Annotated in this window: 47 protein-coding genes and 10 pseudogenes (2 of these 57 cut by a window edge); 43 read left to right on the top strand and 14 right to left on the bottom strand. The window is 57.6% G+C overall.

The window, feature by feature from the left end:
- From gstA to G6L01_RS23495, 10 genes and pseudogenes are all read left to right on the top strand, one after another.
- Positions 1–547: the 3' portion of a glutathione transferase GstA gene (gene gstA, locus G6L01_RS23450; RefSeq protein WP_060716691.1), read on the top strand. The gene continues 56 nt to the left of window position 1, outside the view; only the last 547 of its 603 coding nucleotides appear in the window; the start codon falls outside the window, past its left edge; it ends in the stop codon at positions 545–547.
- 192 nt (positions 548–739) lie between these two features.
- The gene (locus G6L01_RS23455) at positions 740–1,639 is read left to right on the top strand and encodes a VOC family protein (protein WP_060716690.1); all 900 of its coding nucleotides are present in this window, start codon (positions 740–742) and stop codon (positions 1,637–1,639) included.
- Between the two features lie 58 nt (positions 1,640–1,697).
- Entirely contained in the window at positions 1,698–3,254 is a 1,557-nt protein-coding gene (mhpA, locus tag G6L01_RS23460; RefSeq protein WP_071207463.1) for a bifunctional 3-(3-hydroxy-phenyl)propionate/3-hydroxycinnamic acid hydroxylase MhpA, read from the top strand.
- On the top strand, positions 3,232–4,386 hold the full coding sequence (locus G6L01_RS23465) for an MFS transporter (RefSeq protein ID WP_158544230.1): 1,155 nt from the start codon (positions 3,232–3,234) through the stop codon (positions 4,384–4,386). Before mhpA ends, G6L01_RS23465 begins: the two co-directional genes overlap by 23 nt.
- Positions 4,387–4,422: 36 nt before the next feature.
- On the top strand, positions 4,423–5,316 hold the full coding sequence (locus G6L01_RS23470) for an acetoacetate decarboxylase family protein (protein ID WP_060716687.1): 894 nt from the start codon (positions 4,423–4,425) through the stop codon (positions 5,314–5,316).
- Positions 5,317–5,329: 13 nt separating this feature from the next.
- Positions 5,330–6,178: a fumarylacetoacetate hydrolase family protein gene (locus G6L01_RS23475; RefSeq protein ID WP_060716686.1), complete on the top strand. Its 849-nt coding sequence runs from the start codon at positions 5,330–5,332 to the stop codon at positions 6,176–6,178.
- Positions 6,179–6,189: 11 nt separating this feature from the next.
- Positions 6,190–7,635, top strand: a complete 1,446-nt coding sequence (locus G6L01_RS23480) for an aldehyde dehydrogenase (protein ID WP_060716685.1) — start codon at positions 6,190–6,192, stop codon at positions 7,633–7,635.
- A gap of 185 nt (positions 7,636–7,820) precedes the next feature.
- Positions 7,821–8,539, top strand: a pseudogene (locus G6L01_RS23485) (CoA transferase subunit A).
- 1 nt (position 8,540) lies between these two features.
- A pseudogene (locus G6L01_RS23490) lies at positions 8,541–9,220 on the top strand (3-oxoacid CoA-transferase subunit B).
- A 354-nt stretch (positions 9,221–9,574) separates the two neighbouring features.
- Positions 9,575–11,800: a methyl-accepting chemotaxis protein gene (locus G6L01_RS23495; protein ID WP_060716684.1), complete on the top strand. Its 2,226-nt coding sequence runs from the start codon at positions 9,575–9,577 to the stop codon at positions 11,798–11,800.
- Between the two features lie 179 nt (positions 11,801–11,979).
- Here the strand turns inward: G6L01_RS23495 and G6L01_RS23500 are convergent, their stop codons facing one another.
- On the bottom strand, positions 11,980–12,984 hold the full coding sequence (locus tag G6L01_RS23500) for a Bug family tripartite tricarboxylate transporter substrate binding protein (RefSeq protein ID WP_060716683.1): 1,005 nt from the start codon (positions 12,982–12,984) through the stop codon (positions 11,980–11,982).
- A 21-nt stretch (positions 12,985–13,005) separates the two neighbouring features.
- Positions 13,006–13,674, bottom strand: coding sequence for an amidohydrolase family protein (locus tag G6L01_RS28155; RefSeq protein WP_114386924.1), 669 nt, complete (start codon positions 13,672–13,674; stop codon positions 13,006–13,008).
- On the opposite strand from G6L01_RS28155, the gene istA reads away from it, so the two are divergent.
- From istA to G6L01_RS23525, 6 genes and pseudogenes are all read left to right on the top strand, one after another.
- Complete coding sequence (istA, locus tag G6L01_RS23505; protein WP_081088932.1) at positions 13,621–15,150, top strand: IS21 family transposase; 1,530 nt, start codon at positions 13,621–13,623, stop codon at positions 15,148–15,150. The two genes, G6L01_RS28155 and istA, sit on opposite strands and share 54 nt — an antisense overlap.
- 12 nt (positions 15,151–15,162) lie before the next feature.
- A pseudogene (istB, locus tag G6L01_RS23510) lies at positions 15,163–15,813 on the top strand (IS21-like element helper ATPase IstB); the annotation flags it as partial.
- Between the two features lie 82 nt (positions 15,814–15,895).
- A complete protein-coding gene (locus tag G6L01_RS28160; RefSeq protein ID WP_422387230.1) occupies positions 15,896–16,315 on the top strand; it encodes a hypothetical protein in 420 nt (139 codons plus the stop codon).
- Complete coding sequence (locus G6L01_RS23515; protein ID WP_060716681.1) at positions 16,309–18,414, top strand: recombinase family protein; 2,106 nt, start codon at positions 16,309–16,311, stop codon at positions 18,412–18,414. Before G6L01_RS28160 ends, G6L01_RS23515 begins: the two co-directional genes overlap by 7 nt.
- A 1-nt stretch (position 18,415) precedes the next feature.
- A pseudogene (locus tag G6L01_RS23520) lies at positions 18,416–18,574 on the top strand (ATP-binding protein); the annotation flags it as partial.
- Positions 18,575–18,857: 283 nt separating this feature from the next.
- Entirely contained in the window at positions 18,858–19,472 is a 615-nt protein-coding gene (locus G6L01_RS23525; protein ID WP_060716680.1) for a LysE family translocator, read from the top strand.
- Between the two features lie 273 nt (positions 19,473–19,745).
- Here G6L01_RS23525 and G6L01_RS28165 read toward each other — a convergent pair.
- A pseudogene (locus tag G6L01_RS28165) lies at positions 19,746–21,138 on the bottom strand (IS1182 family transposase).
- A gap of 63 nt (positions 21,139–21,201) precedes the next feature.
- Between G6L01_RS28165 and G6L01_RS23540 the strand changes: the two are divergent.
- Positions 21,202–21,960 (top strand): hypothetical protein, encoded by a 759-nt coding sequence (locus G6L01_RS23540; RefSeq protein ID WP_071205905.1) that lies wholly within the window; start codon positions 21,202–21,204, stop codon positions 21,958–21,960.
- Positions 21,961–22,142: 182 nt separating this feature from the next.
- Positions 22,143–23,208: pseudogene (locus G6L01_RS23545) on the top strand (IS5 family transposase).
- Positions 23,209–23,348: 140 nt separating this feature from the next.
- On the opposite strand, the pseudogene G6L01_RS23550 reads toward G6L01_RS23545, so the two are convergent.
- Positions 23,349–23,483 (bottom strand): annotated as a pseudogene (locus tag G6L01_RS23550) (DUF2867 domain-containing protein); the annotation flags it as partial.
- A gap of 236 nt (positions 23,484–23,719) precedes the next feature.
- Between G6L01_RS23550 and G6L01_RS23555 the strand changes: the two are divergent.
- Positions 23,720–26,962 carry a response regulator gene (locus G6L01_RS23555; RefSeq protein WP_071207468.1) on the top strand — a complete coding sequence of 1,081 codons (3,243 nt, stop codon included), beginning with the start codon at positions 23,720–23,722 and terminating at the stop codon, positions 26,960–26,962.
- A 48-nt stretch (positions 26,963–27,010) separates the two neighbouring features.
- On the opposite strand, the pseudogene G6L01_RS23560 reads toward G6L01_RS23555, so the two are convergent.
- Positions 27,011–27,610: pseudogene (locus G6L01_RS23560) on the bottom strand (IS630 family transposase); the annotation flags it as partial.
- Between the two features lie 74 nt (positions 27,611–27,684).
- Between G6L01_RS23560 and G6L01_RS23565 the strand changes: the two are divergent.
- On the top strand, positions 27,685–28,716 hold the full coding sequence (locus G6L01_RS23565) for an IS110 family RNA-guided transposase (RefSeq protein ID WP_060716676.1): 1,032 nt from the start codon (positions 27,685–27,687) through the stop codon (positions 28,714–28,716).
- Between the two features lie 207 nt (positions 28,717–28,923).
- Here the strand turns inward: G6L01_RS23565 and G6L01_RS23570 are convergent, their stop codons facing one another.
- Positions 28,924–29,310: a helix-turn-helix domain-containing protein gene (locus G6L01_RS23570; protein ID WP_060716675.1), complete on the bottom strand. Its 387-nt coding sequence runs from the start codon at positions 29,308–29,310 to the stop codon at positions 28,924–28,926.
- A gap of 429 nt (positions 29,311–29,739) precedes the next feature.
- Positions 29,740–31,530, bottom strand: a complete 1,791-nt coding sequence (locus G6L01_RS23580; RefSeq protein ID WP_060716674.1) for a methyl-accepting chemotaxis protein — start codon at positions 31,528–31,530, stop codon at positions 29,740–29,742.
- Positions 31,531–31,706: 176 nt separating this feature from the next.
- On the opposite strand from G6L01_RS23580, the gene G6L01_RS23585 reads away from it, so the two are divergent.
- On the top strand, positions 31,707–31,910 hold the full coding sequence (locus tag G6L01_RS23585) for a COMM domain-containing protein (protein WP_060716673.1): 204 nt from the start codon (positions 31,707–31,709) through the stop codon (positions 31,908–31,910).
- Between the two features lie 6 nt (positions 31,911–31,916).
- Here G6L01_RS23585 and G6L01_RS23590 read toward each other — a convergent pair whose 3' ends face one another.
- The gene (locus G6L01_RS23590) at positions 31,917–32,879 is read right to left on the bottom strand and encodes an HD-GYP domain-containing protein (RefSeq protein WP_060716672.1); all 963 of its coding nucleotides are present in this window, start codon (positions 32,877–32,879) and stop codon (positions 31,917–31,919) included.
- Between the two features lie 386 nt (positions 32,880–33,265).
- Between G6L01_RS23590 and G6L01_RS28170 the strand changes: the two genes are divergently transcribed.
- A complete protein-coding gene (locus tag G6L01_RS28170; RefSeq protein WP_174089337.1) occupies positions 33,266–33,415 on the top strand; it encodes a hypothetical protein in 150 nt (49 codons plus the stop codon).
- Between the two features lie 28 nt (positions 33,416–33,443).
- Here G6L01_RS28170 and G6L01_RS23595 read toward each other — a convergent pair.
- The 4 genes and pseudogenes from G6L01_RS23595 to G6L01_RS28175 form a co-directional block, all read right to left on the bottom strand.
- A pseudogene (locus G6L01_RS23595) lies at positions 33,444–33,731 on the bottom strand (transposase); the annotation flags it as partial.
- A complete protein-coding gene (locus G6L01_RS23600) occupies positions 33,706–34,311 on the bottom strand; it encodes a LysE family translocator (RefSeq protein ID WP_060716671.1) in 606 nt (201 codons plus the stop codon). The gene G6L01_RS23600 and the pseudogene G6L01_RS23595, both read right to left, overlap by 26 nt.
- 104 nt (positions 34,312–34,415) lie before the next feature.
- The gene (locus tag G6L01_RS23605; RefSeq protein ID WP_060716670.1) at positions 34,416–34,901 is read right to left on the bottom strand and encodes an asparagine synthase C-terminal domain-containing protein; all 486 of its coding nucleotides are present in this window, start codon (positions 34,899–34,901) and stop codon (positions 34,416–34,418) included.
- Positions 34,861–35,121 carry a class I SAM-dependent methyltransferase gene (locus G6L01_RS28175; protein WP_060716669.1) on the bottom strand — a complete coding sequence of 87 codons (261 nt, stop codon included), beginning with the start codon at positions 35,119–35,121 and terminating at the stop codon, positions 34,861–34,863. The genes G6L01_RS23605 and G6L01_RS28175 overlap by 41 nt, the downstream gene beginning before the upstream one ends.
- 369 nt (positions 35,122–35,490) lie before the next feature.
- Between G6L01_RS28175 and G6L01_RS23610 the strand changes: the two genes are divergently transcribed.
- From G6L01_RS23610 to G6L01_RS23645, 8 genes are all read left to right on the top strand, one after another.
- Positions 35,491–37,626, top strand: coding sequence for a putative bifunctional diguanylate cyclase/phosphodiesterase (locus G6L01_RS23610; protein WP_337692721.1), 2,136 nt, complete (start codon positions 35,491–35,493; stop codon positions 37,624–37,626).
- 28 nt (positions 37,627–37,654) lie between these two features.
- Positions 37,655–38,539 (top strand): amino acid ABC transporter substrate-binding protein, encoded by an 885-nt coding sequence (locus G6L01_RS23615; RefSeq protein WP_234625150.1) that lies wholly within the window; start codon positions 37,655–37,657, stop codon positions 38,537–38,539.
- A gap of 31 nt (positions 38,540–38,570) precedes the next feature.
- The gene (locus G6L01_RS23620; RefSeq protein ID WP_071205909.1) at positions 38,571–39,470 is read left to right on the top strand and encodes an amino acid ABC transporter substrate-binding protein; all 900 of its coding nucleotides are present in this window, start codon (positions 38,571–38,573) and stop codon (positions 39,468–39,470) included.
- Between the two features lie 210 nt (positions 39,471–39,680).
- Entirely contained in the window at positions 39,681–39,800 is a 120-nt protein-coding gene (locus tag G6L01_RS28180; RefSeq protein WP_422387231.1) for a transposase, read from the top strand.
- Between the two features lie 484 nt (positions 39,801–40,284).
- Complete coding sequence (locus G6L01_RS23630; protein WP_060716665.1) at positions 40,285–43,719, top strand: response regulator; 3,435 nt, start codon at positions 40,285–40,287, stop codon at positions 43,717–43,719.
- Positions 43,716–44,555 (top strand): CheR family methyltransferase, encoded by an 840-nt coding sequence (locus G6L01_RS23635; protein ID WP_060716664.1) that lies wholly within the window; start codon positions 43,716–43,718, stop codon positions 44,553–44,555. Before G6L01_RS23630 ends, G6L01_RS23635 begins: the two co-directional genes overlap by 4 nt.
- Complete coding sequence (locus G6L01_RS23640; RefSeq protein WP_234625147.1) at positions 44,552–45,118, top strand: chemotaxis protein CheB; 567 nt, start codon at positions 44,552–44,554, stop codon at positions 45,116–45,118. Before G6L01_RS23635 ends, G6L01_RS23640 begins: the two co-directional genes overlap by 4 nt.
- A 7-nt stretch (positions 45,119–45,125) precedes the next feature.
- On the top strand, positions 45,126–46,187 hold the full coding sequence (locus G6L01_RS23645) for a response regulator (RefSeq protein ID WP_060716663.1): 1,062 nt from the start codon (positions 45,126–45,128) through the stop codon (positions 46,185–46,187).
- A 795-nt stretch (positions 46,188–46,982) separates the two neighbouring features.
- Here G6L01_RS23645 and G6L01_RS23650 read toward each other — a convergent pair.
- Positions 46,983–47,894 carry a ribokinase gene (locus G6L01_RS23650; RefSeq protein WP_060716662.1) on the bottom strand — a complete coding sequence of 304 codons (912 nt, stop codon included), beginning with the start codon at positions 47,892–47,894 and terminating at the stop codon, positions 46,983–46,985.
- 138 nt (positions 47,895–48,032) lie between these two features.
- Here G6L01_RS23650 and G6L01_RS23655 point away from each other — a divergent pair, with 138 nt between their 5' ends.
- The 9 genes and pseudogenes from G6L01_RS23655 (at position 48,033) to G6L01_RS23695 (ending at position 55,725) form a co-directional block, all read left to right on the top strand.
- Positions 48,033–48,788, top strand: a complete 756-nt coding sequence (locus G6L01_RS23655; protein WP_060716661.1) for a FadR/GntR family transcriptional regulator — start codon at positions 48,033–48,035, stop codon at positions 48,786–48,788.
- Positions 48,789–48,817: 29 nt separating this feature from the next.
- The gene (gene rpiB, locus G6L01_RS23660) at positions 48,818–49,264 is read left to right on the top strand and encodes a ribose 5-phosphate isomerase B (protein WP_060716660.1); all 447 of its coding nucleotides are present in this window, start codon (positions 48,818–48,820) and stop codon (positions 49,262–49,264) included.
- Between the two features lie 34 nt (positions 49,265–49,298).
- Positions 49,299–50,222 (top strand): NAD(P)-dependent oxidoreductase, encoded by a 924-nt coding sequence (locus G6L01_RS23665; protein WP_060716659.1) that lies wholly within the window; start codon positions 49,299–49,301, stop codon positions 50,220–50,222.
- Positions 50,219–50,896, top strand: a complete 678-nt coding sequence (locus tag G6L01_RS23670) for an amino acid ABC transporter permease (RefSeq protein WP_060716658.1) — start codon at positions 50,219–50,221, stop codon at positions 50,894–50,896. The genes G6L01_RS23665 and G6L01_RS23670 overlap by 4 nt, the downstream gene beginning before the upstream one ends.
- Positions 50,897–50,906: 10 nt before the next feature.
- Entirely contained in the window at positions 50,907–51,584 is a 678-nt protein-coding gene (locus tag G6L01_RS23675; protein WP_060716657.1) for an amino acid ABC transporter permease, read from the top strand.
- A 21-nt stretch (positions 51,585–51,605) separates the two neighbouring features.
- Positions 51,606–52,331, top strand: coding sequence for an amino acid ABC transporter ATP-binding protein (locus G6L01_RS23680; RefSeq protein ID WP_060716656.1), 726 nt, complete (start codon positions 51,606–51,608; stop codon positions 52,329–52,331).
- Between the two features lie 25 nt (positions 52,332–52,356).
- Positions 52,357–53,160 (top strand): transporter substrate-binding domain-containing protein, encoded by an 804-nt coding sequence (locus tag G6L01_RS23685; RefSeq protein WP_060716655.1) that lies wholly within the window; start codon positions 52,357–52,359, stop codon positions 53,158–53,160.
- 200 nt (positions 53,161–53,360) lie between these two features.
- Entirely contained in the window at positions 53,361–54,119 is a 759-nt protein-coding gene (locus G6L01_RS23690) for a transporter substrate-binding domain-containing protein (RefSeq protein WP_060716707.1), read from the top strand.
- Between the two features lie 729 nt (positions 54,120–54,848).
- Positions 54,849–55,725 (top strand): annotated as a pseudogene (locus G6L01_RS23695) (IS630 family transposase).
- A 175-nt stretch (positions 55,726–55,900) separates the two neighbouring features.
- Here the strand turns inward: G6L01_RS23695 and G6L01_RS23700 are convergent.
- Positions 55,901–56,137 carry a hypothetical protein gene (locus tag G6L01_RS23700; protein ID WP_060716654.1) on the bottom strand — a complete coding sequence of 79 codons (237 nt, stop codon included), beginning with the start codon at positions 56,135–56,137 and terminating at the stop codon, positions 55,901–55,903.
- Positions 56,138–56,428: 291 nt separating this feature from the next.
- On the opposite strand from G6L01_RS23700, the gene G6L01_RS23705 reads away from it, so the two are divergent.
- From G6L01_RS23705 to G6L01_RS23720, 4 genes are all read left to right on the top strand, one after another.
- Positions 56,429–56,650: a hypothetical protein gene (locus G6L01_RS23705; RefSeq protein WP_060716653.1), complete on the top strand. Its 222-nt coding sequence runs from the start codon at positions 56,429–56,431 to the stop codon at positions 56,648–56,650.
- 10 nt (positions 56,651–56,660) lie between these two features.
- Positions 56,661–56,861, top strand: coding sequence for a methyl-accepting chemotaxis protein (locus G6L01_RS23710; protein WP_060716652.1), 201 nt, complete (start codon positions 56,661–56,663; stop codon positions 56,859–56,861).
- A gap of 88 nt (positions 56,862–56,949) precedes the next feature.
- On the top strand, positions 56,950–57,372 hold the full coding sequence (locus G6L01_RS23715) for a helix-turn-helix domain-containing protein (protein ID WP_234823942.1): 423 nt from the start codon (positions 56,950–56,952) through the stop codon (positions 57,370–57,372).
- Between the two features lie 248 nt (positions 57,373–57,620).
- Positions 57,621–57,671, top strand: partial view of a putative bifunctional diguanylate cyclase/phosphodiesterase gene (locus G6L01_RS23720; protein ID WP_071205523.1) — the 5' portion only. 2,121 nt of this gene lie beyond the right edge of the window; only the first 51 of its 2,172 coding nucleotides appear in the window; its start codon is at positions 57,621–57,623; its stop codon lies beyond the right edge, outside the window.

Genomic DNA, 57,671 nt, shown 5'->3' on the forward strand with positions numbered 1-57,671 from the left:
GGAGGTAGCCATTCCGGTCGATCTCGTGGACGTCGATCTGCAGACCAAGAACCTGCGGGACGGAACGAGCTATCTCGACGTCAATCCCATAGGACAGGTTCCGGCGCTCCTTCTCGACAGCGGCGAGGTCCTTACCGAAGGCGCGGTGATCATGCAGTATGTCGCCGACCAGGCACCGGCTTCCGGGCTTTTGCCGCCACCGGGCGATTTCAACCGCTATCGTGTGCTCGAATGGACGAACTACATCGCAACCGAGTTGCACAAGACCTTCTCGCCGCTCAATCGGCCCAACACGCCGGTGGAATATCGCGACTTGACCAAAACGACCTTCCTGCCCCGGGTTTTCGGTGTCATCGACACTCGTCTCGCCAGTAGCCCTTATCTGGCCGGGGAAGCGTTCACGATCGCCGACGCCTACGCGTTTGTGGTGCTGGGCTGGGCGAAGAGAGCCGAACTCGATCTCTCGGCCTGGCCGGCAATCGTCGCTTATTTGAAGCGCATCGGCGAGCGTCCCTCCGTCAGAAAGGTACTGAACGCGGCGACCTGAGGCCCGACAAAATTCCGGGCGGCGAGCCGCGTGGCTCGCGACCCGCCTACATGCAGACCGAACCTGCGTGTCCGAACATCTCCGGCAAGGTTGTGGTCTCCGCATAGCAGGGTGGGGGAGGGGTGTCTTGCGGACTCGAACGCGAAGAAGCACCACGGGAAAAAATTCATTCATTCAAGAGAAGGAACCGGAATGACATACCTAATTCGACAGATGGGACATGTGGTCATCTCTTCGCCCGATCCGGTCGGCGCTGCCAAGGACCTTTGTGACGTCGTCGGTCTTCGCATCACCGAGCAGGAAGATGACACGGTTTATCTCTCAAGCAACGACCGCCACCACGAAGTGACCTACGTCAAGGGGGACGGCAAGGCGGTGGCCTGCGGGCTGGAGGCCGCCAGCGCCGACGCGGTCGACGAAGTCAAGCGGAGAGCCCTGTCCGATGGCCTCACCGTGCTCGACGACACACCGCTCGGCAAGCACTACGATAAGGCCGTTCGCCTGATCGCGCCGGGAGGCAGTATCTTCGAGGTGCATACGCCGATCACTCGCAATCAGCCACGTCGTTATAACTATTCGACGCCCGGTGCACGGCCCCGCCGCATCGAACATATCAACTCATTTGCGCCGGATACCCAGGCCTTCGGCGAGTTTTGCGAGAAGGTGCTTGGCATGAAGCTGTCGGACCAGACCGGAGAAGATGGCCTGCGTTGGTACCGAGCCGAGGACGGATTTCACCACACCATCGCCATGGGGCCGGGGGAGAGCGGCCTTCACCATTACGCCTTCGATCTCCACTCGCTCGAGGATCTGGCGGCAATCGCCGACAATCTCACCCTTAAGGACAGGGCGCTGGTCTGGGGCCCGGGGCGGCACGGCGCCGGCGGCAACATCTTCACCTACTACGCCGACCCGCATGGCTGCCTGGTCGAAAATTCGATTGAGCTGGACCGTATCGATAATGACGCAACCTACGAGCCACGCACCTGGGACATTTCCGAAGGTCTGGCCGGTCGCTGGCTCAATCTGTGGGGCACACCTCCCACACCGGAGTTCCTACGTCCGGGCATCGCCTTCGACCCGGATTTCTGAGCGTCCGGCTTTCAGAAGCGGTCGCCGGTTGTTCATGCGCGGTTGAGGGAGGAAAGTCATGACAGAATACGATGTCATCATTATCGGCTATGGACCGACAGGCAAGGTACTTGCCCGGCAGCTTGTCGACGTCGGGCACACTGTGGCGGTCGTGGAGCGCTGGCCGCAGACCTATCCGTTGCCGCGTGCGATCGGCTACGACCACGAGATAAAGCGCATTTTCCACGCTCTTGGCATAGCCAGCGAAGTCGCCGCCATCTCCCGGGAGATGGGTCATTACGTCTGGTACAATGAAGACTGGAAAGCGCTGATCGATATCGACGAGACCCGGGAATCGATCTCCGGCGGCCCGACCGGATATACGTTCAACCAGCCCGACCTTGAACAGATCCTTCATGAGGATCTTCTGCACCGCGACGGGATCTCCTATCACCTCGGCATGGAGGCCGTCGCAGCACACGACGCAGAAGATCATATTGTGGTCGAGCTGGCCCGCTTCGACGCGCAGACCCTGACCATCGATCATTCAGAAACACTAACGCTGACCGGCAGCTATCTGGTTGGCTGCGACGGAGCCAACAGCTTCGTACGCAAGATGATGGATGTATCCGTCATCGACCATGGGTTCGACGAATCCTGGCTCGTCGTCGACGTTAGGCCACACGATCTGGATAAGCTTTCGATTCCCAATGCGGCCCAGTGGTGCAACCCGGCACGCCCCACCACGATCGTGCCAAGCGGGGTGCGCAACAGACGCTGGGAATTCATGCTTCGCTCCGACGAATCGCCCACGCAGATGTGCGAAGCCGACAAGGTTTGGGAACTTTTATCCCCGTGGCTTTCACAAGAAGACGGCGAGCTCATCCGCAGCGCGAGCTATCGATTCCGCTCGCTGGTTGCGGGTGGCTGGCGGAAGGGCCGGATGCTGATTGCCGGTGATGCCGCCCATCTCATGCCACCCTTCATGGGCCAAGGCATGTGCGCCGGGCTGCGCGACGTCTGGAATCTCGGTTGGAAGCTCAATCGGGTCCTCGACGGTTCCGCGCCAGAAAACCTGCTCGACACCTACGAAGCCGAGCGTTCTCCCCACGTGGACGCCGTCATCAGAATCTCGATGGCGATGGGACAGGTGATTTGCGTCCCCAATCCCGAAGCAGCTCGCCGCAGGGATGAGGCCTTTTTTGCCGGAAACCTGCCGCCACCGCCGGCTTTCCCGCCGTTGTCCGGTGGCATCATAGCGCGAGACGGTGATGGTAAGCCCATCGGCGGTGCCGGTGAACTTCTCCCGCATGATGATCTGGCGCGCGGCGGGATTCGGGTTCGTCTCGATGATCTGGTCGGCCGGGATTTGGTACTGGTCACACGCATTGCGGTCGATGACGGGCGACTGGAAAGACTTGGCATCCGCCAAGTCTTTCTCGGCGAAGCCGGCTGGCGGGATGTCAACGGGCGCCTCGCACGTTGGCTCGACAGCCGTGGTGCTGTCGCCTACCTCGCGCGACCTGATTTTTACGCTTTCGGCACTGCTGCCAATACCGATGAGGTCGACACCTTGCTTGAGACCTTTGAATGCATGGTGGGGGGAAGAGAGCATGTTCTCAATGAAATCGCATAGCGCCACCATCGCGCTGATATTTGGTCATATCGCCGGGATGATCGATCTTGCGGGCTTGCCGGTCTGGGTCGGGACGCTCTCGGCCGGCTTCGGGTTCGGGAACACGCATGCCGGCGGACTGGTTACCGCATTCCTGCTCGGCGTCGTGCTGGCAAGCCTCTGGGTAGCGCGCATGTTCCACAAACTCCCCGGCCATTTGCTGGCGCCGGGTGGCTACGGCGCAAGTGCAGTCTGCTTCGTTTTGATGTCGCAGCTTCCGCCGGAGTTTGGAACCTTCCTCGCCCTGCATACACTCGCCGGTATGGCCACGGGAGCGGCGCTTTCGTCAACGCATGGAACAATGGGACGGACGGCAAATCCTTTGCGGATCTTTGCGCTCTGCTCGGCCGGATTCGGCGTCTTCGCGCTCGTATTCCTCGGGACCGCGCCAGCGGTGATCGCCCAAAGCGGGCCTCCAACCTTTTTTATGATCCTTGCCGCGATCATGGGAACGGCGGCGCTTGTGACGTCGATGTTCTTCCCCAAGCAGCAGGCGGGGACGGACGTCCAGCACTATACGGCCGCTCGCATCCCTGCCACCGCTTGGCTTGTAACCATTGGAGTGATGCTGATGAACTTCGTCCAGGCCCTGACCTTTTCCTATGTGGAAAGGATCGGCATGGCGAGGGGCTACGGCGAGGGAGAGGTTCAGACAGTCCTCCTGTCGATCGGGATCGTCAATATGTTCCCGGGATTGATCGCCGCTGCTCTCCAGAAGCGGTTACCGCCGCTTGTAGTTGGCATTGCCGGCGCCGCCGTTCAGGCTCTTCTTTCCGTTCTCATCACCGGGTCGAACGATTTCCTGCTGTATGCGGTGCCATCGCTCTTCTTCGCTGCGGTTATGATCTTCACCCACACCTTTCTGTTTGGCTTCCTCGCCAAGGTCGATCCCTCCGCTCGGGCTGCGGCCGCGACGCCTGCGATGACGATGGCGGGCTCTGCGATCGCGCCTCTCCTCGGTGGCGTCCTGTCGGATGTGATCGGCTACCATGCCATTGGCCTAACGGCCGCCGTGGTCGCCTGCGTGACCGTGGCGCTGTTCGCCCGGGCCCATCTGTCCACGCGCGTGATCCAGCAGGCCGGGACAACGTGACATTTACTGACTAGACGCTTTCAAGGAGATCAAAACATGGGCTTCACACCAAACCCCGATCATCGCTACCGAATGCCTGCGGTTTTCGGGCCGGCGGTAGGTCCCCGCCAAAGGCCAGGCGGCGGCATGTGGTCACCGGAAGAAACCGGCACGATGAATGCGGAGTGGATGGCGATCACATATCGCACCGACCCCGAGAAGCTGGCGGCTCTTCTTCCACCCGGCATGAGCTTGCGGGGCGAACCACTGCTCAGCGTTTCCTGCGCCTGGTTCAAAAACCTCTACTGGCTCGCCGGCCGAGGTTACGGCATTCTGTCGCTTGATTTTCCGGTTGCTTATCAGGGCAAAACCGAGACCCTTGATGGCTCTTTCTGCCCGGTGATCTGGGAGGGCCAACCTGAGGCGATCCTGACCGGCCGCGACGAGATGGGCTTCCCGAAACTCTTTTGCGACATGCCCGAAATTGCCTGGGATCGCAAAAAGGGTACGGCTTCTTGCGAGACGTCCTGGTTCGGCTTCAAGTTCTTCGATATCGCGCTCACGGATATGGTCGAAGATGATGCACCACCGAGCCTGCCCGGTTCGGGCGGTGGCGCGGCCATGTACTATAAATATGTGCCCCGCACGAACCCGCGGAAGGGGGGTGGCGCCGACGTCGCCTATGTCACCACACCGGCGCCGCGGCCAGGCGAAGGCCGTCCCGACGCCATCAGTTTCGAGGGCTACGACTTCAAGCGGTGGAGGGCCAACGGCAGCTTCAATTGGCACCGCGCCACGTTCGAGCAGCTCCCGACGACCTTTCACATCGTCAACACCATTGCAGACCTCCCATGTCTCGAAATCGTCAGAACCGAGATGGTCGCCTTTTCGGGCCCTGGCATCGGTGTATCCGTAAACAGCATCCGGCCGGTCGAACCGGCGACTGAGTAAACAGGAAAAAGATATGAAACTTGCCAGATTTGCGGTCGAAGGAAAAATCAGGCTCGGGAGGGTCGAAGGCGACTATGTCTTCGATCTCACGAATGTCGCGCCAGACCTGAATGGCTCCATGAAGCTCTTGATCGAAAGGTTGCACGAACTGCGATCTGCCATTCAGTCCGTGAATGCGCCCTGTTTCCAGCTATCCGAAGTACGTTTGCTTGCGCCGATCGATGATCCCCGCAAGTTTCTGGCCATCGGGATGAACTACAAGGCTCATGCGGAGGAGGCTGCCGCCGCGGGGATTCCGACACCGAAGTCGCAACTCTGGTTCAACAAGCAGGTCACCTGCATCAATGGACCCTTCGACGACGTCGTGATCCCGAACGTCTCCGGAAAAGTCGACTACGAGGCAGAACTGGGTTTCGTCATCGGAAGACGGTGCCGGCATGTCAGCCGCGAGGACGCCCGATCCGTTATTGCTGGCTATTTCGTCGCAAACGACGTCACGGCACGTGACTGGCAGTTCCGCTCGCCCACCTATACACTCGGCAAGAGCTTTGACACGCATGGTCCGATCGGTCCATGGATCACCACCGACGATGAGATCGCTGATCCTCACGGTTTGACCCTTACCCTCTCCCTCAATGGTGAAGAGCGCCAGCGGACGTCGACCGGCGACATGATCTACAACATCTGGGATCAAATCGCCTACCTCTCAACCGTTATGACCCTCGAACCGGGCGATATCATCGCAACCGGAACGCCGTCGAACGTAGGAATTGCGACAGAAACGTTCATGAAGCCGGGGGACGTCGTGCGGGTGGAGGTCAGCGGCCTCGGTGCAATCGAAAACCACTTTGTCGCCGAATGAGGAGAAACGACATGAACGTAGATCTTTTGATTTCCGGAAGCAGCGTGCTCGCGTCACAAAACAAGACGTTCCAGCGGTTTAACCCCTATAATAACGAGGTCGCTTCAGTTGTAGCCGCCGGCTCACCGGAAGACGCGATCGCCGCGGTGCGCGCTGCACACCGGGCCTTTCCCGCTTGGTCTGCAAAAGGTCCGCATGAGCGACGAAAGCTCCTTCTCAAGGCGGCGGACCTTATGGAGCAGCGCTCCGGTGATTTCATCGCGGCTACGACTGAGGAAACAGGTGCGACTGGACCTTGGGGCTCCTTCAACGTTGGAGTTGCTGCGAAGATGCTGCGAGAGGCGGCATCAATGACGACCCAGGTTACCGGGGAAATCATCCCCAGCGAGAAGCCCGGCAGCATGGCAATGGCTGTCCGCCAGGCCGTTGGTGTGTGTGTTGGCATCGCTCCCTGGAATGCCCCGGTCATTCTCGGTACGCGCGCAATCGCCACGCCTTTGGCCTGCGGCAATACGGTGGTGCTCAAGGCATCCGAGATGTGCCCCCGAACCCATCGGATGATTGGCGAGGTGCTGAATGACGCAGGAATTCCTGCAGGTGTTGTGAATGTCATAACGAATGCTCCCGAGGATGCCGCCCGCGTCGTCGAAGCGCTTGTTCGGGCGCCGGAGGTGAAGAGGGTGAATTTCACCGGTTCGACGCGCGTCGGCCGGATCATCGCAAAGCTGTGCGCGGAGGAGCTCAAGCCTTGCTTGCTGGAACTTGGTGGCAAAGCACCATTCATTGTCCTCGACGATGCTGATGTCGAGAGCGCGGTCAACGGTGCGGCATTCGGGGCTTTCATGAACATGGGCCAGATATGCATGTCGACGGAGCGCATCATCGTCGTCGAAAGCATAGCTGACCAGTTTACGAAGGCGCTTGCTGAGAAGGCCGGTAAACTGCCTGCGGGTGACCCCAGCGGCCCGAATGTTCTCGGGGCATTGGTGAGTCTCGAGGCTGCGTTGAAGATGGACGCAATCATTGCGGACGCCTTGGACAAGGGCGCTCAGATCGTTGCCGGCGGCAGACGGAATGGCGCCGTGGTCGAAGCAACAGTCCTCGATCATGTCACCCCGGCGATGCGGATATATAGCGAGGAGTCCTTTGGACCCGTCAAACCGATCATCCGTGTGAAGGATGCGGAGGAAGCTGTCGCAATCGCAAACGACACTGAATATGGTCTTGCCGCTTCGCTTTATACGAACGATGTCACGGCCGGCTTGAGACTCGCGGCGCGGATAAAATCCGGCATTTGCCATATCAACGGACCGACAGTTGCCGATGAGCCGCAGATGCCTTTCGGGGGCGTCAAGGAATCAGGCTGGGGACGGTTCGGTGGCAAAGCCGCGATCTCGGAGTTCACCGACCTTCGGTGGATCACCATCGAAGATCCGAAGCAAGGCTATCCATTCTGATTGAACCAGACTGCATTCCACCTGTTTGCTCGGGCCGGCGCCTGGCCCGCATCGCGCAGGCTGTCGGACTATTTGCCGGCCGACCGGGACGGCTTGGCGGCCGAGACCTCGCTGAGCCGGACCCAAGCCACCCGCTATTGACGTTGTTTCGGTCGCAAAGGTGCCGCCGAGAACCGGAGAGGGAGATGAAAAAAGTCGTTGCAAATCCACAGGAAGCTCTGACCGAGATATTGTTCGATGGAATGACAATTATGGCCTGCGGCTTCGGTGTCTGCGGTATTCCCACCGTCCTTATCGAGGCAATCCGTCAATCGGGCGTGAAGGACCTCACAGTTATCTCGAACAATGCCGGCATCGACAATTTCGGACTGGGCATCCTGCTGGAAAGCCGTCAAATCCGAAAGATGATCTCCTCCTATGTCGGGGAGAACAAGCTGTTTGCCGCACAGTTCCTGTCTGGCGCACTCGAACTGGAATTTAACCCGCACGGAACATTAGCCGAACGGATTCGAGCAGGCGGTGCCGGAATTCCTGGGTTCTACACGAAGACAGGCGTTCGGACGGTCGTTGCTGAGGGCAAGGAAACGCGAATGTTCGGCGACGGCGAGTATATTTTTTGGGGACCAGCCTGACCGCGGACCTCGCTATCTTCCATGCGTTTAAAGGGGACACTGAGGGTAACCTCGTCTATCGAAAAACCGTGAGAAATTTCAATCCGGTGATGGCGATCGCGGCTAAAATGACCATTGCCCAGGTTGAGCACCTTGTGCCCGCGGGGATCATTGATCCTGACGGCGTCCATACATCCGGCATCTACGTACGGAGGATACTGCAGGTGCCGAATCCTGAAAAGCGGATCGAGCAACGGACGGTTCGGCCCAAACCACACCAGGCGCTTGCCTGAGATAGCGTGGTCCAGCGAACAGATGGCTGCGCGAGCCGCGCGTGAGCTAAAAAGGCGGCTTCTACGTGAATTTGATAATCTGTATACCCACTCGTGGCAAACTTCATACCCCAAGGCATGCAGGTGACGCTCCAGAGCGAGAACCGAATGCTTGGGATGGGGCCATTTCCCATCGACGGAGAAGAAGATGCCGATTTGATCAATGCCGGCAAGCAAACCATCACAGAGGCGCCGAACACCAGTTACTTTTCGTCAGCGGAGAGCTTTGCAATGATCCGGGGCGGTTATATCGACCCGTCCATTCTTGGCGCGATGCAAGTTTCCGAACAGGGCGATCTGGCCGATTGGATGATTCCGGGAAAGATGGTGAAAGGCATGGGTGGCGCCATGGATCTCGTTGCCGGCGTTGAGCGCGTGATCGTATCAATGGAACACCAGGCTGGTGGCGAGCCCAAGCTACTCGGTGAGTGCACGCTACCACTCACAGGGCGTCGGGTTGCCGATCTGGTTATCACTGATCTCGGCGTGTTCGAAATCGATCGAAAGGGTAAAACGGGGATGTGCCTGATCGAATTGGCACAAGATGTGTCCTTGGCCGAAATCCGATCGAAGACGCCCGCGTCGTTCGGCGTCCGCCTTACTCCAGAAAGTCCGTTTAGTCTGTTCGGTCGGAACTCGTGAAAAGCTCTACTCGGCACTACCGCAACACGCACCCAGGTCATGTTTTGGCCAAAGAGTTGAACGGTGCCGACTGTGAACGAGCCGACCGGCACGGAGATCCTTCGCTGCCTCGTCCGCGACAAATACAGGTCGCAAGTCGGAGGAGCGATCACGACAACTCACTTAAGCGCGACACGAGCCTCGTCACCGGCCTCAGACTTGGCTAGGGCCGATTGACGTTCATGACCGAGCGCTCCGCGTCTTGAGGTAGAGCCATGCGGACATTCGTCGCTGTGCGCATGGCTTCGGCCGGCTGTGTTAGCACAGTTTTATCTTTTCGATGCGAAGCTGTACCACGGACGAATGGGGGTATTCATGCTGTCGATCAGGAACGTTCTCACAACGGTGTTTTTGCTGTTCAGCCTGGCGCTGTGTATTCTTTGCGGCGGCGCGCTGAACGCTTCCTATTCCAGTTTCCGCACCTACAGCACCGTATCTGCCTACACGGCCGTCAACCGCGCCGTTTTCGATGTCCTTCTTGGTTACCGGCTGGAGCGTGGCCACAGCGTGACGGTTCTCGAAGCGACAATCGAGCAGGGACGCGCTCGGCTTCAGGATGTCCCTGTCGACCGGGCGATGGTCGATCAAGGCATGGCGGATCTTAGAAAGGTCGAAGCGGGCATACAATCCGCCGAACTGGCCGGTTCCTTGAAGAGGATCAATGATTTCTATAAGGAGAACGAGACGCTCCGCAAACGGGCCGACGCACAGTTTTCCACCGAACTCGCCCTGCGGGATCAGGCTGTAGGCAAGGCCTATACGAGCTTCGGCCAAGAATTCCTGAAGGAACTTGAAGCTGCCTCTGCCATCACGGAGAGTAATATCCGCTCGCTCGACAACATGCTTGTCGATCTGTTGCAGATCCGCGCCGGCGCATGGGCCACCCGCGCAGCCGTCGGTGCGGCTTCCATCGTTCTGAACAAGGCGGCTACCACTCAACAGCCTCTCGCTTCAGACGATCTTGTAACGTTGATGACGCAGAATGGCCGGTCCTTCGCGAATTGGGATCAAGTTCGCAATCTTGTCGATCATCCCACAACCGACCGATCGCTGAAGGACAGCTTCAACACGGCGGACAACACCTACTTCAAGGGCCCTCTATGGGACCTTCGCAACTCGATGCATGCGGATCTCTTCAACGGCCGCGGTGCAAAAGTCGCCCTGAAGGACTGGCTGCCTGCGAGCAGCAAGGGTCAGGCCAGCGTGGCGGACGTCGCCCTGGTTGCGATGAAACTCCTCGATGAGAAGGCCCAGGGTCTGGCTCAATCCGCTCTCATGGGTGTCGCACTATACTTGGCCATCCTTCTGGGCGCGATCGGCATGACGATCGTGGGAATGTTCATCGTCATCCGGCGCGTGGCCATCCCTATCACGCGCCTGACCGAATGCATGAATAGCCTTGCGCAGGGAAATCGCGACGTGATCGTTCCCGGCGGAAAAAGGACCGACGAGATCGGCGGCATGGCGCGATCGGTCGAGGTGTTCCGGCGAGCCGCCATCAGAAACTCGGAACTGGAAGCGGAAGCCATCGAGAACAACCGCAAAGCGGAGGCCGAACGTCTGGCAATCGAGGAACGCGCCGCGGCCGAAGCGGAAATCCGCCTCAACAAGGCCACCGGTGCGCTGGCCGCGGGGCTCAGAAAATTAGCCTCGGGCGATATGCTGTGCGAAATCAACGAGGAATTTGCGCCCCAGTTCGAAGCGCTGAGACAGGATTTCAACTCGTCCGTTGCTCAACTGAGGGAGGTGTTGCTGGCTGTTGCCGATTCGTCCGGCAACGTCCATGGAGGTTCCGGCGAAATCTCTAACGCATCAAGCGATCTTGCGAAGCGAACGGAAAGCCAGGCGGCTTCGCTGGAGGAAACGGCGGCCGCGCTGGAAGAGATTACAGTGAACGTCCAGACGACGTCCGTTCGCACTGCCGAGGCTCGCGATCTTGTCCAGGGCGCGCGGAAAAAGGCCGATCATTCGGGCGAAGTGGTTGGAAACGCCGTCGATGCCATGGGGCGGATCGAGCAGTCTTCGAGGCAGATCATCCAAATCATCAGCGTCATCGACGAGATCGCCTTTCAGACCAATCTCCTTGCCTTGAATGCCGGGGTAGAAGCTGCCCGGGCCGGGGAGGCGGGAAAGGGCTTCGCCGTCGTTGCGCAGGAGGTTCGTGAACTCGCTCAGCGTTCGGCGCGTGCAGCCAAGGAAATTAAGACGCTCATCACGAATTCCGAAATAGCCGTTTCGGAAGGCGTGAAACTTGTCGGCGACACGGGCAGAGGGCTTGCCGATATCGTTGATCTCATCCAAGCGATAAACCAGCATATGGACGCCATAAGCACTGCCGCGAGGGAACAGGCCTCAGGATTGAAGGAGGTCAACTCCGCCGTGAATCACATGGATCAGGCAACGCAGCAGAACGCAGCCATGGTCGAAGAGATGAACGCCGCAAGCCTCGGCCTTGCGCAAGAATCAGAGAAACTCACGCAGTTGCTTTCAACATTCCGCACCTCCGGGGGCTCTGCCGAAAGAACACGTCGGGCGGCGTAAGTTCTCGGCTACGATTGCGGGACCCCATACCGAGAACGCGAGCGTGATTTTGGTTCCGAAGCGCCGGGCCTTGTGGTTCCCGCTCCAAACCTATTGGACCGGTAGGAGTTCTGTGGGCCCTTAAATCGGGTAATCTCTTTTGATGGCCGAGCTCGCAAATCTAACACATTGCAGCTGAGCTAGTTTTGTTGTTCAGGTTTCAGGAATTTCGACCAGGCAGCGATCTCTCTATTTACCAGGTCCTGCATGTAATCGCCAGACCGGTGATCGTCGGGCGGCAGGCTTGCTCCGATCGTACCCAGCTTTTCACGGACATTGTTTTGCGCCAGAGAATTCTGCAGAGCCGCGTTTAAGGTTTTCACGACTGCCTCTGGGGTGCCGACTGGAACAAAAAGGCCCGTCCAAGTTTCCGTCAGAAACTCGGGCAGTCCTGCTTCGGCACTGGTGGGAGCATCCGGAAGGACGGGGGAACGCTTTTGTGCGGCAATCGCCAATATGCGAATGCTTCCTGCCTTTGCTATAGGTGCCGCCGAGGCCAACAGGTCGCATCCTCCGGCTATTCTTCCTCCAAGCACATCGGTGATCGTCTGCCCGAACCCCTTATACGCGATGAGGTTGGGCTCTACGCCAATGAGCTTGAACAACATCACACACGCGACGTGGGAAGCAGCTCCGATACCGCCATGTCCCATGGCCGGCGCGCCTTTCGCGCTTTTCGCGTGATCGATGAATTCCTCCAGGTTCTTTGCCGGGAAATCCTTGCCGACGTAGATGACGTTCGGGCTGGTAGAGACCAGCCCAAGATATTTGAGATCCTTGCGTGGATCGTACTGCAGCGATCGATTGATCGTCACCGCCGCCGCCAGCGTCCCCATGTGCCCGAGCCCAATCGTGTAGCCGTCCGGTTCGGCCTTTGCAACCCGCGCCGTCCCGATCGCTCCGCCCGCACCGCCAACGTTCTCGACGAGAACATTCTGGCCGAGATGCCTTGACATTGCTTCTGCGATCACGCGTCCCGTCGCGTCTGCCGCGCCCCCGGCATTGAAGGGTACCACCATAGTGATCGGCTTCTCCGGGAAGTTTTGAGCACTGACGGCGGTGCTGTTCGCAATGCAGCCCAGCATCGAGAACGCGGTAAAACACAACATCTTGGGCAATATTTTGCTATTCAGCGTGTTGAGCATAGTTTTCTCCTCTCCAAAACGTCACTTTCGCGTGCTCGGGTCATCAACGAATACGTGTGGGAAACCCGTAGAGATTGGCGGGATTTCTCCACATGATATCTTCGATCGTATGCGGCGAGCCGACGGCTTCAACAAATCGCTCCACAAGACCCGAACAAGATAACGGGCGCCACGGGAGGGGACATCCGGCCCGAAGTGGCTTTCATGCGGAGGGGGGTGTGGCCAGTCACTACCCCATACGCATCGGCTGGGACAGCGATCAATCAAGGCTGAAAGCCAGTCCGGATCTGGTTCGATATTCAACGGCCGATCCGGCCTTCTATAAGGCGACGACAGTTTCACCCAGATGTGTTCTGCTTCAAGAAGGCGCAGCAATGCCCTTCCCTTTTCATCTGATGGACGGGCCTGCCCGTAAAGACCATAATGATCGATGACTGTCGGAATGCAAATTCCGAGACAATCCGCCCCCTGATTCCGAAATGATCTCGCCCCTCCATTCCGAGAAATAGTCGCCCCCTTGTTCCGAGATGATGCCGCCCCCTTTGGCAGGGATGTGGTGTGGGAGTTCTGCCGGTGTGAAGTTCCTTCCGTCGATGTTGACGAGGAAGGAACGGGATGCCTGCGGAGAGACTGGAGATGCGGCGTGTCCGCGAGATACTGAGATATCGTTTCGAACAAGGACTGGGCCACAAATCGATTGCGGTTCGGGTCGGGGCAGCACCGTCGACGGTGCGCGAGACGCTGCGGCGGGCAACGGTTGCGGGTCTTTCGTGGCCGTTGGATGATGACGTGAGCGATGCCGTCCTGGAGGCGGCGCTTTACAAGGCGGCCGGGACGAAGACGGGTCATCGTCGCGCGCCGGAGCCGGACTGGGCGCAGGTCCATCGCGAGCTGAAGCGCAAGCACGTGACGCTGCAAATTCTCTGGGACGAATACATGAGCCGTTATCCCGACGGCTACCGCTACAGCCGGTATTGTGACCTCTATCGCGGCTGGGCGCTGAAGCTGCCGGTGACGATGCGGCAAGATCATGCTGCCGGCGACAAGCTGTTCGTCGATTATGCCGGCGACACGGTCACGGTCGTCGTTGATCGACTGTCGGGCAAGACGCGGCAGGCGCATTTGTTCGTGGCGGTCCTGGGAGCGTCCAGCCTTTCGTTTGCGCAGGCGCGCTGGACAGAGACACTACCCGATTGGATTGAATGCCATGTCCAGGCGCTGGAGTTTTTTGGTGGTGCGCCAGCCTTACTGGTTCCCGACAATGCCAAAGTGGCGATCATCAAGGCATGCCACTTTGATCCCCAGGTCAACAGGACCTATAGCGCAATGGCGGCGCACTATGGGAGCGCCGTCCTTCCGACGCGGCCGAGACGCCCTCGCGACAAGGCGAAAGTGGAGGCTGCGGTTCGTATTGTCGAGCGGTGGCTGCTGGGTCGCCTGCGCCATCGGACCTTCTACAGTCTGGCCGAGGTCAATGCGGCGATCGCCGACTTGCTTTGCGACCTCAACGATAAACGTGTCCTGCGCCGGGTTGGCGTTACCCGTCGTCAACTGTTCGAAGAGCTTGATCGTCCGGCTTTGCGGCCCTTGCCTGTCGAGCGCTATGTCTTTGCCGAATGGCGCGTCCGGCGTGCCGGGCTGGATTATCACGTCGAGATCGAACGGCATTATTATTCGGTTCCCTATCGCTTTGCCCGCGAGCAAGTAGAGGCGCGCATCACCGCCAATACGATCGAGATATTCCACAAGGGCGCGCGGATTGCCGCTCACCGCCGCTCGAGCGGTAACGGCAAGCACACGACCATCCCCGATCATATGCCCTCGGCGCATCGTCGGTTCGCCGACTGGACGATCGAACGCATTCGACGCGAAGCCTCAGCCATGGGGCCGGATGTCGACCTGTTGTGCGAGCGCATCCTTGCCGACCGGCCGCATCCCGAGCAGGGCTTTCGCGCCTGCCTTGGGATTATCCGCCTTAACAAGAGCTTCGGCCGCGACAGGGTCAATGCCGCTTGCGCCCGAGCGCTGGAGATCGGGGCCCGGACCTATGGTTCGGTGCGCTCCATCCTCGACAACGACCTCGACCGGACGGCGAGCTCGAATAGATCCGCCTCGCACGAACCGATCCACCACGAGAACATCCGCGGACCTCGCTATTACCACTAAGGAGAACGAAGAATGCTTGCTCATCCAACACTTGATCGACTGAACGCCATGGGCTTGGCCGGCATGGCCAAAGCCTTCGGCGAACTCGTCGCCAACGGCGAGGCCGAACATCTCTCGCATGCCGAATGGCTCGGATTGCTGCTCGAGCGGGAATGGAGTTCCCGTTACGACCGCAAACTTGCGGCGCGTCTCAGGTTCGCCAAGCTTCGTCATCAGGCGACCCCGGAAGATGTCGATTATCGCGCCGACCGCGGCCTCGACCGTGCGCTCTTCATGAAGCTGCTCGGGGGCGACTGGATCGGTGCTCACGACAATCTGGCCATATGCGGACCCTCGGGCGTCGGAAAGAGCTGGCTGGCTTGCGCTCTCGGTCACAAGGCTTGCCGTGACGATCGTTCCGTTCTCTATCAGCGGGTCCCACGACTCTTTGCCCAGCTCGCGCTCGCCCGCGGCGACGGCCGATACGCTCGTCTGCAACGCACCCTGGGTCATGTCCAGCTCCTGATATTGGACGACTGGGGCCTCGAGCCGCTCAACGAGCAAGCCCGTCACGATCTGCTGGAAATCCTCGAGGACCGCTACGGCCGTCGTTCGACGATCATCACCAGCCAACTCCCCATATCCGCCTGGCACGGTGTCATCGGTGAGCCAAGCATCGCAGACTGCCGCTATTATCGACGGGGTGGTGCATTATGTAACCATCATTGACCCGCGCCACGGCCTTGCGGGTCAGCGTCTTGAGCTGGTGTCAGTCCAATCCGGACGCGGGCTGGCATTTGTTGTTGTGCGATTACCTGACGGACGCCGCCGTTCCATTCGCCGGTCGGTCACCGACCTTGTAACCGCTTCGCCTGACGCGCGGAGCGAGTTGGAGTCGGCGCCTCGCATCAGCGTTCGAACCCTGCTCACATTGATGCGCCATTTAGACAGCATGGTAACCTCCCGTTCCAAGGAGGTGATTCGCGATGACCGTGCAATCGAATCCGTACCGGTATCGTGTAGCGTCTCAGTCCCTCGTAAAGCTTCTGACCCCCAATACGACACTCCCGCATCCGTGGCCCGATCTGCCGCCAGAAACGCAGAAACAAATCGCTCAAAAGTTTGCACCCCTGTTGATGCGGATGCGGTCGATCCGCTCGTCGGCAAAGGTGGATCGACATGCTGAGAGCGACGAATAGCCCGGACGAGCGTATCACTGCCGAGCATCGCGGCAAGCTCGCCTACATTTATGTCCGCCAGTCTTCTGTAAATCAGGTGCGGCATCATCAGGAAAGCACGCAGCTTCAGTATCGTCTCGTCGAGCGTGCCGTCGGCCTTGGCTGGCCACATGAACGCGTGCACGTCATAGATGACGATCTGGGCAAATCCGGTTCGGGCAGCGTTGAGCGAGAGGGCTTCAAGAAGTTGATCGCGGAGATCGGGCTGGGCAATGCTGGGCTTGTCATCAGCCTCGACGCCTCCCGGCTCGCCCGCAACAATCGTGATTGGCATCAACTCCTTGATCTGTGCGCATTGTTCGGCGTTATTATCGCCGACGGAGAACGGCTCTACGACCCTTGCGCTTACCACGACCGCCTGTTGCTCGGCCTATCTGGCATCATGAGCGAAGCGGAGCTGCACCAGATCAGGCAGCGCCTTCATCAGGGTGAGCGCCAGAAAGCGGCACGCGGCGAATTGCGGCTTTGCCTTCCTGCTGGATTGGCTCATGACCGCTCGGGCCAGATCACTCTCAATCCCGACGAGGAAGTGCAGGCAAGGCTCGACCTCGTCTTCGGCAAGTTCCGCGAATTAGGAAGCGCGCGGGCTGTGATGCGCTATCTGCGAAAGGAGAATTTGCCGCTACCAATACGCCCGCTGCGTGGTCCGGCGCCGCACGAAGTCGTGTGGCAAGAGGCCACCAACCCACGCGTGCTCAGCATTCTCCATAATCCCGGCTATGCTGGAGCCTATGTCTATGGTCGGCGGCGGCAAACTGGCGGGCGCATTCGTCAGGACGTGTATCGGCCGCGGACGGCCAAGGTGCCCATCGAAGACTGGGAGGTCTGTTTGCAAGCTGCCCATCCTGGTTACATCGGCTGGGAGGAGTTCATGGACAACCAACGACGACTGGAGAACAACATCAACCACTACGAAGCCGGCCATACGGGAGCGCCACGCAAGGGCGCCGCACTGCTGCAGGGCATCGCTGTTTGCGGGCGGTGCGGTCGGCGGATGAGTTTGCGCTATAGCGGCCCTGCAGGGAACTATCCCGTTTACACATGCCGTGCCGATCGCGGTCACGACGGAGGGCCGTTATGTCAGGAGGTACGCGCTCTGCCCGTCGACGCACGCATCGAAGGCATTCTACTCGAGGCTCTGGCCCCGGACAGGATCGCTATTGCCATCGCCGCACTGGGTCAGATCGAAGAGGAAGCACACCAGCTTGAGCGTCAATGGGCATTGCGGCGTGAACGGGCGCGCTACGAGGCGGAAAGAGCCCGACGCCAATACGACGCAGTCGAACCCGAGAACCGCCTGGTGGCCCGGTCGCTGGAGCGAGCATGGGAAGAGAAGCTACGTGCAGCCGAGGCCATCGAGCAGGACTATGAACGGTGGCGCTCCGACGAGCCCCTCGTCCTGAGCGAGGCAGATCGCGACGGGTTACTGGCGCTCGGGGAGAACCTGCCTGGCATTTGGCGTGCCCCATCGACCACGGCGGCCGAGCGAAAGAGCATCCTGCGCCTCATCATCTGCGAGGTCGTTCTCGACCAGAAACGGCTGCAAGGACAGGTCTGGATCAAGATCCTGTGGCAAACGGGAGCGACAAGCGAGCACTCTGTCCAAAGGCACGTTCATACCTATGGCGACTATATCGATGTCGATAAATTACGAGCGCGCGTGGCGGAGCTGAACGCTGCTGGCAAAATGGATAAGGAAATCGCCTCATCGCTAAACTCGGAAGGCTTTCTTGCGGCACGGAATTGCGCCTTCAAGGGTGAGAATGTCTGGCTCTTGCGCAGGCGTTGGGGCATTCCAACCGTCAAAATCAACGGCACGAGCTCCAATCCCGTCAGGTGGCCGGACGGAACCTACTCCGTTCAAGGGGCAGCCGCGGCCTTGGGCATCACACCACAGGTCATCTTCGATTATCTCGCCCGCGGATGGCTCAAGGGACACCAACACGCCAAGGGCCAGCCATGGCAGATCGAATTGACGCAGGACCAGATCGACATCCTGCGCGCTCGCGCTCAACGCAATAGACGATCGAGGAAACAGGCATCATGAAATCATTGGTGACGCCAAGATGACGACCGCTCTACTCGATCGTTTGACCCATCGTTGCCATATCCTGGAAACCGGGAACGACAGCTTCCGCTTCAAAGCCAGCTCGGCCGCAGCAGCACACAAGAGAGGAGAAAAAGCCAATCCCTTGACCAAAGCCTGATCAGAAAACCATATTCAGAGGTGGCTCACTTCTCGGTGGAAAAACCGGCTCAGTTCCGCGTGGAAACCAACAATAGGCGGTTTCAACGATATGACGGCGTTTTTCGGCAGCGTCGGCGCGCAGTGGCATGGCAAAACCTAAGTGATACAGATCAGTATCACTTGCGCAGAACCTGAGCATTGGTCAATGTGCGATCGCGAGGATTTCGCTCCTACCCACTTCCGCATGGGGAAAAACCGCGTATTCTGAAAGCCCGTAAGCAATCAAGACTTTCGGGGGTTCCATGGATATTTCGACCTTATTCGCGTTCGCAGCGGCCTTCTTCGTGTTTGCCGCCAGTCCCGGCCCGGACAATATGACGATCGTCGCTCGTACGATTTCACAAGGCGCGGCCTCTGGCATTGCCTACGGGGCAGGAACTGTCGTCGGCATCCTGCTTTTCCTGGCGCTGGCCGCGTTCGGCCTCTCGATCATTGCCGCCGAAATGGGGATCGTCATGGCAATCCTGCGCTATGTCGGCGCGGCCTGTCTGATCTGGATGGGCATCAAGCTTTGGACGGTCGAACCTACCGTGCCAGAGCTGCAACCTGTTTCCGAGCGGCGTGGACTACTGGCGGTCTTCGCGACCGGTATTGCCCTCAACCTCGGCAATCCGAAAATGCCGCTGTTCTACGTGGCGCTGCTACCGAACGTGGTCGGCTCGTCCCTGGCCCCCGGCGACATCGGGGCTCTGGCGGCTGTCATCCTCGCTGTCGAGATAGTTGTAATCGGAGGGCATGTTACCCTCGCCGGCAGAGCTCGCAAGCTTCTCCGGACGCCAACCGTAGTCCGCCGCGTGAACCGGACAGCCGGGGGAGTCATGGTAGGTGTTGGCGTTGCGGTTGTAGCGTCGAGGTAGACCGACAAATTGTCGCAAAAGTTGGTCGCAAAACTCAGACTTCTACGTCTGAGTTTTGCGACAGAAATTTCCCTTAAAATTCAGGGGCCGTCGATCTGTCGCAAATGTTCGGCAGACCGTCCCAAAACTCTGCGGATAGCTAATTATCTGTACCTGTTGGCGCGGGGCGCTATGGAACGCAAAATCTCATAATCTCGATCCCGAGAGAGGAATGCGAAGCGTTTCCCCGGTATGTCGGACTTTCTGAGTTCAAAATTGACGAATATCGGCCCCTCACGCCGGAACAGCGGCGATGAGGCCGGGAACGCCGACGAGAGTGATGGCTCTTCTAATATTATAGGCATCATAAAAGCACCGTGGCACATCCATTGCTTTATCGTTGGGAATGGATGCTCGACGCTTTCACGTCGCCGGTCGAGAACGTTAGGTCTCGCCGTCAAGCGTGCCGCCATGCGATCAAGGACGGCCTCGTTCTCAAGTCGGGAGACGCGGCGATAGGGGTTGTTCGTGCAGCGTGGCTTTAGGGCGCAGCCCTTGCAAGCGTCCCTGTTGCAATAGTCGAACTTCACGTTCTCGCGTGACTTGCTCTCGTAGCGTGGGTAGAGAACCTGCTCGGCCGGGCAGATATAGACATCCTTGTGCGGGTCGTAGCGGAACGCCTCCTTGGTGAAGAAGCCCTCGCGTGCGGCCGGTCCGCGGATCGGCTTGGGAATATAGGCACTGATGCCGGCCTTCTCACAAGCCTCGATGTCCTCGATCTTGAAGTAGCCGCGATCGGCCACCGCCTCTATTTTGTCAACGCCGAGCGTTTCCATGGCAGCTTCGACCGTCGTCGCCAACAAACCTATGTCGAGGACCTGGTTGCACACTTCCTGTTCGACGATCAGCTTGTGCTTCACATCCACGGCAAGCTGGATATTGTAGCCGACGCCGACCTTCGTCATGCGGGCCATGGCGCGAGCTTCCGGATCTGTCACCGAGATCTGGTCCTCGCCGGTTTTGTCTAGTTCATCCAGTAGCGCCTTATGGCGATCGCGCTTGCCTTTGATGGCCGCGATCTTCTCCGCAAGTTTGCCATCGCCGCGACCAGATCCATTGCCCAGCTTCTTTTCGTCGATGTCACTTTCATCGAGCCACTTCATGTAATCGAAAAGCTTCTCGTCGGCCTCGGTGATGAACTTGGTCACTGCGCCACGGGTGAAGTTGCGATCCTTGTTGTTGACCGCTTTGATCCTCGTGCCATCGACCGCCAGAAGTTCTTTTCCGAACAAGTCGAGCTGCGGCATAGGATGACGAATTCCCGGAAGACCTGCCGGAATGCGGACCAGTTGATCCTGCGGAAGGCGGCGATGCTGCGAAAATCCGGCTTCAGGTGGCGCAGAAGCCAAATCACCTCGATGTTGCGATGAGCCTCGGCCTCCAGCCTCCGGCTCGACCGCACCCTATTGAGATAGCCGTAGATGTATATTTTAAGCAAATCCGACGGATCGTATCCAGGACGGCCGGTGTCTTTCGCCGCCACCCGCACAAACCCGGCGGCAACAAGATCCAGCCCTTCAACGAACGCCTCGATGAAGCGAACCGGGTTATCGGGACCAATATAATCCTCAACTGCTTCCGGTAGAAGCAGCATCTGCGAGCGATCAACTCCTGATAAATGTGCCATGGCAAATTCTATCATGGCCCGCTACTCTGAGGAATCCCCGATGGCGGCCTTGGAGACAATTGCGTGTTTGAAGACCAGTCATTTAGCATCAAGGTTGATCAGATCGAATGCCACGTATTCGGTATCTTTCAGCTTTCCGAGACTGTCGAGGAAACAAGGAAGGCAAGTTGGGAAGCTCTTCTCATAAAGAACCCCGCCGCCTTCGACGGAGCTTTGCTACGTATGGCGGATCATCGAATTGATGACGGCAGGTTAATTGTCGCTGCAAATAGCACGTCGTTTTCTGCCTATGTGGCAACACGTCATCCCGGATTTGGTGACAAGTATCCGCACGCGGCCCGAGCTGATCCGCTCGGAATGACTGCTGTTGTCTTGACAGCAGACGATTGTATCATCGTCACCAAGAGAAGCCTCATGGCGGATCAAAATCCTGGGGGGCTCTATTTTATCGGAGGATATGCCGAACCCTGTAAAGGCTCCGACACGGTCGATCTTTTCGAGGAAGCTGCTCGCGAGATCGCAGAGGAAATTGCTGTACTTGATCTTACCCGATCTGCATCGTTCGCAATTGGCCTCGCTTATGATCCCGTATTCTGCCACCCAGAACTATTCCTGTTGATGGTGAGCAAATCGACAGCCGCTGATGTTTTAGAAGGCGCTCAAAGTGCGCCAGATCGAAATGAGGCCGCTCAACTCCTTGCGTATCCAATGATCGACGTTCTTGATGAGGACGGGCCATTGGCAATGGCGCCTAAAACATGGAGCTTCATCAAAGCCAGAAATTTTCTTGCACAGCATTTACTGGCAAGTGATGCTATTTAGAGTTTTCGGACAGTCTGTAGGAGTTGTGTAAAACCATTCTTGCTGAAGCCGACACCTTCGCATCCAGCATTTTTTCAGGCGCTTGAGATCACGACCGACAATTAGCTGGACACCTCTAAAAACCTCCCCTTTTTTCGGGATTCGTGATTCACTTCGGCTGTGTGATTTGCAGGGAGCGGATGATGCGGGGACAGCCAGGGTTCTGGGATTTGGACGAACGTTACGAGCGGCTGAGTGCCGTTGGTGATCCTCTGGAAAAGCTCAACGCGATCATTCCCTGGCCTGTGTTCGAGAAGCCGCTCGCCAAGTCGCTGAAGCGATCTGATGGGTCGAAGGGCGGTCGCCCTGCTTTCCCGTCAGTGCTGATGTTCAAGATCCTGGTGTTGCAGGCGCTTTACAATCTCTCCGATGATCAGGCCGAGTTCGTTATCCAGGACCGATTGTCTGTCGGAGAAGGTGCCGGACGCCAAGACGATCTGGCTGTTCCGCGAAAGCCTGGTGCGCGCCGGTGCCATCGATAACCTGTTCGCACGCTTCGACAAGCACCTTTCACGTTCGGGCTATCTGGCCAAGGGCGGGCAGATCGTTGACGCGACGATCATCCAGGCTCCCAAGCAGCACAATAGCCAGGATGAGAAGGCCGCGATCAAGGCTGGTGAGGTCCCGGACGAGTGGAAGGACAAACCCGCCAAGCTCGCGCAGAAGGACCGCGACGCGCGCTGGACGGTGAAGTATTCCAAGGCCAAGCAACCGACGGAAACACCGACAACGGCCGCGACCAAGCAGCATGACATTGCCATCCCGATGTTCGGCTACAAAAATCATGCGGGGATTGATCGGGTGCACGGCTTCATCCGGGGGTGGACGGTAACGAGTGCGAGCGCCCATGACGGGGCCCAACTCCGCTATGTCGTGACAAAGGACAACACAGCCTCGACCGTCTGGGCCGATAGCGCCTATCGGTCGAAGACCAACGAGGAGTGGCTGGAAAAGAACGGACTGAAGTCGGACATTCACCAGAGGAAACCGAAGGGCCGCCCCATGCCCGAGGCTATGTCGCGGGCCAATGGCCACCGCTCGAAAGTTCGCTCCGCCGTCGAGCATGTCTTTGCCAGGCAGAAGGACAAGATGAAGCTCTTCATCCGCACCATTGGTATCAGCACGGCAAAGGTGAAGATCGGCGTGGCCAATATCGCCTACAACATGCTCCGCTATGTCTGCCTGACCGGAAAACCGCAGATGGCGTGATGCTCGTTGGCCGAAAGGCCGGAATGCAAGCCGCCAAGGCGGCAATTATCACCCAAAACTAACAGGTCGCTTGCCGAATTCACCGCCGAAATGGCTTTGTCAGCTCTTGCAACCGTCCCATGCCGGTAAATAGAGGTGTCCAGCTTATGAACAGGTCCGACCGGCAACATGTAAATGCGGCCAAAGGTATTATGCGTGACGACAGACGATGTGATTGTAAGCACCCAATCTACGATCGAAAGGCAGAGCGTCACGTCCAAGTGCCGATTGACCTCTGCACGCGTCGGAATGTCAGCGATACCAGCTTGACAGAGCGTTCTCCGACAAGCAGCCGAGGCCATTGGGAAGACTCCCGTCCACTGTCAGTCCTGTAAACTATCCAAGTCTCATAAGCCCATGCAATCCTAACCTAAAACCCTAATTGCGGGATCCTTCCGGTACTGATAGATCAGTACCTGTTGCTCAATAATCAGAGGAACTGTTTCCACTCAAATTCTTGGCTCAGATGACGATGTCGCCCAAAGCCTCAAACAACTTTCTGCCGCTCGGCAATCCGTGCGCGGACGCGATTGCTCGCTTCGAGTGGAGCGACACGCCCTTGGGCGACCTTGGCCAGTGGTCAAGCCTGCTTCGGAACATGACGTCCTACGTCCTTGGATCCGGTGTTCCCATGGTTTTGCTGTGGGGTGCCCAGGGCACAGTCATCTATAACGATGCCTATGCGAGTTTTGCGGGCTCCCGCCACCCGGGATCGCTCGGACAGACCTTAAGGAGGGCCTGGCCTGAACTGTTGGAGCTTGATCAGAACTTTCTGACAACCGTCCTCTCCGGCAAAACCCTTTCCTATCGCGATCAGCATCTCGTGGTCGAACGCAACAGCGCTCCTCACGATGTCTGGCTGAACATCGATGCCAGCTGCGTCCGGAATGACGACGGCGTACCCTGTGGTGCTGTGATCATCCTCAAGGACACGACTGCCCGGGTTCGTGTCGAGCAGAGACTTCAGATGGCCCAGAAAGCCGGGGGCATCGGCACATTCGAATGGTATCCCGATACGGGCCTGCTCGAGGTTTCCGACGAGTATCGGCGCATCTGGGGACTGTCACCCGACATCGAAGTGACCGATACGCTTTTGGTGAGCCTGCTTCATCCCGACGATCGTTCGAACACAGGACCGGCAAAGCTCGGCAGCGACAATCCGCTCGACTATGTCGAATACCGCAGGCTTTTCGAGACGTCCGGCGAGGTGAGATGGATCGCCCGCCAGGGGGAGGTGGTTTCAGGCTCCGGTGGGGCCAAGCGGTTTGTCGGCGCTGCGATGGACATTACGCCCCGAAAGGCGATCGAAGCATCTGTTCGCGACAGCGAGGCGAAGTGGCGAGAGCTGTTCGAGCAGATGCAGGAAGGGTTCTTCGTCGGTCGCGCTGTGCGTGATGCCGCCGGCCACATGCATGATTTCATATTTGAAGAGCTGAATCCAGCCTTTACCAAGCAGACGGGGATCCCCGCAGAGGACGCCATCGGTCATCAACTGGGCCACATCGTTCCGGACGTTCCCCGCGATCTGATCGATGGCTATGCCAGGGTGGTGGATACAGGTGTCGCGGAGATGCTGGAGGCCCACGTGCCATCGCTCGACCGGTGGTTCGAGGCGCGGGCGCGCGCGCTCGGCGGCGACCGATTTGCGGTGTTGTTCCTCGAAGTGTCCGAGCGCAAGCGCGCCGAACGTCTGGTGGCGGAAAGCGAAGCGCGGTTTCGGTCCCTGGCGCAATCGATGCCCAACCACGTCTGGACGTCGCCACCGGATGGGGCGCTCGATTGGTTCAACGATCGGGTCTATGCCTATAGTGGATCCGCTCAGGGTAGCCTTAACGGTGATGGCTGGGCAGCTATGGTTCATCCGAACGATATCCCTGCGGCCGCCGAAGCTTGGTCCAATGCCCGTGCGATGGAACAGCCTTACGAGGTCGAGTTCAGGCTGCGGCGCCATGACGGGGTCTATCGCTGGCATATCGCCCGCGCGGTTCCCATCAAAGCGAGCGATGGAAAGATCGATCGATGGATCGGCACCAATACCGACATCGACGATCAGAAGGCGGCGGAAACCGCCCTTGCTGAATTCGCGCTGACCCTGGAGCACCGTGTCGAAGCTGGAACTGCGGAGTTGGTGAAGGCGCAGGACGCTTTGCGCCAGGCCCAGAAGATGGAGACAATCGGCAATCTGACAGGTGGCGTCGCCCACGATTTCAACAACCTCCTACAAGTCATTGGCGGGAACTTGCAATTGCTGGCGAAGGATATCGCGGGAAATCACCGTGCTGAAACGCGCGTCGAGAACGCAATGGAGGGTGTGTCTCGCGGCTCGAAGCTTGCGTCGCAACTCCTGGCATTCGGCCGCCGGCAGCCATTGGCACCGAAGGTCGTAAGCCCCGCGCGTCTGATCCGAAACATGGACGAGATGCTGCGCCGCGCGCTTGGCGAATCCATCGAGATCGAGACTGTTATCGCCGGTGGTTTGTGGAACACGCTTATCGACAGCGCCAATCTCGAGAACGCCCTGCTGAACCTGGCGATCAACGCGCGCGATGCCATGGATGGGCAAGGCAAGCTGACGATCGAGGCGGGCAACGCCTTCCTTGACGATGGATATACGCGTTCTCATGTTGATGTGTCCGCCGGTCAATACGTGATGCTGGCCGTGACGGATACCGGCTCCGGCATGTCGGCGGAAGTCTTGGAAAAAGCGTTCGATCCGTTCTTCAGCACCAAGCCCGAAGGCAAGGGGACAGGTCTCGGCCTCTCGATGGTCTACGGATTTGTCAAACAATCCGGGGGACATATCAAGATTTATAGCGAGCTCGGCCAGGGTACCACCATCAAGCTCTATCTGCCCCGCTCTAGCCAGTCCGAGGACGTTCTTGTCAACATCGATATGGGTCCCATCGTAGGTGGGACGGAAACGATCCTGGTGGCGGAAGACGATAATGCCGTGCGCGAGACTGTCATGGCGACGCTGAGCGATCTCGGTTACCGCGTCCTTCAGGCGCCTGACGCGCAAAGTGCTCTTGCGATTATCGAAAGCGGTATGGCGATCGACCTCCTATTCACCGATGTGGTGATGCCAGGAAATCTCAAAAGCACGGAACTGGCGCGCAAAGCTGTCGAGAGGCTGCCGCAGCTCGGCGTTCTCTTTACGTCGGGCTATACCGAGAATTCTATCGTTCATGCCGGACGGCTGGATCCGGGCGTCGAACTGTTGAGCAAACCCTACACACGTGAGGCTTTGGCGCGAAAGTTGCGTGCCGTATTTGCGAACACGAAGCAACGTATGCTTACCGCCACGACGACACAACAATCCATTCCATCTGTCCCCGGTGATCCGCCGGTGCGATCCCTTGTGGTGCTGATTTGCGAGGATGATGCCCTGATCCGAATGAGCACGCGGGATATGCTGGAAGAGCTGGGTCATTCGGTTCTCGAAGCCGGCGACGCGAGAGAGGCTCTCGGCATTATCAATTCAAATCAGATTGATCTTTTGATGACCGATGTCGGCTTGCCAGATATGTCAGGGGTTGCACTGGTCGAGCGCGTGAGAACAATCGCACCCGATCTGCCTGTACTTTTTGCGACGGGACACGATCGGGTGGAAGGCACGGCGATGGGACCCATGACCAGGCTCGTTCGCAAGCCATTTGGATCAGACGATCTGTCCAAGGCTATCTTGGCGGTAGTCGGGGGAGTGAGCGAAGGATAGTCCAGGAAGCCGTATTTGTGCGACAATAATCCCTAGAGTCTGTCAGGTTTAATATGAACCATATCCTGCATGTCTGAGATAATTTGAGCATTCCTGTGGTGTGAAGAGCTTGAGCAGTTCGCCAATGCGCCTCCACGTTGTTTCGACGGTTCGCTCTTCGGCCTTTCTGACGAGCGTCTTGAGCTTTGCAAACATCATTTCGATGGGGTTGAGATCGGGGCTGTAGGGCGGCAGGAAAAAGAGATGGGCACCGACATCCCGGATCGCGTCACGGGCAGGCTTGCCTTTGTGGCTGCCCAGATTGTCCAGAATGATGACGTCGCCTGCCTTCAATGTGGGAACCAGGCATTGACGGATCCATGCGGTGAAGGCAAGGCCATTGATGGGGCCGTCGAGCACGAAGGGGGCAACGATGCCGTCGCGGCGCAGGCCAGCCAGAAAGGTCAGCGTCTTCCAATGACCATGAGGGACTTTTGCGATGAGAGGCTCTCCGCGCTGACACCAGCCGCAAGTGCGCGTCATGTTGGTCTTGACCCAGGTTTCGTCAATGAAGACAAGCCTGTCCGGGTCAAGCCGATGCTGATGGGTCTTCCACCGCGCTCGGAACCGGGCCACCTTCGGCCTGTCCTGCTCGCTTGCCACCAGTGTTTATGGAATGGCCCGCCCCTTTCCCCAGCGTCTGTTATGATGCTGGCGTGTGAAAGGAAGAAAGGAACGGACCAATGAACATAATGATTCTCGGAATTGATCTGGGCAAGAACTCCTGCAGCGCAGTTGGTGTCGACGCAACTGGTGCGGTGGTTACTCGCCGGACGATGCGTCGCGAGACGCTGATTGATTACGTAGCGAAGCTCCCGATTTGCGTGGTCGCAATGGAAGCATGCTGCGGTGCCCATCATCTGGGTCGCCTGTTTGCTAGACAAGGCCACGAGGTCCGGTTGATGTCGCCGGAGTACGTTCGCCCGTATATCAAAGCCCAGAAGAACGACGACCGGGATGCTGAGGGTATTGCCGAAGCTGCATCTCGACCAACCATGCGTTTTGTCGACCTTAAGAGCGAGGAGCAACTGGACATCCAGACGCTTCATCGGGCGCGTTCTCGCCTTGTGACTGAACGAACGAACCTCATCAATCAGCTTCGCGCGATCCTGTTGGAGCGTGGGGTAATCTTTCCGGTTGGGAGGCGAAAACTCGAGCTTGGCGTGGACAGCATGCTTGCAGGGAGCAATGAGGTCTTGTCGTCGCGACTGTGCCAGCTGGTTGGCGAGTTGCGTGCAGAATGGAAGGAACTCGACACAAAAATCGCAGCTCTGAATACCGAATTTATCCAGTTGGCTCGCGGTGATGCCGCTATGTGCAGGCTGACATCTATCCCTGGAATCGGTGTACTCAATGCGACGGCCCTGGTCGCTGCGGTGGGTGATGCGAGCAGCTTCGCCAAGGCTCGCGATCTGGGCGCTTGGCTCGGATTGGTCCCCAGACAGTACAGTACTGGCGGTAAACCCCGACTGCTTGGGATATCAAAACTAGGCAACACCTATCTGCGCACTCTACTTATTCATGGTGCTCGCGCGGCGTTACCGTCGCTTTCAACGAGTAACACGCCTCTCGGGCGATGGCTGAAGGCCATGATAGAGCGACGCGTACACCGTAACGCTGTGGTTGTAGCGCTGGCGAACAAGCTGGCACGAATGGCGTGGGCCGCCTTGCGCAAGGAAACAGCTTTTGACCGCAGTTACCCGGTAGCTGCGTAATCGGATTGGCTACGCACTATGAAACGCGCAGCCCAACGAAGTTTGCAGGAAGGATCGTGAAGATGGCCTGACAGTCGAACGGCGTTTGGAAAGCCCGGTTAAAAAAATGGCACTGGGTGCCGAAGTGTTTATTGGGGCTCTGAACGTGCGGATGTCCATCTTGGCCATGAGCTTACTCATGAGACCGTATACGTTGACGCAGACTGATCAGCAAATCGTAGAATGCTCTTGCAAGCGGGGCGGGCCATACGTTTTGAAGGTCTTGCCTTCTGCGCGCAGGAACCGCCAGACCGTGTCGTGGGACACGTTGATCCCTGAAGCCTTCAGGTCCGCCGACAGGGCACGCACCGTCCAGTCTGACTTGACCTGCAGCCGCTGACGCACTGCATCGGCCGCAGCCCCCCTCAGGGTTGGCTTGACATAGCCGCCGATCTTCGCTTGCAGCAAGCCTTTGCCCGAACGATTCAACTGTCCGATCCGCACAGCAGATGCCGCCGATATGCCAAACCGCTCCGCTGCGCGGACCGTCATGCCACCGTTCAACGCCCCCGCAATACGCGTTCGTAAATCCAAAGAAAGAGGTCTTGCCATCATCACCGGCCTCCACACCAGCAATGATCTTGAATCACAAAATCAACCACAGGGAATCTGGAGGGTTATTTGAGGTCGCATCGGACGGCGCGGCGAATTCGGGCGGCCTCATGTAAGCCGCATTGAACGAAGGCGCGGGTTGTTTGGCGCTATGGGGATTTAGCCGCGGCGGTGGATGGTGGTTGGCAGGATCGAGCCTTGCCGGAACGCGTCGACAGGTCTGGAAGGAGAGTCGTGCCGGTATTTGCGGTGTCTTTGATGCCCCTATCGGTTGGCTTGCATCGACCGAACTCTTGGTGCTGTTGCGTTTTACCTCGCGCAGGCACGATTGGCCAAAGCACTCGCCTCGCGGCCTGCGTGCCGTACGGTGATGTTCCCAGGCTTCAGAAACGGGCTCCAATGACGCGCCCAGCATAGATCGGCAGTCAGCGGTTAAAATTCCTCCCAGTTTGATTCTTTCGTGGCCAATGCCGCGTTACCGCGTGCGGCCGAGGACGAAACAGGTCTGCGGCTGGCTGGGGGTGAAGACCGGGGCAGAGGTCGCAGCGGACCACCGGTCGATGATGGCATCGATCTCGGTACATCATCGAACCTGAATTGCTCCAGCAGTTCGAACAGCGCGGCTGCCTCACGGGCCAGACTGTGGCTTGCGGCAGTTTGCTCTTCGACCATGGCCGCATTCTGCTGGGTCCCCTGATCGACGGTATTGACCGCCTGATTGATCTCTCCAAGGGCGGTAGATTGCTCGCGAGAGGCTTCGACGATCGCAACGACATTCGTGTTGATGTCGTGCACCTGAGTGGCTATCTCCTGCAAGGCGGAGCCCGCCTTCGTCACGAGAGAAACACCGTTTTGAACCTGCCCGCCCGAAGCAGTGATCAGCATCTTGATTTCCTTTGCCGCCGTCGCAGATCGCTGTGCTAATTCACGAACTTCCTGGGCGACGACTGCGAAACCCTTGCCGGCTTCACCGGCGCGGGCGGCCTCGACGCCGGCATTCAATGCCAGAAGATTGGTCTGGAAAGCGATCTCATCGATGACGCCGATGATGTTGGAGATTTCCCGCGACGAGTTTTCGATCTGATCCATGGCACCGATTGCGTCTCGAACGACCTGACCAGAGTGCTCCGCATGTTCGCGGGCGCGACTGACGAGCTGTCCGGCCTCTTCGGCGCGGCGGCTGGAGTCCTTCACAGTCGTCGTAATCTCTTCAAGTGCCGCAGCTGTTTCCTCGACAGAGGCTGCCTGCTGTTCCGTCCGTTTCGCCAGTTCATCGGCTGCGGTGCGAATCTCGCTCGAACCGGCCGCGATCGCACGTGCATTGTCAGCGACCGTCGCCATCGCTCGCTTCAGCTTTTCGGAGGCGGCATTGAAATCGGTTCGCAGGCGTTCCAGGGACGGGATGAATGGCTTTTCGATATTCTGTGACAAGTCGCCGTTGGCAAGATTGTCCAGGCAACCTGCAAGCTGGTCAACATTTTCGACGCGCCCGGTCACATCGGTCGCAAACTTCACCACCTTGAAGACATTGCCATTCATGTCGAAGATCGGATTATAGGAGGCCTGGATATAGACCTTGCGCCCGCCCTTGCCGATCCGCATGAACTCGTCCGCCACCAGTTCGCCTCCGGCAACCTTCATCCAGAAGTCCCGGTAGGCGGCCGAATTGACGTAGGAACTTTCGCAGAACATCGAATGGCGCTTGCCCTGGATCTCGGACAGGGCATAACCGAGGGTCGACAGGAAGTTTTCATTGGCTGTCAGCACGTCGCCGGCCGGAGTGAATTCGATGATCGCCTGTGCCCGGGACAGAGCCTCTAGCTTGCCGGCATCTTCGGCAGTCTTGAGCTTCTGAGCAGTGATGTCGGTGGCGATCTTGATCACCTTCACTGGCCTGCCACGGCGAATGACCGGATTATAGGAGGCCTCGATCCAGACTTCCTTGCCGCCTTTGCCGATGCGCTTATATTGCTGCTGATCATATTGACCGGCTGAGAGTTTGGCCCAGAATGCCTTGTAATCCGATGACCGCGCATAGCCCTGTTCAACAAACATGCTATGCTGCTTGCCGACGATTTCCGATAGCTCATAGCCGAGCGCGCGGCAGAAATTTTCATTGGCTGTCAATATCTTGCCTGAAAGATCGAACTCGATCATGGCTTGAGATTTTGATAGCGCAGAAAGAATTGCGACAGCATTGGCACCACGATTGAGAATATTCACGGGCGATCCTCCATGGAGACGTTCGTGGCTATACGTCGAGCCACAGTACGAATACTCGCACACTGATATTAATTCGGAATTAATTATAATCGTAACGGTTGCAGTCCAAATACGCGTAGAGATTCGCGAGTGACGGAGAGAAAATACCACAACCAGACCTTGATGAACGAGGGCGCATGGTCGCGCCCCCGCTTCGGGAATTCAATCGCTACATCAAACAGGGAATGTCCTGCATCGTAAACCTCAAGATCGACAAACCGGGCGGAGATACGCAATCGGTGCAATTTTCGATGACACCGGAACAGTGCAGAGAAATCGCCAACAATCTGATGATCTGCGCGCAGGTCATCGAGTTGGAAAGGCCGACTGCCCCGCAATGACGCCTCTCAGTGGATCGTGCCGCTGATAACCATTCTGGAAACGAAGGCCTTCAGCAGATCCGGGTCGAAATGCCCGGTTGAATGTATCATCGTGTCAATTGCCTCCGCCTGCGTCCAGGCCCGCTTGTATGGCCGCACAGTCGTCAATGCCTCATAGACATCGCAGATAGCGGCGATCCGGGCGACAAGCGGAATATCGTTTCCCGCCAATCCATGTGGATAGCCAGAACCGTCGAATTTCTCGTGGTGGGAAAGACATATCTCAAGGACGGCGTTTGAAACGTAGGGCTCTTTCTTCAACATTTCGTAGCCGCGTTGCGGATGAGTGCGGACTAGCGCCAGTTCATCGGCCGTGAGTTTGCCGGGCTTGCGCAACAGTTCCACCGGTAACACCATCTTTCCGAGATCGTGAACAAGCCCTCCAAGGCCGAGTAGGCGGATCTTCTCCTCGTTCAGTCCAAGGTTTCGGCCGAATGTGATCATCAACGCGCTGACGGCCAGCGAATGAAGAAAAGTCCCTTCATCCTTGTCCTTCAGCTTGGCAACGCCGATCAATGCACTTGTCGTCGACATGGCGTCGGACATGACCTTTTCGACGGCTAGACAGGCGGAATCGAATTGAAAGGCGTGATGAAGCTGCGCCTGGACGAGGACGTTTCGAACATAGGGTCGCGTCTCCTCAATAGCCCTTTGCGCCAAGGCAATTTGCTCGCCTGAGAAAAAGCTATGCAGATGGGCTTGAAAGGCGGCGGGGTTCAGCCCCTCGGGAGGGAACGCGGTATCGGTGTCGATGCCCTTCTGTGTGTCAATGACGACGCTGATAGCATGGCTTGCCATCATGCGATCGAGATCCAGCGAGGATTTAATCAGAAACCGCCCATGCGGTTTCGCAGGGTCGAGAGCTGTCCCTTCCAGCTCCTCGACAAACATTCCCACGCGGACCTGATGCAGCCTGATCCTCTTTCGCAACTAGCTCTCCCCAGAAGTCTCCCTTTACTGCCACGCGATAATGAGCATTCTTCCTACGATATGACTAATAGTCCATGGTGTGGAGTGGGGCAATCACCTGAGGCACCAACCCGGGCAGCGCTCGCAATCTACATGTGCGCCGAACCGGAACGCGGATTTCGATAGCCTGTGCAGGAGGCTGTTCAATCTGAATGAGCCACCGGAGCGCCCTGCCGGACCTGGAATTCCGATCGACGGTTCTGGATAGAGAGGCCTGACATAACTCGAACAGGAGGTGGCAATGCCCGAAATCCCTGCAAAGGGCTCTGCCGTGGCCAGAACGATGTCCATGCCATTGGTTTGGAGTGGGCAACTGAGACCCGAACCTCCTCCAGATACTCTTCCTATTGTCGGAGGAAGAGCTGGATGTCGGCGAACTGGCTATGCGGGTGGGCCTTGAGCGATCGGAGGTGTCGCGTAAAGCTCGCGCCATCGGCTGCGTTCGAGCGTGCCGATGTTTCCACGGTGTTCTCTATGTCTGTCATACGAGAAGGTGAAGTCCTGGGCATCTGCGCCCTTTTCGCCGGTGCTGTCGATCATCAGCCATTCCAGGTCAGCTTCGCGCGCCAGAACCCGAAAGCATCTGGTCAAGTACGCCCATCTCGATCCAGCGGTAATAGCGCCGTTTCACCGAGCGATAGTCCCCCAGCCGCGCCGGCAGGTCGCGCCAGCGTCCGCCCGAACGGCCATCCATAATAACGCATCAAGGAAATCCCGGTCGTCGGTGCGCGGACCACGACGACCTTTGGTCCCACTAGGCACAAAAGCCTTGATGCTCCTGATGTTATTAGCGACTTGCAACCAGCACGCCAGCGCCAATCATGAGCGCCCCAGCGCCACGGTTCAACACGCCGAGCTTCTTCGGATCGGTAAGAGCGGATTTTGCCCTCTGTCCCAGATACACGTGCCCACCTACGACCACGACCTCGATGAGCGCGATGATCGCCAGCAATTCCAGTGTGTCAGACACTGTTAGTGGCCGAATGCCGAGAACTCCCGGTAGGAGCGCGAGGTAGAAGATTGGCATCTTGGGGTTGGATATGTTCAAAAGAAACCCGGTTAAGAAGAGCCATACCAAGCCGCCGCGCATCACCCGGGGCTTAATGTCCGGTTTCGATCTCCACATCATAACGCCTGTGTAGATCAGATACATGGCACCCACATACTGAATGAATCGCAGCTTCTCGTTCATGTATTGGGCAATTGCATTGAAGCCAATTGCCGCGAAGATGACGAACAGAAAGATGCTGCAAACGACCCCAACACCATACGCAATTCCGTGCGCCGGGCCGTTGGAGACAGTTTTGGAAAAAATCGTAAGGTTGTCCGGGCCTGGGCTCGCGGCGAATACGAAGAAAGCCAAGCAAAACGTAAGAATTGTCTGAGTGTCCATTCGCTGCTCCTCTGTTCGCTAAATTCATCGAAATTAAAGTTGCCGCCATCGAAATAGTCAGTGCCGACTTTCTTGTGTCGTTCGGTAGGCGCATTGTACCCGAATTAGAGAAACATCGCCAACGCGTTGCGAATTTGAGGACCGTCGATATTGTCTGGGAGCAGTATATCAGAAGGGCGAGTGGCATCGGTGAGCGCACGAAATATTTGGTCGTGGATCCCAATCCCTTCCGGTATTCTAATCTTAGGACGGTCAATCATATAGTCCGGAATATCACCCCGGAATGCTTCGCGGAGTACGAACTTCTCAACGCCGGTCCTGACCTTCAAATCGAAGGGGAAAGCCATGGCGAACTCGATAAGCCATCGATCTAGGAATGGGAACCGGCACTGGATCGAGCTTGCCATACTGCTGCGATCGGTACGCTGAAGATCCGTACGGAAGAGATTATTCAGCCTGTAGGTCGAGAGAGCGTAGGGATCTTTGGCCGTTTTGAATAGACCATATCGCGCAAAAATCTCATCGCTTCCATCTCCCGACAGCGCAATCTTAAAGCCATTCGCCCGGACCCCGGCATAAACGGATGCCATTTGTTAGCATATCCGAGATGTCGACGGGCTCGAAGAACTCTCCGCTGAAGATTGAATTGCGAATGTTGCGTTTGTTCTGTCCACTTTGAAATTCCGTCACGATATGCGGAATGCCGCGCTCGGCGCAAAAACGCCGCGCATATTCCAGATCTGTGGAATTTTGAGTGCTGATCGGAAACGCTGTGACGTCCCGATGATATTTTGCGGCCAGATGGAGCACGATTGTGCCGTCGAGGCCGCCCGAGAAGATCAGTCAGTCTGGAATGTGATTTGGACACCTTTGGGAAGATCAAAACCTTAAATCGTCACTACGCCCTAAGGACAAATGCCGTTTTCGCGTGTCTCGCCGCCCACCGTTAATCAGTCTTCAAGCGATCTGATCCACCATAGTAAATCGTGCAAGTTGCTTTTGCCGGTCTTCCATAGTCCTGCGTTTTGATGATGGAGCTGATAGATATTGATGACCAGGGATTCCGCGCATGCAATACCGGTTGCTGTGTTATCCCCGTTGCGCAATCGGCCGCGCATCCAGAAATTGTCGCTTGTTGTTCGCCAGTGGCGGCGGTCGCTTGGGGCGAAAATCACCCTCGTGCTTCTGGTTGGTGTAATCTTTGCCTATGGCGTCGGAGCGATGCTTGGTCTGACAATGTTCGTGTCCGCCGCCCGTGAACAACGCGAGACCCAAGCGAAAATCAACATACAGATCGCCAGCGCCGCACTCCGTAGCGTCTATACTTACGTTTCAGCCACTGTCGATGCCAATGGCCGGATCGCCCGCATCGTCTCCTCCCAACCTGTCGGTGACGATGCGTCCGTTCTGTTGACAGGCTTCAGCCCCGTTGACGTACTGGCATCCATTTCAGCGCAGACCACGAACAATGCGTGGCTGTTCAGCTATGACAGCCAGACAAAGACGTTCCTTCCCATTGCCTCGTCATTCACCGGCACCGAAAACCCTGAAAACATTACCGTTACGGGAGACATTTTCTCGAAGCTGGCCGATGACCAACAGCTGACAACAGGCTTTGCCTCGATTGGCGGGACGATGCACTACGTCGGCTTGCTGCCTATATCCGACGGCGCCGGCCGACTGATGGGAGCGGTTGCCACGAGCATCGGCAGGGCAGACGAGCTTCGTCGCGCTCAGGAAGCTCTCATTCGTAATTCCCTTATCGTGTTTTTCGGCATTCTCTGCCTGACAGGCTTTACCGTGACCTCCATTGCGCGTCGCCTTTTTAAACCGTTCCCCCAGCTCGTCCACGCGACTTTGCGGGTAGCCCGCGAAGACACCGATATCGTGACGCCCTTTCAAAATCGCGCAGATGAGATCGGCGACCTTGCGGTTGCGATTGAAACCTTGCGGGAGGCGGTTGTGGAGCGCGCACGCCTGCGCGAGATCCGAGACATGGCGATACAAATGGAGCATATGGCTCACCACGACGCCCTAACCGGCCTGCCGAACCGCGCTTTGCTGATGAAACGTCTCGACGATGCTGTAGCAAGGTGTTCTGCCATGCAAGGCGGATCTAATATTCTTCTTCTCGATCTGGACCGGTTCAAAGCCGTCAACGACACGCTTGGCCATGGCGCTGGCGATGCGCTTTTGATTGAGACTGCAGACCGTATCCGGTCCTTGATCGAGGTCGATGACGTCGCGGCTCGTCTTGGCGGCGACGAGTTTGCGATAATTCAGCGGGTAAGGGCTAACTATCGCCCGGAAGCAGAAGCTCTTGCCAAGCAGTTGATCGAAAGTCTCTCGCAGCCGCTTGCGATCGGCAACCAACAGGTAAAAATCGGGACCAGCATCGGCATCGCCTCCATGCCTGTCCACGGGGTGTCCGCAGACCAGGTTCTGCAAAATGCCGACCTCGGGCTTTACCGCGCCAAGTCCAAAGGGCGCGGCACATTTGCCTTCTTCGAGGAGGGCATGGACATGGCTGTTCAAGGGCAGCATGCCTTAGCAATCGAACTTCGAACCGCGATACAAAAGCAGGAGTTCGAGCTGCACTTTCAGCCCATCGTCGACTTCAGCAGTGGGGCCACCTGTGCATTCGAGGCATTGATCCGCTGGCGCCATCCCAAGTTAGGGCTGGTTGCGCCGGACCGATTTATCTCCTTGGCGGAGGAGACGGGTTCCATAACCGAACTGGGAAATTGGGTTCTGCAAACTGCTTGTGCCGAGGCGATGAGGTGGGAGAAGCATATTAAGGTGGCAGTCAATATTTCCGCCCTCCAGTTGCGCGAGCCGGATTTCGCACCAGACGTCCTCAGGATGCTGAGCGTGTCCGGGTTGGAACCAGAGCGCTTGGAACTTGAAGTGACTGAAAGCCTCGTCCTGGAAGATGAAGTCAGTATAGCCGCATTGACTGCCTTGGCTAAGGCCGGAGTTTCCATCGTCCTCGACGATTTCGGGACAGGTTATGCATCGCTCATCTCGCTTCTGCGCGTGCCGTTCAAGAAATTAAAGATCGACCGCGCCTTCGTCTCCGGGTTGCCACACGACGCTCCGTCGGCGACAGTCGTCGCAGCGGTCATTGCCTTGACGCGGCAATTAGACATCACAGTGACTGCCGAAGGGGTGGAAAACGAGGCCCAGGCTGAAATCCTCAGGCTCTCCGGCTGCACGCAAGGGCAGGGATACCACTTCGGCCGACCGTCTCCTTCTGTCGTTCCCGGCATCCATAGCAGCGAAACACGTCCGGATTCGCGGTCAAAAATTTCATAGGAAAAAGCGAGGATTTTGCATGCGCAGCATTGGTACCGCACTGACCGCCCTGACACTTGCTTGCGTGGCAACTGCTAACGCGCTGGCTGGCGAAGCCACGCTCGACAAGATCGCAAGGAGCGGTGTCATTACTTTAGGCTATCGCCAGACCGAACCTCCGTTTTCGTACAAGACGCCGTCCGGAGACATCATCGGGTTCTCGATGGACCTTTGCCAGCATGTTGCGGCGGATATTGGCAAGCACCTCAAACGAGAAGATCTCAAATTAGAATATGTTCTTGCAACGCCGGCGACACGTTTCATCCTCGTCAAGAACGGGACGATCGATATCGAGTGCGCGGCAACCACCAACAATGCCGAACGGCGCAAAACAGTTGAATTTTCCTATCCTGACTTTCTGACCGCTACCCAGTTTGTGACGCGCCGAAGCGACAGCATCACGTCAATCGAGGATCTTACCGGTCGAACAGTGACGTCGGCGTCGGGTACGGTGAATATCGATCAACTCAATACTATCAACCGTGAGAAGAAGCTCAGCATAGCGGTGATAGCGACCAAGACCAATGAGGAGGCCTTCAATCTGGTCGTGTCCGAGCGGGCGCATGCTTTCGTGATGGACGGTATCCTACTTGCTGCCATGATCGCCCAGTCGGATGATCCGTCAAAATATTTGCTGTCCGAGGATATGCTGAGCAAGCCAGAGCCTTACGGCCTGATGCTTCGGAAAGACGACGAGGCGTTCAAAACGGTCGTCAACGACAGTCTGCGTAAACTGTTCATGAGCCCTGAGATGGATGCTATCTACGCGAAATGGTTCACATCACCGATCCCGCCGTCGGGCATGAACCTCAATCTTCCGATGTCTGGGGTCCTGAAGAAGGCTTATGCTGATCCAGTGGAGTATAAGGATTGACGTCTTTTCTACTTTGAGGGGGACATTGAATATGTTGAAGACGAGACGCCTGAGACTTCTGTTGGTATTCGTTCTGGTTGCTTTTACCGGAAAGGGGGCTTTTGCAGAAAATTCTCCGATACTCGATAGAATTCTGCAAACCGGGATCATCCGGATAGGATATTCGACAGATGACGCACCTTTCTCGTTTCTGGACGCGTCTGGTAAGCCGATCGGTTACTCGATCGATTTATGTTTGCGAATTGTCGACAGCTTGAGGCAAAAGTATACTCGGCCAGACCTGAAGATCGAATACGAGCCACGCTCAGCGGCGAACCGGTTTGCAAAGGTCATGGACGGGACGATTGATATCGAGTGTGTTTCGACCACGAACACCGCCGAACGTCGAAAGAGCGTGGCATTTTCCTATGCTCATTTTTTGACGGCGACCCAGTTCGTTTCTCTCAAGGCGAGTAACCTACATAGAATTGAAGATCTCGCTGGTCGAACGGTGACTTCGCCGGTGGCCACAAACAATATCGGTTATCTCAATAGCATCAACCGCAGCCGAAATCTCCACATCGCGGTTGTGCCAAGTAGCGACCAGCCGACCGCTTTTGCGATGGTGACCGAGGGGAGGGCATCGGCCTATGTCATGGATAGCATTCTGCTGGCAGTAACCATAGCAAACTCCGGAGCTCCGGAGAAATATAACCTTTCAGACGACTCTCTCATGGCTCCGGAACCCTACGGCCTGATGTTCAGGAAGGGCGACAATACTTTCAGGGAAGATGTCAACGCGGCATTGCGTCAGATTTTCCAAGGAGATGAAATCAAGGACACGTACGATCGCTGGTTCATGTCACCAATTCCACCCAACGGAATCAATCTCAATTTCCCGATGTCGTCGGCCCTGCGAACGATCCTGCATAACCCCGCCGATCAACAGTAATACCGGATTTCGCTGATCGCCACCTGGGGTCAGGACGTATTAATCTTTGAGTTGACTTCAAGGAGATGATTCAAGGTTGCAGGAGGATACTGCCTTGTCTCACTTGCTGATGATGACTTCGGAACAGATGCGCCGGATTGAGCCTTATTTCCCGTTGTCGCACGGGGTGCCGCGAGTAGCGATCGACGGGTTTTGAGCGGCACCCTGTTCGTGATCCGCAATGGCCTTCGATGGGGGGATGCCCCTGCAGACTATGGCCCGCACAAAACCATCTACAATCGCTTCATCCGGTGGATCCGGCCTGGTGTGTTCAATCGCATCCTTGCATAACTGGCAGCTCAAGGCGGGGAACCAGACAATCTGATGATCGATGCAACCCATCTTAAAGCGAATCGCACCGCTGCCAGTCTGCTTAAAAGGGGCTCTACCCCGATGTATCGGACGCAGCCGTGGCGGACTGATCACCAAGCTGCAAGTAGTCTGCGGCGGCCATGGCCGCCACGTCTGTTACATCTAAGCGAACGGCAGGCAAACAATCACAAAACCGCTGCAGCCGTAGTCCATGACTTTCCAAAAAACCCACACCTTGCTCGCCGATAGGGGGCCCAAAGTCATAAGGGATTTTAAGAGCGTCTTCTGGCCATGGAGTGTTATCTTCCAGCTGCTCAGACTTATCGCTCCGGGGTTTATGGCAGGTGATCGCGCGTGGCGGTCTTTTCCAGTTGACACCCACAATGGCATGCTCTTCACAGGAACGATCATTTCTAATCGCTTGCTGATCCCTTCCCGCCCACCCTGAAAACGAGAATCACCTATGAAGAAAAGCGCTGCGCCCGATCCGTCACGCCGAAACCTCGGTCTCGATCCCGGCGTTGCCCTTGGCCTTTTAGGCGCGATAATCTTCTTCCTAATCAGCGGGTTTGTTGCCAATTTCAACCTGCAGGCTTTGCGCGATGGCAATGAGAAGGTTGTCCAGACGCATGTCGCCATCGTCGCGCTGGACGAGCTGCTTTCTCATCTGCAGGATGCTGAAACCGGACAGCGGGGTTTCCTGCTGACCAATAACGAAAGTTATCTGGCACCCTACAATGCGGCGCTACGAGCAATCCCGACGCAACTCGATAAAATCGCGCAGTTAAGTGGGTCCAATATCGGACAGAGCCCGCGACTGACTGCGCTCCGGCAACATGTCGATGGCAAACTTTCCGAACTTAACGAGACGATCGAACTTCGCCGCACGGCAGGGCTGGAGGCGGCACTTGCCGTCGTCAACTCCGACCGCGGGAAGCTCGAGATGGATGCTATCCGCGCTCAAATCTCCGCCTTGGCGCAGGGACAAACAGAGGTTCGGGTGCAGCGGCTCGCCGAAATGAACGCTGCACAGCAGAGAGCACTTCTCAGTACGCTTCTAGCGGGGCTGCTCGGCATCGGACTAACAGTGGCGATTGGCTTGTTGATGCGCAGGGCCACTATGGCTCGGAGACGAGAAGAATGGCTTCAGTCCGGAGAAGTCGGCTTGTCCGGCGCTTTGTTGGGCGATCAACCGATGGAACAGCTCGGCAATAGCATCCTCGACTTCCTGACGCGCTATGTCGGCGCTGTCGCGGGAGCCGTATTCACCGGCGCCGGCGATCACTATCAGCGCGCTGCCGTCTACGGCATTCCGGATGACGCTAGCGTCCCGATGCGGTTCAAAGCCAGAGAAGGTCTTTTGGGGCAAGCTGCTGCTGAAGGTAGAGCAATGATGGTGGGCGAGGTGCCAGATGGCTATCTCGCCTTCGGCTCCGCTCTTGGACGGGATAAGCCGAAGCATCTGGTCATCCTGCCGGGACGCGTCGACGGCACTGTCAATTCCGTCATCGAGCTGGGCTTTCTGCGTCCGATCGACGAACGCATCGTCACGCTCCTGGAACGCGCTTCGGAAGCCGTCGCCATCGCCGTGCGGTCCGGAATTTATCGCAGTGAGCTTCAGAATCTGCTCGAAGAAACGCAACGTCAGTCGGAGGAGCTGCAGACCCAGAGCGAGGAGCTGCGCGTATCGAATGAAGAGCTGGAGGAGCAGGGCCGGGCGCTGAAGGAGTCGCAGGCGCGCCTTGAACAGCAACAGGTTGAACTTGAGCAGACAAATTCACAGCTCGAAGAGCAAGCCCAAGCGCTGGAGGTTCATAAGGATGATCTTGAACGGTCAAACGCTTCTGTTCAGCTCAAGGCGCGGGAGCTTGAGCAAGCAAGCCGATACAAGTCTGACTTCCTCGCCAACATGTCGCACGAACTGCGCACGCCGCTCAATTCCTCGCTGATCCTTGCGAAGCTGCTCGCCGACAACCCGAACGAAAATCTCACCGCCGAGCAGGTCAAGTTCGCACAGACGATCCAGTCTTCAGGCAACGATCTTCTGAACCTGATCAACGATATTCTCGATCTGTCCAAGATCGAAGCTGGCCATGTCGACATACGGCCCGAAGTGGTAACGGTCGAGCAACTGGCCGGCAACCTGCGGCAAGTCTTTCAACCCTTGGCAGCCGACAAGAAGCTTGATTTTTCGGTCGAGATTGGCCCCGATTGCCCCGCGACCATCGAGACCGATCAGCAGCGCCTCGAACAGGTGCTGAAGAACCTCCTTTCCAACGCCATCAAATTCACGGAAGCCGGCCGGGTAAGACTGTCGATCCGATCGGTTTCCGACGGTCAGGTTGCCTTCTCCGTGTCAGACACTGGCATTGGCATCGCCAAGGAGCAGCAGCGAAGCGTTTTCGAGGCGTTCCACCAGGCTGACGGCACGATCAGTCGAAAGTATGGGGGCACCGGTCTGGGACTGTCGATTTCCCGTGAGCTCGTGCGCCTCCTGGGCGGCTCTCTCGGACTGGAAAGCCAGCCGGGCGAGGGCAGTACCTTCACGCTCGCCATTCCGCCAGCCTACGATCCAGCCAAAGTCGCACCGCGCGACGCGCCCCCAAGCGCTGCCGTTGAGTCGGAGCGGCCGTCGTCGGAACTGGCCCGACCGGTAACCCCAAGACCAGCGTCGAAGGTCGAGGATGATCGTGATACATTGACCGACGCGAAACGCGTGCTTTTGGTCATCGAAGACGACGCATCATTTGCTGGCATCGTCCGTGATCTGTCTCGTGAGATGGGATTCCGCTCTCTGGTCGCTGGAACGGCCGAGGAAGCCTTGAACCTCGCCAAGGAATATATGCCGAGCGCGATCATCCTCGATGTCGGTCTACCGGATCAGTCCGGGCTTGCCGTCCTCGACCGGCTCAAGCACGATGTGCAGACGCGCCATATCCCAATTCACATTGTCTCGGGCAGCGATCATGCGGAGACCGCTCTGTCGCTTGGCGCAGTCGGATACGCCGTCAAGCCCGTCATGCGCGAGCAACTGGTCGAAGTGCTGGAGAAGCTCGAGTTCAAGCTGTCCCAGGGCGTACATCGGATCCTCATCGTCGAGGACGACCCGGTGCAGCGCGATGCCGTTGCAAGGTTGCTGAGTTCTGGCGATGTCGAGACTGTCACCGCCAGCACCGCCGCCGAATGCCTGGAACTGCTCAAGCAGCAGACCTTCGACTGCATGGTGCTGGATCTATCCTTGCCGGACGCCTCCGGCTATTCCCTGCTTGAAACGCTGAGCCGCGAGAGCGCCTACGCGTTTCCACCCGTTATCGTCTACACTGGACGCGACCTTTCGGCCGACGACGAACAACGTCTTCGCCGCTATTCAAAATCGATCATCATCAAGGGAGCAAAGTCGCCCGAGCGCCTGCTCGACGAGGTGAGCCTGTTCCTTCACAAGGTGATTTCCGAACTGCCGGACGAACAGCAGAAAATGATCCGCAAGGCCCAGAACAGGGATTCGCTTCTTGAAGGCCGCCGCGTTCTCGTCGTGGAAGATGACGTCCGCAATGTCTATGCCCTCACCAACATCCTTGAGCCCCGCGGTGTTGTCATTCAGATTGCGCGTAACGGCCAAGAGGCACTTGATGCTCTCCAGACCGCATCGTCGGCGGCAAGCGCGGCGATCGATCTTGTGCTCATGGACGTCATGATGCCCGTCATGGACGGCCTCACCGCCACGCGAGAGATTCGTAAAAATCCGGCATGGAAGAAGCTGCCAATCATCACGCTGACTGCCAAGGCCATGCCCGATGATCAACAGCGTTGCATCGATGCCGGCGCCAACGACTATATGGCAAAACCATTGGATGTCGAAAAACTATTGTCGCTCGTCCGTGTGTGGATGCCGAAATGAGCGAGACGCCCGCGCCGGAAAAGATCGAAGACATCGAGATCCGCCTCCTGCTGGAGGCCTTGTTCCTCAAATACCACTACGACTTCCGCAACTACGCGATGGCCTCGATAAAGCGACGCCTCAAGCAGGCTCGCCAACAGCTTGGGTTCGAGACCTTTTCGGCAATGCAGGAAAGTCTGCTCCACGATCCCGGTATGTTGCCGAAGCTCCTACGGTATCTTACCGTCCAGGTCAGCGAGATGTTTCGCGATCCGAGCTATTTCAAGGCGATCCGGGAGAAGGTGGTGCCGCATCTGCGAACCTATCCTTCGCTCAAGGTTTGGGTTGCCGGATGCAGCGAAGGTGAGGAGTTGTACTCGCTGGTTATCCTGTTTCGCGAGGAGGGCCTGGAAGACCGCACGCTGTTTTACGCAACCGATATCAATCAGGAGGCACTGCAGTCGGCCGAGGCAGGTATCTATGCTTTGGAGCGGGTTCAACTTTTTACCGAGAACCACCGAAAGTCCGGGGGGAAATCCTCTCTGTCCGATTACTACCAAGCCGCCTATGGCAGCGTGGTCTTCGACAGCACCCTGCGCCGCAACGTCCTGTTTTCGGATCACAGCCTCGTCACCGATGCTGTGTTTGCCGAGATGCAGCTGATCTCCTGCCGGAATGTCATGATCTACTTCGATCGTCCCTTGCAGGACCGAGCGCTTGGACTGTTCAAGGATTCTCTCGCTCGCAAGGGTTTCCTCGGCCTTGGCTCCAAGGAGAGTCTCCGCTTTTCGAACCAAGGTGGTTCTTTCTCGGACTTTGTGCGAGAGGAGAAAATCTATCAGAGGCGGGGTGAATGATGTCGGTAAATCCCGAAGCGATCGTAATCGGTGCGTCAGCCGGCGCTCTTGAGGCACTATCGGCGATTTTGCCGGTTCTGCCGCGAGACTTCCGATTACCGATCATTGTTGTCGTGCACGTTCCGCCGGACAAACGTAGCGTCATGGCCGAGCTTTTCCAGGCGAAGTGCCAACTTTCGGCGCGTGAGGCCGAGGACAAGGAGCCGCTCGCCGGCGGGACGATCTATTTCGCGCCGCCGGACTATCATCTACTGCTTGAAGCCGATAGGAGCCTTGCACTGTCTAGCGACGAGCCCGTCCTCTTCTCCCGCCCCTCGATCGACGTTCTATTTGAGAGCGCCGCGGACGCTTACGGGCCGGCCTTGATCGCAATCGTGCTCACGGGCGCCAACAGCGATGGCGCCAAGGGGTTGCAGGCTGTAGTAGACGCAGGGGGAGCGGCGCTTGTCCAGGATCCAGCGGATGCGTTCGCGTCCGCAATGCCCGAAGCTGCCATTCAATTGTGTCCGAGTGCCCGTGTCTTGTCGCTCGACGCGATCGCAGAATATTTAAGAGAGGTTTAAGACGAATATGGAGCCTGTGCCGTTTCTACTGGTCGATGACCTTGAGGAAAACCTCCTGTCACTGGAAGCGCTGCTTCGTCGCAATGATCTTCTTATTCTCAAGGCAAAATCGGGCGATCAGGCTTTGGAAATTCTGCTGCACAACGACGTCGCTCTGGCGCTCGTCGACGTGCAGATGCCGGGTCTCAATGGGTTCGAGCTTGCGGAGTTGATGCGCGGCAATGAGCGAACCCGACGCATCCCGATCATCTTCGTCACCGCAGGCACCACCGACGCGCATCGCCGCTTTCGCGGTTACGAGGCAGGTGCCGTCGATTTCATTCAGAAACCGATCGAACCGGATATTCTGCGCAGCAAGGTTGACGTTTTTTTTGAGCTCTATCGCCAGCGGCAACAGCTTGCAGCGCAACGCGACGAACTCGTAAAACATGCCCAAGCGCTGAAAGATGCCGCCGGCCACAAGGATATCCTGCTCCGCGAGATCAACCACCGCATCAAAAATCTCTTCAGCCTGGCTGCCGGGCTGATATCGCTGAGTGCCCGGCCTGCCACCAGTGTTGCCGAGCTTGAAACCGATCTTCGGTCTCGTATGCATGCGCTGGCACGAGCCCATGAACTGACATTACCCGACTTTGAGACAGGCAACGATGGTGGCCAGATCGCGACCACGGTCACCGCACTGCTGAAAGCGATCGTGGCGCCGCATGATCACGCAGAGGGTTCTCGCATAACGATCACCGGTTCGGACGCGCCATTGACAGGCACCGCCCTCACATCGCTTGCACTACTTTTGCACGAACTGACCACCAATGCCGCCAAGTACGGTGCACTATCGACATCCGAGGGACGCCTGACCATCGATGTTACTGCGGCCGAAGAACTTCTGCATTTGAGGTGGGACGAGAGAGGCTCTCCGCCACCGCCCGAAGTATCGACAAGGGCAGGCTTCGGAACGACCTTGGAAAAAGCTGCCTTGCAAGGATTGAACGGCGCGATCTCCAGGGATTGGACGAGTGAAGGCCTATCGCTGACGCTCGAAATTCCGTTGGAAAGTTTGGTCAAGACCTGACGTCGTGGGAGCCGTGTGCCCTTGGAATGTCAAATTGGAACGCGAACTCATCTGCCTTATCTCTTGAACGGGAGCCGACCGCGGTGCCTCCCATGGTCGCCGAGTTTAGATTCTGGGTGGACATCTCTGCAGCCAGCCTGCCGCCAGTATGAACCATCTGTACTGCCCCTCCATTCGATCTCTCATGCTTCGCTATCTCAGTGGGCCGACAGACAGCGCCATCGCCCCCCTGTATTCAATTAGCGTGATGTCGGAGTGATTTCCTGCTGTGGCGGCAGGCTAGATCTGCAGCCTTCGACATCGGTAAGCAGCAGTCGTGCCTGCGTGCCCCAGCCGCCGATAAGAATATCTTGCTTGCCGTCGCCGTCAAGGTCACCGTGCCAGCGCTCCAGCTTCGCCAGACGGTAATCCCCGGAACCACGTCGGCCGACACGTCGATAAACTTGCCCGTTCCATCATTCTGCCACGCCCGAGGCTGCAGAGGAACAAATTTAGGGACCTGGATCGCGCCAACGAGAAGATCCGGTGCGCCATCATCGTTCCGATCGAGAATAGTTCCTGCCCAGCTTGAAAGTGTGTTCTTCGGCAATCGGGCATTGGTCTCGTCCTGAAGCGCCCGTTGCCATCGTTAATGAAAAGACGTGTCTACGGATCCTAGTCCCAACCCATGTTATTGCTGGTGATGTTGGAAAAACAGGATGTCCGGGTGACCGCCTTGTTCACGTCCGCGACTTTCACACCGCGTGTTTCCATGCGGAGATATATCGACCACTGATTGTCTCGAAAAAAGCGTCGTCACTTCCGATCGAGAAGGGCAGCATCAAGCGATGACGCCGCTGGCATTGACGTTTGAGCGCCATGCTTCAGGCAAGCGAGGGAGCCGGCCGCCGCTGCACGTCGTAGTGCTTGCGGGAATGATTTTCCCTGATCTAGACTGGCTGCCAGGTAGCCGCAGAAGGTATCGCCGGCGCCGACCGTATCGACGGGCTCTATCGTCAGGCCTTCGGCGGATAGGATCTCGTTCCGGCGAATAGCAACGACCCCAGCCGCTCCAAGCGTGACGACAATCGTCTGTCCGGAATGCCCATAGAGTGCTTTGAGTGCGGACATGGATGCGGCCCGATCCTCAATCGTTTGTCCGGTCAGCAATCCGAACTCGCTCTCATTGGCGACGACGATATCGGCCAGCATTGCGAGCCGTGCCGTCTCGGCCGTGAAGGGGGCGATGTTCAGCATGGTGACGATGCCCTTTTCCCGGCTTGCCATGAGCGCTGTTTCAGCGCTGTCCGCCGATATTTCCATCTGGAGAAGGAGAATGTCCCCAGACTTCATCGAAGCGACCAATGAGCGCGCCATGTCCGGCGTTACCAGCGCGTTGGCGCCCGGCACTACCGTGATCATGTTCTGCCCCGACGCGTCGACGAGGATGATCGCCGTGCCGGTCGCAGCCGGCTGGGTCTGGACCCCGGAAAGGTCGACCGATGCAGCATTCAATTCGGCAAGTGCTGCGGCCGCGAATACATCGTCGCCGACCGCTCCGACCATCTTGACCGCACTGCCGGCAAGTCGGGCTGCAAGCGCCTGATTGGCGCCTTTGCCCCCTGACGTTGTCGCGAATGACTGTCCCGCCACGGTTTCGCCGGGGCCGGGTATGCGCTCTGTCCTGGCAACCAAATCCATGTTGATGGACCCCAATACGCATATCATCGTCTTCTCTCCTTCCTTCCTCGGTTGCCGCTACGACGCCGACCTTCCGAGCTTGATTTCGGAGCCACGCCAAGACACCGCTTGACGGAGGCGTTGCTGTGGCTATATGAGTGGTCATACCACGGTATGGACAATTAAATGACCGACAGCAAGACTATTCGTCGTGAACCGCAAGAGGCAGGGGCCCACAATCGAGTGGCAGCGTTTCTGCGAGACCAGTTGTTGTCGGGTGAACTGAAGGCGGGGGACTGTCTTTTGCCCGAGCGAGAGCTGGCAGCTCACCTGAATGTCAGTCGCCCCGTTCTTCGCGAGGCGTTGCGAGCCTTGTCAATGATTGGTGCCGTCGAGATCAGGCACGGGGTCGGCACGATCGTCCGGCGTCCCGATGCCACCGCGCTAGGTGATGTCTTCAGCTTCATGCTCGCCCACGGCTCGAACGTGACTGGCGACATCATGGAGGCGAGAAAGGCGATCGAGCATCACGCCGTGCGGCTTGCCTGCCAGCGAGCCACCGAGCAGGATTTCGCCAATGTCACAAATGCACTTCGACATATCGTCGCTACGATCGATAATCCGGAAGCTGGCGGCATCGCCGACTTCCAGTTTCACGAGGCGATCGTCAGCGCGTCCCATTCACCGACGCTCGTCACGATCTATGCGTCGATTTCCCAGCTGATGATGCGCTCCCACCTGGAGCGCCGCGAGAAGATCATCCGGGTCGAAGGAATAGAAGAGTTCCTGATCGATCACCATCGCCTGATCCTGGAGGCGCTTGCGGCCCGCGATCGCGTCCGGGCCGATGATCTGCTCCACCAGCATTTCGAAATCGGCGCCGATTTCCGGCGCCGTGCCAACCTGCACGACATTTCCATAGGAACCGGCGTTTCGGCCTAGTTTCCATTCAATCAAACGGGAGGATAATCATGAATATTGTCATCGGCAGCGATCACGCGGGTTTTCCGCTGAAGGCGGATGTCATCGCGGTGCTCGAAGAACTCGGCCATGTCGTAGAAGACATCGGCAGCTTCACGCAGGAGCCCGTCGATTTCCCGGATATTGCAGGCCTTCTCTGCAAGAAGGTCCGCGACGGAGCAGCCGAACGTGGCATCCTGGTTTGCGGCACCGGCGTTGGCGCCGCGATTGCGGCCAACAAGGTCAACGGCATTCGCGCGGCCGTCTGCCACGACGTGCATTCGGCCCATCAGAGCGTCGAGCATGACGATGTCAACGTCATGTGCATTGGCGCCAAGATCGTCGGCCCCTGGCTCGCTCGTGATCTCGTCGTCGCCTATCTCGAGGCGGAATTCGACCGCAACGAGGATTTTGTCCGTCGCGTCGAAAAGCTCACTGCCATGGAGCAGGCCAACTGACCGACACTGGCTCGTGACGCAGGGAGAGAGCGACATGACGAATCAAGATCTACCCAAACTGGCATTTATCGGACTGGGCGTGATGGGCCGCGAAATGGCGCTTCATCTTGCCGGCGCTGGTTATCCGCTGAGCGTGTTCGATATATCGTCCGCTGCGGCCGATGCTGTCGTGGCAAAGGGCGCGACACGCTGCGAGAGCGTGGCTGTGGCCGTCAAGGATGCCGAGATCGCCATCTCGATGTTGCCCAACACACCGCAGGTCGATGATGTCGTCAACCGCGACGGCGTGCTGGCCAACATGAAGAGCGGCAGCATCTTCATTGACATGAGCACGATCTCGCCGGAAGCCACCCGGGCGATGGGGGCGGCCCTTGCTGGACAGGGCATCACAATGCTTGATGCACCGGTGTCCGGCGGCCCGATTGGTGCCAAGAATGCGGCGCTTTCGATCATGGTGGGCGGCGACCGCGCGGCATTCGACCGTGCCGAGCCCGTGCTGCGGGTGATGGGAACGACGATCAGCCATGTCGGTGCGCCGGGTGCAGGTCAAACGGTCAAGCTGTGCAACCAGCTTGTCTGCGCGATCAACATTCAGGCCGTCTGCGAGGCGCTTGCCCTCGGCCGGGCAAGCGGCGTCGACCTGTCGCAGATGCGGGACGTGCTGCTCGGCGGCTCGGCCTCGTCGTGGATGCTCGAAAAGCTCGGCCCCGCGATGATCGCAGGCGATGCCGGCGCCGGCTTCCGCATCGACCTGATGCTCAAGGACCTTCGCCTCGTGCTCGAAATGGCCGGACAGAACGATGTCGCGCTGCCTGGCACTTCACTCGTCACCGCACAATATGTGGAGGCCCGTGCTCACGGTGAGGGCTCGAATGGCAACCAGGCGCTGTTCCGGGTCTATGACCGGATGACGGGGCAGGACGCATCGCGCCTTCCGGTCATGGAAAATCAGTCATGACCCTCGATTTTTCTGTCGTCCTTCTCCGGTGGCAGATGCTGATCGACGGGATGGCGCTGACGGCTCAGCTCGCTCTGATCACGACGATCACCGGGTTCCTGATCGGCACGGCCTGCGCTATCGCGCGCCGGTCGGGCGGACCCGTGCTCCAGTGGGTCGCGGCAACCTATGTCGAGAGCTTCCGAAACACGCCGTTTCTGGTTCAGATCTTCGTGATCTACTTTGGCCTTTCGAGCCTGGGCTTCTCGTTCAGCGCGCTTGTGGTCGCGGTGATCGCGCTGACCGTCAATGTCGGCGCCTATACGGCCGAGATCATGCGGGCGGGTTTCGATTCGATCCAGAAGGGACAGTGGGAAGCCGGCGAATGCCTCGGGCTTTCGCCGGTGCAACTCTACTGGCATGTGGGACTGCGTCCCGCCATGGAGCGGGTCTATCCGGCTCTCACCAGCCAGTTCATCCTGCTGATGCTTGCCTCGTCGGTCACCTCGCAGATCTCAGCCGAGGAACTGACGGCGGCGGCGAATTTCATCCAGTCAGAAACGTACCGGCCTTTCGAAGCCTATATCGTTGTGGCGGTTCTCTATCTTTTTCTGTCGCTGGTCATGCGGGCCGTCTTCTGGGCGCTTGGCATGCTCATGTTCCCGCGCCGTCGCCGGCTCGGCACGCCGCTGTGAGGAGGGAACGATGACCACGGCATTCAATATCAACCATCTGCAGTTTCTGGTGACCGGAGCCTTCTGGACGCTTGTGCTGAGCGTCATGGCCTTCGTCGGTGGCGGACTGTTCGGCTTTCTTGTGGCTTTGGGCAGAATTACGCCGTCACGCACGGTTCGCATCTTCACTGGCGCCTATGTCCAACTGATCCAGGGCACGCCACTACTCGTGATCATGTTCATCATCTACTTCGGCCTGCCGACGCTCGGTTTCTCCATCACGCCGCTATTTGCCGCTGGCCTGTCTCTGACGATCTATGTCAGCGCCTATCTGGGCGAGATCTGGCGAGGTTGTCTGGAATCCGTGCCCAAGGCGCAGTGGGAAGCGGCGGAATGCCTGGCGCTGTCGAAGATGCAACGCATGTTCAAGGTCATCCTGCCACAGGCGGTAAGGATCGCGACCCCACCGACGGTCGGTTTCAGCGTCCAGATCGTCAAGAATACATCGCTCGCGTCAGTCGTCGGTTTTGTCGAGCTGACGCGCGCCGGGCAGCTCATCAACAATTCCATCTTCGAGCCCTTCCTCATCTATCTCGTCGTTGCAGCCCTCTACTTTTGCCTCTGCTTTCCGCTGTCGGCATTCAGTCAGAAGCTCGAGCGGCGGGGTCCGAGAATGCGGACGACGGTTAAGCCAGCGACACAAAGCTGAAGAGTTTGAGGGAGGCAGAGCATGCCAATGATTGCACTGAATGACGTGAGGAAGAGCTTTGGCGCGATCACCGTGCTCAAGGGTGTAACATTTTCCGTGGACAAGGGGCAGGTTGCAGCACTCATCGGTGCCAGCGGCTCAGGTAAGAGCACGGCTCTGCGCTGCATCGATCGGCTGGAGGTGATCGACAGCGGTGAGATCACGGTGGCGGACCACAGGGTTCACGATCCGAACCTCAATCTGAGAAAGCTCAGGCTCGACGTCGGCATCGTGTTCCAGAGCTACAATCTGTTTCCGCACCTCACGATCGAGGAGAACATCTTGCTCGCGCCGTGCTCGGTCAAGAAATTGCCGAAGACACAGGCCCATGAGCTGGCTCTTGCTGCACTTGAGAGGGTGGGCCTATCCGACAAGGCCGACAATTATCCCGAACAGCTGTCCGGTGGACAGCAGCAGCGAGCCGCTATCGCCAGATCGCTGGCGATGGAACCGAAGGTCATGCTGTTCGACGAGGTGACGTCGGCGCTCGATCCCAAGCTGACCGGCGAGGTGTTGCGCGTCATCGAGAAGCTCGCCGAAAGCGGCATGACCATGATCATGGTCACCCATGAAATGAACTTCGCACGCAAGGTGGCGGACCGCGTCATCTTCATGCATCGCGGCCTTGTCCACGAGGAAGGCGATGCCGGGATGCTAAGTGCTCCGCAAACATCGGAGCTGCAGGAGTTCCTGAGCCACGATCTGTAATTTTCATCAAACCGGAGGAATAAAGATGAAATTTCTGAAAACGCTTGCACTGGTTGGTACAGTAGGTGCTGTTCTAGCAAGCCAGTCGCTGCCGGCATCCGCCGACACCTTTGCCGACATCCTGGCCGCAAAGAAGATCCGCATCGCAACCGATCTTGCCATCCCGCCGTCTGGCATGCTGGACGCGAACCTCAAGCCCGTCGGTTCCGACGTGGAGACGGCCCAGCAGCTGGCCAAGGATTGGGGTGTCGAGGTCGAGTTCGTCCAGACGACGGGCGCGACCCGTATTCCGAACCTGCAGACCAACAAGGCGGATATCGTCATCTCCACCCTGTCTGTCACCCCGGAACGCGCCCAGGTGATCGATTTCTCGAAGCCCTATGCTGGCCTCCAGTCCGTCATCGCCGCGCCGGCGGCCTCGCCGATCAAGGATTGGGCCGATCTCAAGGGGCAGGCCATCACTGTGACCCGCGGCACGACCCAGGATACCGAGCTGACCAAGATGGCGGCCGAGCATGGCTTCACGGTGACGCGTTACGACGACGATGCGACGATGGTGACAGCCGCCGTATCCGGCCAGGCCAAGTTGATCGCGACCTCCGCCACGCTGGTCAAGCAGGTTCATGACAAGAACCCGACGCTGGCCTTTGAGCCGAAGATCACCATTCGCGTGCTGAACCTCGCGATTGGCGTTCGCAAGAACGAACCAGAACTGTTGGCGAAATTGAACGAATGGGTAGCTTCAAACCTTCAGAACGGGAAGCTCAACGAGATCTATCAGAAGTATCACGGCACGCCAATCCCGGCGGAGATCGTCAACCCAAAGTGACAGCGACCAAGTCGCTAGCGACTGCGGTGGTTGGGTCTGGAGGAGTGATTTTGCCACCGTGAATTCCGAATGGACCCGGAAGCCTTGCCATTGCGCAAGGCTTCCGAGGTTAAATTCCTAAAGCCGTCAACAAGAGAAAAAGTGGAGGAGAACGCATGGCAATCCGAAAGACTTTGGCCATAATTGGCATTTTAGGAGCAATGGCTGTGACAGTCGCGGCCAAAGCGGCAGCAGACAGTTTCAGCGACATCAAAACGGCTGGCAAGATCCGCGTGGCGATTGATCTTGCCAGCCCACCGAACGGGATGCTCGATGCAGGTCTCAAACCTGTCGGCTCGGATGTCGAAACTGCCGAACTGCTTGCGAGAGACTGGGGTGTTCAGCTGGAACTTATCCAGACGACCGGCGCGACACGCATCCCGAACCTGCAGACCAACAAGGCAGATGTCGTCATCTCGACCCTGGCAGTGACTCCGGAGCGTAAGCAGGTCATCGCGTTTTCGAAGCCCTATTCCGGCCAGTTGTCTATGGTCGCTGCACCCGCTTCGCTGCAGATCAGGGATTGGACGGATCTGAGAGGCAAGGTCGTTACCGTGTGCCGTGGAACGACGCAGGATACGGACATGACGAAGCGGGCAACGGAGTTCGGTTACACGATCGCCCGCTATGATGATGAAGGCGCGATGGTGACAGCAGCTGTGTCGGGGCAGGCGACGATTGTCGCCTCCTCAGAAGCGCTGATCAAACAGATTGCGGTAAAGAGCAAAGGAAATCCGTTCGAGCCGAAATTTACGATCCGCGTCTTCGACCTTGCCATCGGTGTCCGGAAAAACGAGCCTGAGTTGCTCGCAGCACTCGATCAATGGGTTGCCGACAATCTGAAGAACGGTAAACTCAACGATATATACCAGCGCCACCATGGCCATGCTCTGCCGAAGGAAGTCGTGGAGCGAAAGTAAGATCTCTTGATGCGCCAACCGCCAATACGGTGGAGACAGAAATAGCCGGTCGACTAATTTTCAAAGCCGCCGCCGATATTGCGGCGGTAGTCAGATCATCGCACTTTCCTTACCTTGAACTCGGTTCTTATCCATGAAAGTCGAGCCACTCTGGCATACTTATGGCCGAAGTGAACTCAATCCATCGGTATGGCTGACTGCCCACCTTGCCGTCGCCTATGTGCGATTTTGCACGAGCGCGGCGTGGTTGCGACACCCAAACATTGTTGGCAATGAAGGGGAAATAGAGCGGACCTCACTCATTTCAGAGATCCTCTAGGTTGCTGTGCGCGACAATGCCGACTGGTTAACTTCTGTCGTCGCCGGCGCAATAAATTGGAAGTCATTCGTGTATCAGATCTTTGCGATGCCTTTCCGGCGGGTCATTCAACCTTCCCCCTACAGCTCTAGTAGCTAGAAGTCGTTCAACGGCGTCCATTGTCCCAAGGGATCCATCATTAAAAATTTTGAGAGCGGAGAAAGGCGCTTTAATCTCGCTCCCCCACAACGGTAAACCGGCTTCCATGCTTTGGCGCTAGAGCGCGTCCGTTGAACGGAATCGTGTTGAGGATTCCCCTGACCCCCGAATTCTGGTTCAATCGCTCCGAATGGTGATTTGGTCGGAGGCAATATGCCCGAGCTTTCAGCGATGATCTGAGTAGTCGCGTTCTGGCTGCGTCACGGGATGGCATGTCGGCGCGCTCAGCAGCGACCGATTTGAGATTGGCATTTCGACAGCGATCGCTTGGATTGCGAGTGCGCGCGCTGGTCGGTTGAAGCCTGCGAAACAGGGCCGACGCGGCGGTTCGCGCCTCGATGCCCACGAGGACCTCATCGTCGGCATGATCAAAGAGGCGAAAGACATTACCCTCAACGAGATGGTCCTGCCATTGCGTGAGGGGAGAGCCGTCTCCATTGGCCGCAGCGCACTCGATGTCTGGCTGCGAAGGCGCGGCTGGACATTCAAAAAAGACCGCACATGCAGTGGAGCAGGAGTGTCCCGACCTCCTGAAGCGTCTCCGCGACTGGTTCGACGGCCAGTTCGATCTCGATCCGGCGCGGCTTGTCTTCATTGATGAAACCGGCCTGAGCACGAAGATGTCTCGGCTTCGCGGATGGGCCCGTTGCGACGATCGATGCCGCTCCCCGATCCCACACGGGCACTGGAAGACGACGACATTCACCGGGGCGCTCAGGCTCTCGGGCATTACAGCGCCTATGGTCCTCGACGGTGCGATGAACGGAGGCGCGTTCCAGGCCTTTGTCGAATAGGTTCTCGTTCGCATCTTGGCACCAGGCGACATCGTCATCATGGACAATCTGCCTGCACACAAGGCGGAAGGAGTGCGTCACGCAATCGAAGGTGCGGGATGCCGGTTACTCTACCTTCCTCCCTACAGTCCATACTTCAATCGAGAAGGCCTTCGCCAAGTTGAAGGCTGTCTTGCGCGCCAAAGCCGAGCGAACGGTCAAGGGCTTATGGAATACGGTCGGCCAGATCGTCACATTGTTCGAACCGCAAGAATGCGCCAACTTCTTCAAATCATGCGGATATGACCCCGAGTAAAACGGACACGCTCTAGATCCGCAGCACCGGTAATATCCCCTTCCAACATCACTAAGTCCAAACATCATCCGCCATTATAAAGTGCGAGCATGCCTGTCTTGGGCGCGTTGATGCCATCAGCTCAAACGAACCTTTGACGCTGAGACGTCATGCGGGCCTCAATACTGGCGTCACCTCATTGCTGTGCAGTGGGCCGTTCGAGCTCGATAACCTGAGCGCAAATCATCAGGTTCTGCGCAATTTCCCGGCACTGATCCGGCGTCATCGAAAACTGGACGGCCTGGGCGCATTTCCCCGGCTCACCGATCACCAGTTTTACGATGCAGGACATGCCTTGCTCGATGTAGCGACTGAACTCTTGTAGCGGCGGTCCAATAAGACGTCCGGCTTGATCGAGATCTGGAGGAGGCATGGTTGTGTTTCCAGGAGGCGTGACGATTCTGTTCCGTATTTGACCAGACGAACGTTAAATTTATAATTAAATGTCGATTAATGGAGATTGTGCGTATCGTGAAGTTTGCGATCGACGTGAATGGTCGCGTCGAAAACGTCGGTCAACTCGCCGGTGCCTGAAATAGTCTCGCCGATGGGGACCTGTCTCAGAAGATCGACAAGCCGTTTATTCCCTCGCACGAACAGCTGCGCACCGACTTTTATGCTGCATCTGACAAGCTGAAACGCGCCATGGCGAGGGTTGGCGACAATGCTCGGGGCTTCGGCCAGGTCGACAGAGACCCGCACCGCGGCGGATGATCTTGCAAAGCGGACCGAGCAGCAGGCAGCCTCGGTTGAGCAGACGGCCTCTGCGCTTGAGGAGATCACGACGACGGTAAAGGATTCCAGCCGCCGTGCCGAAGAAGGGGGCCAGTTAGTGACCCGAACCCGTGATCACGCCGAACATTCCGGCCAGGTGGTGGGCGTTTGACATCGGCGCCATGGACCAGATCGAAAAGTCATCGGGCGAGATTTTCAACCCATCGGCGTCATCGATGAGATCGCTTTCCAGACAACTGCTGGCGCTGAATGCAGGTCTAGAGGCTGCCCGTGCCGTCGATGCCGGCAAGGGCTTCGCGGTCGTCGCCCAGAAAGTGCGCGATGCGCGCGAATATTTCTCGTATCGCCATGTGCGGCAATGAGAGCCGGTTGTAGAGAATACTACCACGGAATATTCTCTACACCGCGCATCGTAACCTGCATATTTCACTGAACTGAATGGAGAGAGCCTTGGGATTTCCGAAAATACCACATGAAACCGACTTCGACGTTGGACAAAAAATCAAAGCCCGCAGACGTGCGATCGGGATGAGCCAGGAAACCTTGGGCAAAGCCCTCGGCATCACGTTTCAGCAAATCCAGAAGTATGAAAAGGGCACCAACAGGGTTGGCGCAAGCCGCTTGTCGAACATTGCCGATTTCCTCGCGGTGCCTATCTCATATTTCTTTCGCGACAATGATGAAAATTCTGAACGGTCATCCGAAAGCATGTCGCTCCCGGATGACGAAATCACGCGGTTTTTAGCCACCAGCGAAGGACAGGCGCTGAACAAGGCATTTGCCAAGATAAAAGTGAAAATTGTTAAACGCAGTGTCGTTGCTTTGACCAAGACGCTGGCGAAGGTCAACGATGAGCCGACAGAAGTGACTTAGCCCCGTTCCCGCATGATCGCGTTAGATCTGCTGGAAAGCTTTTGTTATTGCTACTGAATGAAATCTCGCTCTCACAAACAAAGTTCGTGCCAACCATTGGCAATTTAACTCGGACTTAAAACGCGGGGCACAAGAATAAAAACAGCGCGTACTTTCTTCAACCGATCCACGAGGGTCCTTTAGACGATTGTTTTCAGATGACGGGAACGGAACAGACCAGACTGCAGTATCTAAACAAAAGCGGTACCATGTATACGCCGCCGGCAGAGGGATTCGACGCCGTCGTTGGCCTTGTCTCG

The organism is Agrobacterium vitis (assembly GCF_013337045.2).
Lineage (GTDB): Bacteria > Pseudomonadota > Alphaproteobacteria > Rhizobiales > Rhizobiaceae > Allorhizobium > Allorhizobium vitis_B.

Excerpts from the sequence above, each read along its gene's own strand:
- G6L01_RS23455 (WP_060716690.1), top strand. The coding sequence starts at position 740 with ATGACATACCTAATTCGACAGATGGGACATGTGGTCATCTCTTCGCCC.
- mhpA (WP_071207463.1), top strand. The coding sequence starts at position 1,698 with ATGACAGAATACGATGTCATCATTATCGGCTATGGACCGACAGGCAAG.
- G6L01_RS23465 (WP_158544230.1), top strand. The coding sequence starts at position 3,232 with ATGTTCTCAATGAAATCGCATAGCGCCACCATCGCGCTGATATTTGGT.
- G6L01_RS23470 (WP_060716687.1), top strand. The coding sequence starts at position 4,423 with ATGGGCTTCACACCAAACCCCGATCATCGCTACCGAATGCCTGCGGTT.
- G6L01_RS23475 (WP_060716686.1), top strand. The coding sequence starts at position 5,330 with ATGAAACTTGCCAGATTTGCGGTCGAAGGAAAAATCAGGCTCGGGAGG.
- G6L01_RS23480 (WP_060716685.1), top strand. The coding sequence starts at position 6,190 with ATGAACGTAGATCTTTTGATTTCCGGAAGCAGCGTGCTCGCGTCACAA.
- G6L01_RS23495 (WP_060716684.1), top strand. The coding sequence starts at position 9,575 with ATGCTGTCGATCAGGAACGTTCTCACAACGGTGTTTTTGCTGTTCAGC.
- G6L01_RS23500 (WP_060716683.1), bottom strand. The coding sequence starts at position 12,984 with ATGCTCAACACGCTGAATAGCAAAATATTGCCCAAGATGTTGTGTTTT.
- istA (WP_081088932.1), top strand. The coding sequence starts at position 13,621 with ATGCGGCGTGTCCGCGAGATACTGAGATATCGTTTCGAACAAGGACTG.
- G6L01_RS23515 (WP_060716681.1), top strand. The coding sequence starts at position 16,309 with ATGCTGAGAGCGACGAATAGCCCGGACGAGCGTATCACTGCCGAGCAT.
- G6L01_RS23525 (WP_060716680.1), top strand. The coding sequence starts at position 18,858 with ATGGATATTTCGACCTTATTCGCGTTCGCAGCGGCCTTCTTCGTGTTT.
- G6L01_RS23555 (WP_071207468.1), top strand. The coding sequence starts at position 23,720 with ATGTCGCCCAAAGCCTCAAACAACTTTCTGCCGCTCGGCAATCCGTGC.
- G6L01_RS23565 (WP_060716676.1), top strand. The coding sequence starts at position 27,685 with ATGAACATAATGATTCTCGGAATTGATCTGGGCAAGAACTCCTGCAGC.
- G6L01_RS23570 (WP_060716675.1), bottom strand. The coding sequence starts at position 29,310 with ATGATGGCAAGACCTCTTTCTTTGGATTTACGAACGCGTATTGCGGGG.
- G6L01_RS23585 (WP_060716673.1), top strand. The coding sequence starts at position 31,707 with ATGGTCGCGCCCCCGCTTCGGGAATTCAATCGCTACATCAAACAGGGA.
- G6L01_RS23600 (WP_060716671.1), bottom strand. The coding sequence starts at position 34,311 with ATGGACACTCAGACAATTCTTACGTTTTGCTTGGCTTTCTTCGTATTC.
- G6L01_RS23605 (WP_060716670.1), bottom strand. The coding sequence starts at position 34,901 with ATGGCATCCGTTTATGCCGGGGTCCGGGCGAATGGCTTTAAGATTGCG.
- G6L01_RS23620 (WP_071205909.1), top strand. The coding sequence starts at position 38,571 with ATGTTGAAGACGAGACGCCTGAGACTTCTGTTGGTATTCGTTCTGGTT.
- G6L01_RS23630 (WP_060716665.1), top strand. The coding sequence starts at position 40,285 with ATGAAGAAAAGCGCTGCGCCCGATCCGTCACGCCGAAACCTCGGTCTC.
- G6L01_RS23635 (WP_060716664.1), top strand. The coding sequence starts at position 43,716 with ATGAGCGAGACGCCCGCGCCGGAAAAGATCGAAGACATCGAGATCCGC.
- G6L01_RS23640 (WP_234625147.1), top strand. The coding sequence starts at position 44,552 with ATGATGTCGGTAAATCCCGAAGCGATCGTAATCGGTGCGTCAGCCGGC.
- G6L01_RS23645 (WP_060716663.1), top strand. The coding sequence starts at position 45,126 with ATGGAGCCTGTGCCGTTTCTACTGGTCGATGACCTTGAGGAAAACCTC.
- G6L01_RS23650 (WP_060716662.1), bottom strand. The coding sequence starts at position 47,894 with ATGATATGCGTATTGGGGTCCATCAACATGGATTTGGTTGCCAGGACA.
- G6L01_RS23655 (WP_060716661.1), top strand. The coding sequence starts at position 48,033 with ATGACCGACAGCAAGACTATTCGTCGTGAACCGCAAGAGGCAGGGGCC.
- rpiB (WP_060716660.1), top strand. The coding sequence starts at position 48,818 with ATGAATATTGTCATCGGCAGCGATCACGCGGGTTTTCCGCTGAAGGCG.
- G6L01_RS23665 (WP_060716659.1), top strand. The coding sequence starts at position 49,299 with ATGACGAATCAAGATCTACCCAAACTGGCATTTATCGGACTGGGCGTG.
- G6L01_RS23670 (WP_060716658.1), top strand. The coding sequence starts at position 50,219 with ATGACCCTCGATTTTTCTGTCGTCCTTCTCCGGTGGCAGATGCTGATC.
- G6L01_RS23675 (WP_060716657.1), top strand. The coding sequence starts at position 50,907 with ATGACCACGGCATTCAATATCAACCATCTGCAGTTTCTGGTGACCGGA.
- G6L01_RS23680 (WP_060716656.1), top strand. The coding sequence starts at position 51,606 with ATGCCAATGATTGCACTGAATGACGTGAGGAAGAGCTTTGGCGCGATC.
- G6L01_RS23685 (WP_060716655.1), top strand. The coding sequence starts at position 52,357 with ATGAAATTTCTGAAAACGCTTGCACTGGTTGGTACAGTAGGTGCTGTT.
- G6L01_RS23690 (WP_060716707.1), top strand. The coding sequence starts at position 53,361 with ATGGCTGTGACAGTCGCGGCCAAAGCGGCAGCAGACAGTTTCAGCGAC.
- G6L01_RS23700 (WP_060716654.1), bottom strand. The coding sequence starts at position 56,137 with ATGCCTCCTCCAGATCTCGATCAAGCCGGACGTCTTATTGGACCGCCG.
- G6L01_RS23705 (WP_060716653.1), top strand. The coding sequence starts at position 56,429 with ATGCTCGGGGCTTCGGCCAGGTCGACAGAGACCCGCACCGCGGCGGAT.
- G6L01_RS23710 (WP_060716652.1), top strand. The coding sequence starts at position 56,661 with ATGGACCAGATCGAAAAGTCATCGGGCGAGATTTTCAACCCATCGGCG.